Genomic DNA, 55,930 nt, shown 5'->3' on the forward strand with positions numbered 1-55,930 from the left:
AGCTGATATTGGGTATCTTTCAATGCATAGCCCTCTAAAATATAACTGCCTTTATTGGTTTCAGGGGTATAAACACCACTCCCCTGCCTGTATACCGATAAGCGGAAGCGGGCATTACCATTCCACCGGTTCTTTTTTGCCAGATCCAGGGTTTTCTGGCGGATGAAATAATCATCCATCAGCGAGTGCCCGTCAATCTTCAGCGCTTTCATGCCTCCAACCAAACGGTCGGCATGCAAATCAGCAAACTGAAGTTTATTGTCGATCATTCTCATGCTCTCGAAGAGGCCATCACCAAATTTAAATCCTCTGTTCGAGGCGGTTAGAACTGGTGTGTCTACATCATGAAATTCATCATTTAATAACAGATATTGTTGAGGCATATTTTATGATGTAGCAACGTAATTTTCCCATTTGCCCAATCCAGCTTTAAAATCAGCGGGCAATGGCGATTCAAAAAACATATATTCTTTTGTGGTTGGATGAATAAAACCCAAACTCTGCGCATGTAAAGCCTGTCGGGGTAAAAGTTCAAAGCAATTATCTACAAATTGTTTGTACTTATTAAACGTAGTTCCTTTCAAAATCTTATCTCCGCCATACATCGCATCGTTAAACAGCGGATGGCCAATGTGTTGCATATGAGCCCTGATCTGATGTGTACGCCCGGTTTCCAGCTCACAGCTGATCAGCGTTACATATCCAAGGCGTTTTAAAACCTTATAATGAGTAACCGACCATTTTCCTTTCTCTTCATCATCATAAATATCCATTACTCTCCGGTCTTTCACACTCCGTCCGATATATCCTGTAACCGTTCCATCATTTTCAATATCACCCCATGCAAGGGCAATGTATTTCCGGGTAATCGTATGATCAAAAAATTGTTTGGCAAGATGGGTAATTGAACGCTCATTCTTGCTGATCAGCAACAGGCCAGAGGTGTCTTTATCAATACGGTGTACCAAACCAGGGCGCCCATCATTACCAGGCAACTGTGGCAACTGCTCAAAGTGAAAAGCAAGCGCATTTACCAGCGTGCCGGTATAGTTGTTAAAACCAGGATGAACTACCATTCCGGCAACCTTATTCACCACTAACAGGTCGTTATCTTCGTACACAATATCTATCGGTATATCTTCCGGGTAAACTTCGGTGTCGCGTGGCGGATGTGGCAGCACAATGGAAATTTCATCAAAGGGCTTAACCTTATAACTTGCTTTAATCTGCTTTTGATTTACCAGCACATTACCCGCGTCTATTGCATTCTGAATACGGTTCCTCGAAGCATTCTCTACACGCACCATCAAAAATTTATCGATCCGAAGTAACGATTGCCCCTTATCAACAATAATCTTTAAATGTTCATATAATTCCTGCTCTTCCGATTCCTGCAATTCGACCACATTTTCCATTCCGCAAAAATAAACTTTTACAGGCAAGATTTTAGAATTAAAAAAACACCATTATCTTTACTTTAAAATCAAACTATTTTAACTCATCAACATGAAGAAACGTTACTCATTAAAGGCATTAATTGCCTTGTCTCTGCTTGGCCTTACGCAAACGGCAAGCGCTCAGCAGGATGTTGGAAGCCTGTTTGTTTCCGGTCCCGGAGACGCAACAAAACTCATCAATGCTTACCTCGACCCACTGTACAAAGGCCTGGGACAAGGATTAACTGATGGCTGGACAAATACTGCCAAATCAAAAGGCTTTTTAAAATTTGATGTCAGATTCTCTGTTTCCGGAGCTGCAGTGCCAACTTCAGCAAGAAGTTATGACGTAAATGCACTCGGGTTGACTAATATCAAACCGGCTATTGGAGCATCTTCAATTGGTCCAACTGCCTTTGGTGATGATCAGGATGGTGGAAGAATGGAAGTGGTAGCCGATAATGGATTTAGAACCGGAAGATTCTTTAACCTGCCCAAAGGTTTGGGATTCCATACGGTTCCAGCAGCACAGATTCAGGCCACATTAGGTTTACCAAAAAACATTGACGTCACATTGCGGGCCATGCCTAAAATTAAATTCGGTAGCGATCTGGGAAGTTTATCGATGATTGGAGTGGGTGCCAAGATTGAAGTTTTACCACTGATTATGGGTAAAGCCGATAAACTGGTTCCTGTAGATGTTGCACTATTCGCAGGCTTTACACAATACAAATACAGCCTGGATCTGAACATCGACAATGTTGCTAACTCTGATCAACGCATTGATGCAAAGTTTAACGGTGTAAATATCGATGCCATTGTATCCAAAAAGATTGTCTTTTTCACCCCATTTGCCAGCATTGGTTACCAAACATCAAATACTAATCTGAAAGCTTTAGGTACTTATCGTTTTGCTACGGGTCCGGCAACATCGGCCACATATGTTGATCCGGTTTCAGTGAAACAAACGGATATCGATGGAATAAAAGGAAGTATTGGCTTCCAGTTGAAATTTGGATTCTTCAAGTTTTACACCTCCTATACTCAATCTAAATATAGCATGTTTAATGGCGGTATTGGCTTAGGCATAGGAAATTAATCAGATTTTTCTATTCATGAATAAAAACACCTGGATATTTCAGGTGTTTTTTACTTTTACATTGTGTTTGAAAAACTAAATAGCCCCGTTGAGCAGTTGAATTACGCGCCGTTTAGCAACTTATTTGTGAAGCGCGATGATCTCATTGATCCTTTCATTTCCGGCAATAAATGGCGTAAGCTGAAATATATTCTGGCAAAGGCTACAGCAGCCAATAAAAACCACCTGGTTACATTTGGCGGTGCCTACTCCAATCACCTGGTTGCAACCGCAGCAGCAGCAGCAAGAACTGGCTTGAAAGCAACGGCCTTTGTACGTGGAGAAGCCGTTAATAACGAAATGCTGATGCTTTGCCGCTTATTTGGCATGGAGCTGATTTTTACCGACCGTGAGAGCTATCGTAGTAAGAAAGAACTTTATGGCAATTATTTTGCAGATGACCCCGAGGCCTATTTCATTGATGAAGGTGGCGCTTCACCCGAAGCGGCAATAGGCTGTGCAGAAATCATTCAGGAACTTCCTGCAAGATATGATCATATCTTTTGCGCTGCCGGCACCGGTACAACGGCTGCAGGCCTGCTTGCAGGCATACAAAAGCATGAGCTGGACACCAACCTTCATGTTGTATCTGCACTAAAAGGCGGTAGCTTTCTGATGGATGAAATTAGTAGTATTACACCAGCTTCTGCCCATCTGCATTTACATACCGAATATCATTTCGGTGGGTACGCCAAAACAACGCCAGATCTGATTTACTTTATTAAAAATTTTACCGGTCAAACCGGCTTGCTCATTGATCCTGTTTACACAGCCAAAATGTTCTATGCCATTACAGATCTTCGGCAGAAGGGTATCCTTCATCAGGATGATAAAATTCTGGCGATACATACCGGGGGATTGCTGGGTATGTTTGGCATGAAAGACAAATTTTAAAAAAGCCTTCTCTTATTACGGAGAAGGCTTTTGATCTTTTGCTAAGACAACTTCCAGTCCGGACGTTCAAAATGGCAGGTATAACCGTAGGGAACTTTTTGAAGATAATCCTGATGATCTTCTTCCGCATTCCAGAAATCACCTGCAGGAACAACCTCCGTTACGATTTTACCTGGCCATTTCCCTGATTGTTCCAGCTCACCAATCAACTGCTCTGCAGTTTCTTTTTGAGCATCACTGAGATAAAATATGGCCGAACGGTATGACGTTCCGATGTCATTGCCCTGCCTGTTTTTGGTCGTTGGATCATGAATCTGGAAAAAATATTCCAGTAGTTTACGATACGATAATACCGCTGGATCGAATTCAATCTCAATGCCTTCGGCATGTGTGCCATGATTTCTATAAGTGGCATTTGGCACATCGCCACCAGTGTAACCGACAGTGGTATCAATTACCCCTTCCTGGTTGCGGACCAGGTCTTCTACTCCCCAGAAACAACCTCCCGCCAATATTGCTTTTTCAGTACTCATATATTCTTCAAATTTAAAAGCGATGCATTACAGCGCTATAACACTAATATCGTGAACAAAATCGGCTTATTTATCAGGTAATACAAAACCTGACATGCCACTAACCATCCATTAAACCAGCGGTCAGCGTCATTTGTTTAAAGTGATATTTAAAAAGTGCCCTGTAGGTGGGTTTAAAGGGATTTTTTTACCAAAAAGCGGGTTTAAATGGGTTTCACTTGGGTTTTAGCTGCATTTACCCAAACAAGGTGCAAGGAATGTCCAAGGAATGTCCAAGGAAAACCCAAGCGAGTTAAGTGCGACGGTACTAGGAATCTCCTGGATAGGTCGAACTGCGGTAAAGCCGGGAACGATGATTAACAATCAAAAAGTTTTCAACAATTCCGAAGTCTGAAAGTCGATGTTGTCCATAATCACAGTTTAAACTGTTTAAACCTGTTTTTCGGTAATCGGTATAAAAAGCGCTTAAATTGTGATTCCTGGCGCTTTTTACTAAATTTGATATACACCAAAATCAGATTTTATGTATCAGTTAACAGTCCCAGCCAATCGCGTCAAAGAATCTTTAAGCAAGCATATTCTGGCTGATGGTTTCGACCTCACTTACGATATGGAAAAAAGTCGTGGTGCCTACATTTACGATTCTAAATATAACAGAAATCTTCTTGATTTTTTCACCTGTTTTGCTTCGGTTCCTTTAGGATACAATCATCCTAAAATGTTGAACGATGAGCACTTCAAAAAAAACCTGCTGTTGGCTGCAATGGCAAACCCATCAAATTCGGATGTGTATACCCAGCAGTATGCCCAATTTTTGGAGACTTTCGCCGAAATTGGAATACCTGATTACCTACCCCATGCATTTTTCATCGCCGGAGGTGGCTTAGCGGTAGAAAATGCGATCAAGGTTGCCATGGACTGGAAAGTACAGAAAAACTTTGCGAAGGGATATACGGCTGAAAAAGGATTTAAAGTACTTCATTTTGAGCGGGCATTTCATGGCCGTACCGGTTACACCCTGAGTTTAACCAATACCCTGCCGGATAAAACAAAGTGGTTCGCCAAATTCGACTGGCCACGGGTCTCGGTACCCGAAGTGAAATTTCCACTCTCCGGTGATCATTTACAAAAAGCCATCGAAACCGAAGAAACATCAATTGCACAGATCAAAAAAGCTTTTACCGAGCATAAAGATGACATCTGCGCTATCATCATCGAGCCCATCCAGTCTGAAGGTGGGGATAATCATCTGCGGAAAGAATTTCTGATTCAGCTGAAAGCATTGGCAGATGAACATGAGGCATTTTTAATTTATGATGAGGTGCAAACTGGCGTAGGTTTAACCGGCAGGTTTTGGTGCCATCAGCATTTTAGCGAAAAAGCCAGACCTGACATTCTTGCCTTCGGAAAGAAAATGCAGGTTTGCGGAATTCTGGTTGGTCATAAAGTTGACGAAATAGAAAAAAACGTGTTTAATGTCCCCAGCCGGATTAACTCAACATGGGGTGGCAACCTCGTTGATATGGTGCGCTCCACACAGATTTTGCAGATCATTAATGAAGATCAGCTGTGTGAAAATGCAGATCAGGTGGGAACATACCTTAAAGAAAATCTCCAGTCGTTAGCCCTTAAATTTGATAAGATGACCAACGTTCGCGGCCGGGGCCTGCTGTGTTCTTTCGATTTTCCAAATAAGGATATGCGAAATGAATTTATAGCTAAAGGACTCGAAAACAATGTGATGTTTTTAGGCTGTGGCGAAAAAACAATCCGTTTCCGGCCGGCACTTTGCATCGAGCAGAAACATATTGACCAGGGCTTGACTGTTATGGAAAAAATATTGCCTTTATTGTAGGCATGAATAAAAAATCAATGGTCTACTTTATCACCGCAGGTGTTTTAATCCTGGTATTTTTCATGGTAAAGGATATTTTTGATCAACCTGGAATCGGCGACATGAAAGCCGGTTTTAAGGAAATTGCAAAGTTTAGAAATGCAAATAACACCGGGCCCATACAGCGTATATACGTGGTGACTGTTAAGGATTCTATCTGGAAAGAAATGGAAGACTATGGTAACATGATGCCACATACCAAATATGGCAACACCAAAGTTTATTTCTTTATGGCTGGAACCAATGCGCCCAGCCAGCTCCAACCGGGTGATATCAATTTCGATCCGGCATTTAATGCCCTTTGTATAGGCCTTTATGAAAAAAGTGCCATGAGCCAGGTGGCTTTTAACAAACATCCCATGAAGTAACCGGGGATTAAAGAAGGTTAACTTTATACCCGTTATACAAAAGCAGAAAATCCGGTTATTGCCCTTCCCACAATTAATGTATTAATTTCTTTGGTTCCCTCATACGAGTAGATGGCTTCTGCGTCTGCCACAAATCTGGCAACGTTGTATTCGAGCAGGATGCCGTTGCCACCCATCACTTCGCGGGCTTTACTTACTACATCCCGTGTACGGAGCGAGCAGAATACTTTTGCCAGCGATGCATGCTCATCTTTCAGCAAACCCTGATCCTGCAGTTGCGATAACCTGAAGCAAAGGGTTTGCATGGCAGTAAGGTTCGATAACATTTCCACCAGGTGGTTTTGGATAAGCTGAAATGAGGCAATGGGTTTTCCAAACTGCTTACGTGTTCTGGTATATTCCAGCGCATTTTCATAAGCCCCCCGTGCACAGCCTACAGCCTGCCAGGCTACTCCGGCCCGGGTCATTTGTAATACCTTAGCCGTATCTTTAAATGAATTCGCATTCTGCAAACGGTCTTCCTCCCCAACTTCACAATTGGTTAGGGTGATCAAGCCATTCTGTACGATGCGGAGCGCCATCTTATCCTGCATTTTCTCAACTGCAAAACCCGGATTATATTTTTTAACGATAAAGCCCTTTACCTCATTACTTTCTTCGTCCCTCGCCCATATCACCAGTATATCAGCGAAAGTGGCATTGCCAATCCATTTCTTCTGCCCGTTTAGTATCCATTTACCATTCACCCACTTACAGGTAGTGGTTAATCCTCCGGCAGTAGCAGATCCCACTTCTGGCTCTGTTAGTCCGAATGCACCGATTATTTTGAATTGTTGCATCAATGGAAGCCATTGCTGCTTTTGAGCTTCTGAACCACAAAGATAGATTGACCCCATAGCCAAGCCACTTTGTACGCCGAAGAAAGTGGAAATTGAAGTATCAATTCTTGCCATTTCCATGGCCAGAATTCCTTCCATTAAATTTGACTTACCCGGACAGCCATAGCCCTTGTAAGTCAGGCCACAAATGTTTAACTCTGCTAATTTGGGAATAATTTCATGCGGAAACTCTGCCTTATTCCAATAATGATTTACGATTGGCTTAACTTCCTTTTCTAAAAAAGCACGCACTTTGAGCTGTAAGGCTCTGTCTTCATCTTTAAGCGCTTCATCCCCAAGGTGGTAAAAATCACCTTCAATCTGTGGAAGCTCCTTCTTTTTACCCGACCCACCCATCATTTTCATCATCCCCTGAATCTGTTTTTCGTCCAGACTGGAAATGGTTTCGACCATTTTAGGTAAGTCAACTTTTTTCGATAAAGCCTCTAACTTGTCAAAATCAACATGCTTAAATAGATTGTATGCATTCTTTAGAGAAGAAAATATGTTCGCCATTATTACTCGTTTTGAGAATAACAAATGAGTGGCAATTTTGTTGGCTTGCGCCTGGTGCTGAATTACCTCAAATCAAACAGACTATCCACCCCAAGTAGTTTTCTTGAAGTAAATCCTTCCCCGAATGTTGCTCCAATGCTTTTACCAAATTCCCTTGAGCGGCCGGCAATGGTTTCAAAAAATTCCGGAGAAGAGATATAAGTTTGTAGTCCATCGACATCCGGATTATAGAATTGAGTTCTGAAAGCCTTTATGGATTCGATTTTCTTATCCATATGATCCGTAATATCCACAATAATGTCTGGTTTGATGTAGCGATCCTGGATATATTGCAACAATAATCTCGGGCGATGAGCCTGCTGGGCCACCCCATTGGCTTCAGTTTCTATTTTAGGTAAACCCGACAAAAAAACAGAGTCGTAAACCAAATCTCCGGCCCTGCCATGATCAGGGTGGCGGTCTTCCAGTGCATTACTGAGTATAATCTCCGGCTGATATTTACGAATAACTTTAATCACCTCCAGGCGATGGGCTTCATCATTCTGAAAAAAACCATCCCTCATTTTCAGGTTTTCTCTCACATGCAAACCCAACACTTTTGCTGATGCTGCTGCTTCCTCATCCCGGGTTTCTGCATTCCCGCGCGTGCCCAGTTCACCACGGGTTAATTCTACAATTCCTACTTTTTTTCCTAGTGCAATGTGCTTTAAAATGGTTCCCGAACAGCATAGTTCTGCATCGTCAGGATGAACGGCTATAACTAAAATATCTAATTTCATCTAAAGGTTTTTTTATGGTTGCAGATACGAGAGAATCGTTCTATCATGCATTTTCGTGTAGTAAAGACTGAATTTTCTTTTTGATTTTTGCATTTAAAGGCTTAGTGAAAGGGTAGTAAAAATCTACCAGCTCCCCTTTTTTGTTTACCAGATATTTGTGAAAATTCCAGCGGGGCTTAGCACTTAGTTTCGAATTTTGCTTTTTATCGCTTAAAAACTGATAAAGCGGATGGGCACGCTCACCACGAGACACAATTTTATCAAACACCGGAAACTTTACGCCATGGTTAATTTCGCAAAATGTGGTGATTTCGGATCCGTTTAAAGGCTCTTGTTTCCCGAAATCATTGGTTGGAAAACCTAAGATTTCAAAATCAGGATCATTTATTTCGTCTTTTAAATGTTGCAACTGTGAGAGTTGAGGTGTTAAACCGCAGCCAGAGGCCGTATTTACGATTAAAACTACTTTATCCTGGTAGGCTGATAATGGCACGTCGTCACCATTAACTTTTTTGACTGTAAAAGAATATATATTCGGAATGCTTTCCTGCATCGTTTGTTTATTGGTAAAATCCTGAAGTCCGGATAATAGATTCAATATCCCTATCCTCACGCGGATCGTAAGTACTTTTTAAATTATGCCCCACTACACGCGCAACAATCTGATAGGAAAATGCAGCAAAGCCACCTTTAGTTTGTTTTACAATATCGTAGGTTGTTCTTCCTACCTCCCTATCAATCAGTTTTGTTAAAATTTGACCCTGTGTAATGGTCAGCTCCTTTATCTCACGGTTAAACATGTCTTTAATTTCCTTATCGCATTGTTTAACCAGTTGTTTCTGTTCTTTCTTTTCAGGTGTACGGGCAATATCCTGCTCCAGTTGCTCGTATCTGCGTTTGGCAAACAATGCATAAGGCATCACCTTAAGCACATTGTAACGCAATCTGTTGAAGGCAGCCTGCTCTGCCGGAGATTTCCAGATCCGTGCAGCATAAATGCTCACCTCCTGTAGTTGCATCCAGGGAATCATCACTCCGTTATCATTCGTAGAAGCTACACGAATGGTATCTGCTTTGCCCGGCTTTGGGAAAACGGGTGCAGCCGGATCCTGAGCTTTTAGCTTTACACTAAAAATCATGACAATAAACAGAATGATTAGCCCTTTAAATTTCATAAATTTATACTTTTACAAAGTTAGGTGTTATTTCATATATTAGATGTTTAACAAAACTAATATAGGTTTTATTCAGAAATAAGACGCAAATTTTTACGCAAAAAAAACAAATGAAAACAGAGTTAGTGATTGATTTAGAGGCGGAAAAGCAAGAGATTCTTAAAAGATACAGGGCATTATTACGGGCGAGCAAGTCTACCTTGCAAAAGGGCGATAAAAAAGAAATCAGAAAAGCTTTCGATATGGCACTTGAAAGCCATAAAGATATGCGCCGTAAATCTGGCGAACCCTATATATACCATCCCATCGCAGTAGCGCAAATCGCTGCAGAAGAAATCGGACTGGGTACTACCTCTATCGTTTGTGCATTATTACATGATGTTGTTGAGGATACCAACATCACACTGGAAGATATTGAACGCGAGTTTGGCAAGAAAACCGCTAAAATCATTGACGGACTAACCAAAATATCCGGGGTTTTCGATACCAACAGCTCTTTACAGGCCGAGAATTTCAGGAAAATGCTACTTACCCTTGCCGATGATGTAAGGGTAATTCTGATTAAACTTGCCGACAGGCTGCACAATATGCGGACGATGGAATTTATGCCGCGCCATAAACAGCTTAAAATTGCATCAGAAACCATTTATCTGTATGCTCCCCTGGCCCATCGCCTGGGCTTGTACGCGATCAAATCCGAGCTCGAAGATCTTTCGATGAAATATCTCGACCCTGACACGTATAAGTTCATAGCTAAAAAACTAAATGAGAAAAAAGCGGAACGTGCCTTGTTCATAAAAAAATTCGTAGAGCCTATAGATGAGATTATCCACGAACAGGGCCTGGAGGCTGATGTTTACGGACGACCAAAATCCATTCATTCCATCTGGAACAAAATGAAGAAGAAAAATATACCTTTCGAAGAGGTATATGATCTTTTTGCCATTAGAATTATTCTTGATAGCCCCTATGAAAATGAAAAAGCAGATTGCTGGAAAGCTTATTCCATAGTGACTGACCTATACCGGCCAAACCCGGATCGTTTGCGTGACTGGGTTTCATCACCAAAAGGTAATGGCTACGAAAGTTTGCACACTACAGTAATGGGCCCACGCGGGCAGTGGGTTGAGGTACAAATCCGTACACAGCGCATGAATGAAATTGCTGAAAAAGGTTTCGCGGCACATTGGAAGTACAAAGAATCAAGCAACGATAATGGTTTGGATCAATGGATTCAAAAGGTTAGGGAAATGTTGAATAACCCGGAAGCCAATGCACTTGATTTCCTAGATGATTTCAAGATGAACCTGTTTTCAGACGAGATTTTTATATTCACCCCGAAGGGTGCTCTGATTCAGCTGCCATTGGGTGCTACGGCACTTGATTTTGCTTTTGAAATCCATACCGATGTGGGAGCAACCTGTATCGGAGCCAAAGTAAATCACAAGCTTGTACCTATCTCCTATAAACTTCAGAATGGCGATCAGGTAGAGATTATCACATCAAGCAAACAAACCCCTAAGGAAGACTGGCTGAATACCGTTGTTACGGCCAAAGCGAAATCTAAAATCAAATCTTCATTAAAAGAAGAAAAACGGAAGATTGCTGATAATGGCAAGGAGATTCTGGAGCGTAAGATGAAGTCTTTAAAAATTACTTACAACACGGAAAATATTCAAAAGCTGAGTTATTTCTTCAAACTTCCATCAACACAGGAACTTTTTGTGCATGTGGCTTTAGGGAAAATTGAATTAAAGGACATCAAAGAATACCTCAATACGGATAAGGAAACTGAGCATAAAAGCCCGGAACGGCCAGAGAACCTCACTGTAGATGGCATAAAGAATAAAATTAAGGGCAACGATTCAGATATACTCCTCATCGGAGAGGACATGCAACGAATTGACTATACCCTTGCGGCATGCTGTAACCCCATACCAGGTGATGATGTTTTTGGTTTTATAACGGTAAGTGACGGGATTAAAATACATCGTACAAATTGCCCTAATGCCGCTCAGCTAATGGCTAACTATGGCTACCGGGTGGTGAAGGCCAAATGGAACAAGCAAAAAGAACTCACATTCCTTACCGGATTACGCATTGTAGGCATTGATGATGTAGGATTGATCAACAACATCACAAGGGTAATTTCAACCGACTTTAAAGTCAACATGCGATCGATAACGGTTGATACCAATGAAGGTATATTTGAAGGTTCGATTATGATTTTTGTTAACGATACCGAGCACCTGGAAAACCTGATCAACAATCTATTAAAAGTACGTGGCGTAACAGGAGTAACAAGGTTTGATGCTTAATAATTACAACATTTAAACAATCAAACGCTATAACAATCAAACAATTTAACTACCTTTGAACGGAGTTTAAAACTATGTCTGAACAAAATACAAATGAGCTTGTTCGCAAGATTTTTGAAGCTTATTTAGAGAACAAAAATCTACGCAAAACACCTGAGCGTTTCGCAATCCTGGAAGAAATCTATTCAAGAAACGACCATTTCGATGTTGAAACACTTTATATTCACATGAAAAACCAAAAGTACCGTGTAAGCCGGGCTACGGTTTACAATACTTTAGAGTTATTGGTTTCATGTGACCTGGTTACCAAGCATCAGTTTGGTAAGAATATGGCACAATTCGAAAAATCTTATGGTTACCGTCAGCACGACCATGTGATCTGCATTGAATGCGGTAAAGTGGTAGAATTTTGCGACCCGCGTATTCACCAGATTCAAACCATGGTTGGCGATCTGTTAAAGTTTGATATTAAACACCACTCTTTGAATCTTTATGGGTTCTGTTCTGATTGCAGCGTAGCACGAAAAGTGAATGAAACTGCCGCTGTTGCAGCAGCCCAGCTAAAAGCAAATTAAATCAATACTCAAAATAAAACCAGCTTAAATTTTTAATAATGACGCAAGTAGATGTACTTCTCGGCCTGCAATGGGGTGATGAAGGAAAGGGAAAAATCGTTGATGTACTCAGTCCGAAATATGATCTTATCGCCCGTTTTCAGGGTGGCCCGAATGCCGGACATACTTTAGAGTTCGATGGCAAAAAATTCGTTTTAAATACCATCCCATCAGGAATTTTCAACGAAAAAACCATGAACCTTATCGGAAATGGTGTAGTTATCGATCCAATCATTTTAAAAAGAGAGCTGGATAATTTAAAGAAAGCTGGTCATGATCCTGTTGCCGAAGGCAAACTGGTTATTGCCCGTAAAGCGCACTTGATTTTACCTACTCACCAGTTGCTGGATGCCGCAAATGAGGCACGCATGGGTAAGAATAAAATCGGATCGACACTTAAAGGTATCGGCCCGACTTATATGGATAAAACAGGCCGTAATGGCTTACGCGTTGGCGATACCACACTTCCTGACTTTAAAGAACGTTATAACAAACTGGTAGAAAAACATACTGAAATTCTTTCTCATTACGAGGGATTTGAATACGAACTAGCTGAAAAAGAAGCTTCATTTTTTGAAGCTATAGAGTTTTTAAAGGCTATTCCTCATGTGGATAGTGAGCATTTCGTTAACGGTTACCTGAAGGAAGGAAAAGCTGTTTTAGCTGAAGGTGCACAAGGTACCTTACTAGATGTTGATTTCGGTTCATACCCTTTTGTAACTTCAAGTAATACGACGACTGCGGGTGCCTGTACAGGATTAGGTATCGCCCCTAATAAGGTTGGCGCTGTATATGGTATTTTCAAAGCTTATTGTACGCGCGTTGGAGGTGGCCCTTTTCCAACAGAATTAGATAATGAAGTTGGTGAAAACCTGCGTAAATTAGGTCATGAATTTGGCGCAACTACAGGCCGTGCCCGTCGTTGTGGCTGGATCGATTTGCCAGCATTAAAATATGCCATCATGTTAAACGGTGTAACCGAATTAATTATGATGAAAGCGGATGTTCTAGATACTTTCGATACCATTTATGCTTGTACACACTACGAATATAATGGCGAAACAATAGATTATATGCCGTACGATATCATCTCTATTGAACCTAAGCCGGTATTGAAAGCGATTGATGGATGGGCTACAGATGTAACCAAAATTACTGCTGTTGATCAAATCCCGGCTAAGCTGACGGATTATATTAAGTTCCTGGAAGAAGAACTGGAAGTGCCAATCAAATTTCTTTCTGTAGGACCAGACCGGGCACAGACTTTAGAACTGCGTTAATTAGAATTTCTGATTTTAATCAGGACATTGCTACAAATAATAAAAAAAGCAACCCTTACCGGGTTGCTTTTTTTTTGCCATCGTTTACTTACCTTTGCCGCAGTGTGAAAACCCTCCAAAACATATCTGATTTCAAAAAAAAAGCGATACACTGGGCCGATCAGTTCGATGTTTGCTGCGTATTAGATTCGAATGAATACAAGGATGCCTACTCGGTTTACGACTATATAATCGCCGCCGGCGTTCAGAAAGATTTAACATGCCTCGAAGGTGCCGGGTTTGAAACGCTGAAAACATTCTATGAAACACATAAACAATGGATTTTTGGATTCTTCAGTTATGATCTCAAAAATGAACTCGAAGATCTGCATTCTGAAAACATCGACTATCTTAATTTCCCAGACCTTTACTTTTTTATCCCGCAATATCTGATTGCGGTTAAACATGGAAAAATAGAGCTCTTGTTGGGCAATAAAGCTGTTTTGGAACAAATCGAGGCATATCAGCCAGTTAATAACGCCAGGGTTTCGTCTCCGGACATTAAACAAAGGATTTCAAAGAATCAATATATTTCCAAAGTTGAGCTACTAAAAAGCCATATCGTCCGTGGCGATATTTATGAGGTGAATTTCTGCCAGGAATTCTTTGCTGACCATGCGGCAATAAATCCATTGGAAACCTTTGAACTCTTAAACCAGGTTTCCCCTACCCCGTTTGCGGGATATTTTAAATATCATCACCAGTATATTTTATCCGCAACTCCGGAACGCTTTTTATGTAAGAGGGGATCAAAGCTTATTTCACAGCCGATAAAAGGAACTGCAAGAAGAAGTCACAACCCGCAAGAAGACAAACAGATCAAAGTTCAGCTTAGAAACGATACCAAGGAGCAGTCAGAAAATGTAATGATTGTGGACCTTGTTCGTCACGATTTAACCAAATCAGCTGTCAAAGGCTCGGTAAAAGTGGAAGAACTATTTGGCATTTACACATTTCCCCAGGTACATCAGATGATTTCTACAATCAGCTGTGAGCTGGATCCAGGAATTCATTTCATTGATGCAATTAAAAATGCTTTCCCTATGGGATCCATGACAGGTGCTCCAAAAGTTAAAGCAATGAATTTGATTGAGGAATACGAAGAGACTAAAAGAGGCATATACTCCGGGTCTTTTGGCTGTATCAGTCCAGATGGAGATTTCGATTTCAATGTTGTGATCCGCAGCATTCTTTACAATGCTGAAAACAGGTATTTATCTTTCCAGGTTGGTGGTGCAATAACTTACCATTGCGATCCCGAAAAAGAATATGATGAATGTTTGCTAAAGGCCAGTGCGATTTTGAAGGTGCTCGGAGTTTAATTGGTGCACGACGCAAACTACCCCGGCAGGATTATTCGCTTGAAAAATAAAAAAGGCGGGATATGCCTGTCGCAAATCCCACCTTTATAAAAAAAATTCTGGACTAAAAGCCTTATTTTTTATAATACTGCTGAGCTTCAGGCAGGTATTTTTGTATCTGAGCAATACGTGTAGCGTCACTTGGGTGTGTACTTAAAAATTCTGGTTGCTTTGCCGCACCCTGCGATGCAGATGCCATTCTATTCCAGAAACTGGTAGCACTTTGAGGATTGTAGCCTGCCATAGCCATAAAGATCAAACCTAAACGGTCGGCTTCCAATTCCTGATTACGGCTGAACTTCAGCATGGCAACAGGCGTTCCTACCCCATAAAGCGTGTTGAAGATAGATTGGGTTTTAGGATTCTTAGACAATGCTACTCCTGCTGCAGCACCTACACCCTGCGCTACCATTTCCTGCGACATGCGTTCAGCCGAGTGTCCGGCGATGGCATGTGCAATTTCGTGCCCCATCACGGTAGCTAAACCTGCATCGTCTTGCGTTACGGGCAAGATGCCTGTGTATACAACTATTTTTCCGCCAGGCATACACCATGCATTCTTTTCGTTGTTCTGAACCACATTTACCTCCCACTGGTAGTCGGCAATTAAATTACCGTAATTATTGCTGTTCATGTATGATTTTACAGCAGTTATTAAACGGCTTCCGATCGTTTTAACTTTCAGCGCCTGTGCATTTGATGCTGGCAAAACCGTAGATTTATTTTCCGTTAAAAATGTACTGTAAGCCTGAAATGCCATTGGCAAAACCTGGTCGTTGCTTACAAGGTCAAAACGACTGCGTCCTGTTAAGGGTACGGTGGAGCATGAGTTAAAGAGGAGAACTCCGGCAACGCTTGCTGCTAAGAATAACTTTTTCATCTGTTAATTTTTTTTTAATGACGAAGCCTGCGCATCATTCTGCAAATCATGATGCAGAAATCTGACAGCTTCTTAAATTTTGTCGTTAATGATTGTTAATCCTTATCTGGGATTGTCATATTAACAGCAATCCGACAAATAAGTTTCGAAGATTCTGCATTGCTAATTAACCAGCCTTCTTCTTAAACAAATACACTTTTGATTCCTTGCCTTTCAGCAAACGTTCGAGGTTTTTTTGATGGGTAACTAGAATTAAAATGCAGACAACCATTCCGTAAAGTACTTCGGATTTGATTGACACCTGAAACAAAAAGACTACACTCAGCGGAAAAGTAAATCCCGCACAAATAGAACTTAGTGAAACATATTTAGTTACCAAAAGAACTGTCACAAAAACCAGAACACAAAGCATAGATGCTTCGAAGTTAACTGCCAAAATCATTCCAAAAAGTGTAGCTACACCTTTACCCCCCCTGAAGCCTGCAAAAACGGGAAAAAGGTGTCCCATTACGGCTGTAACACCGAGCGCAAGCTGGTAGTTAACAAAAACGACAGATGTGTGGGGCCCGGTTACAGACATACCAATGAGAAAAGCGAGATTAGTAGCGGTATAGCCTTTGGCAATATCAATAATCATTACCGCTATACCAGCTTTCTTTCCTAAAACCCTGAAAGTATTGGTTGCACCAGCATTACCACTTCCATACTCCCTTACATCAATACCATAAAAAGCCTGGCCAAGCCATACAGCTGTTGGTATTGATCCAAAAAGATACGCAACTAATAAGGCGCTGAGCGAATAAACCGTAACCATAGCCTACAATGATACAAAAAATAAGGATTTAATTTTACAGGATATCACTTTAGTATGCCTTTAAACTAATATCTAAGCTTTTTACAGAATGTGTTAATGCACCCATTGAAATAAAATCCACCCCGCAAGCGGCGTATTCAGCCACATTTTCCTCTGTGATGCCTCCCGAAGCTTCTGTGATAAACCGGTTATCGATTTGCTTCACGGCACTACGCAAATTATCGAAACTAAAATTATCAAGCATAATCCGATCTACACCACCAACTGACAACACCTGAGATAGCTCCTCGAGGTTACGCACTTCGATTTCTATCTGTAATTTTTTTTGATTCTCAACAAGATATTTTTGAGCAGCCTGGATAGCATTTACGATACCGCCGGCATAATCGACATGATTATCTTTAATCAGAATCATATCATAAAGCCCAATCCGATGATTGACTCCCCCGCCAATCCTAACGGCCCACTTTTCCAGGTACCTTAATCCGGGAGTAGTTTTTCGCGTATCAAGAATTTTGGTATTGCTAGACTGCAAAAGCGAAACAATACGATGTGTTTTTGTTGCAATACCACTCATTCTCTGCATGCAATTCAAAACCAAGCGTTCTGCTATCAAAATAGAATGGGTATTACCTGAAACAGTAAGCCCTATATCACCTACCTTTACTTCCGCACCATCATTTAGTAAAACCTCAACTTTAAGATTTTCATCAACCACTTTGAAAATCTCCAAAGCGAGTTCCATACCAGCAAGAATACCATCTTCCTTAATAATAAGTTTAGCTCTTCCCTGAGTTCCAATGGGAATTGTGGATAGAGAAGTATGATCACCGTCACCTAAATCTTCGGCAAGGGCATTTTTTATGAATTGGTGTATAAGTTGAATATCCAAAATGTAGCTTTAAGAGCAACAAAAATAGCAAATATTTATGAGCTGCCAATCAATATAGATGCATTATATGCCCATCATGATGGTACTGTTACGGCAAAGTAAATCTGGAAAAAGTAGCTTAATCCTTGGCTGCCTCAATTCTTAATTCTGTAATCTGAAAATTATTGTTAAATTTTTTCATGGTTACAGACACTCTGAAATTCTCCTTGGATGTAGTTAACGAAATAACTCCGAAACGATAGTTAGGATTGGTATTTATTTTGTGAAAAATACTCGCTTTTACTGGCGGGTGCTTCGTAAAAAAGTCTTTCAGAATCTGTTCACCCTGTGCTTTTGAGTATACATCTTCCTCATCAACGATGATAAGCTCAATGGTAGAAGCGAAGTTTTTAGCAACCTCTTTGGCATTACCAGACCTGAAATACGAGGACAAATCATCAATAATATCTGCCTGATAGGCATTAGGACTATATAATGATGATAAACTAATAATCAGTAAAAATAAGCTTCGGACCATTTCTGTATTTTATACAGAACGCTATAGCTAAAATTATGCCATTAGCTTATCAAAAAAAGGATTATTAATTTATTTAAGCACCAAGAAAGCTATATTTGCCTTATTAATAAAACCAAAAACAAGACTTTTGCAGATTTGTTTTTAAGCTGTTCAATTATTTTTTAAAGAAGATGACAAACAATAAAAAACTCGCACTTATAATTTTAGATGGCTGGGGATATGGCAGAAAAGATAAATCCGATGCTGCTTATGCTGCCAATACACCTTTTTTCGATTCTTTATTACAGAAATACCCTAACTCAAGACTTGAAGCTTCAGGCGAAGCAGTAGGTTTACCAGCTGGGCAGATGGGAAACTCTGAAGTTGGACACATGAATTTAGGTGCCGGCAGAGTTGTTTATCAGGAACTCGGAAGAATTAACAAAGCCATTGCAGATAGAGAATTACATACTAATCCTGTTTTGCTGGCTGCTTTTGACTATGCCAAACAAAACAACAAAGCTGTCCATTTTATTGGTTTGGTTTCAAATGGCGGTGTACATGCACATATAGAACATTTAAAGGCATTATGCGATGCTGCTACAGAGGCTAATGTAGAGAAAACTTTCGTCCATGCATTTCTAGACGGCCGTGATACAGACCCTAACTCCGGACTGGGATTTATCAGTGATCTTCAAAACCACATTAAAAACGGAAATGCAAAACTGGCCACATTAGTTGGTCGGTATTACGCTATGGATCGCGATAATCGTTGGGAACGTGTTAAGCAAGCCTATGATGTGATGGTGAATGGTGTGGGTGAAAGAACTCAGGATGCCTTAGCCGCTATTCAAAAATCATATGCCGATGGCATTACAGATGAGTTTTTGAAACCAGTTGTACTAACCGAAGCCAGCGGAGATGCTGTAGCCACCATTCAGAATGACGATGTAGTGATTTGTTTCAATTTCCGGACCGACAGAGGCAGGGAAATTACAACCGCACTAACCCAGAAGGACTTCCCCGAGCAACAAATGCACAAACTTCCGCTATACTATGTGACCATGACTACGTACGATGAGAGTTTTGAGAAAGTAAATGTTGTTTTCACAAAAGACGATTTAACCAAAACGATTGGTGAAGTATTATCTGAAAACAACAAAAATCAAATCCGTATCGCTGAAACCGAAAAATATCCGCACGTTACATTCTTTTTCTCAGGCGGAAGGGAGACTGAATTCAATAATGAAAAACGTATTTTAATACCTTCCCCAAAGGTTGCAACTTACGACCTGCAACCTGAAATGAGTGCTGCCGGAATTACCGAAGCCATAACCGCAGAAATGGAAACAGGTTGGGCTGATTTTATTTGTTTAAATTTCGCAAACCCTGATATGGTGGGCCACACCGGCGTTTTTGAAGCTGTAATTAAAGCTGTAGAAACTGCGGATAAATGTGCGGAAACTGTTGTTAACAAAGGCCTGGAGAATGGCTATTCATTTATTTTACTGGCAGATCATGGAAACTCTGAATATATGGTAAATGCCGACGGCTCAGTAAACACCGCACACACGACGAATTTGGTGCCATGCATCCTGATCGACAATGATTATAAAACCATTGGTGATGGCAAACTGGGTGACATTGCACCTACAATACTACAAATACTAGGTGTTGCCATTCCCGAAGAAATGACAGGAAACATTCTGGTATAATGATTAGAAAAATTTTAATACTTGCGTTGGCACTGGGATTCGTCTCCTGCATTAAGCAGGAGCCAAACGGTGCCAATGCAAGATTATCCTATTTTGATGTTAAAGGTTATTTCAATAAAGAAATTAACCGACTACAGCAAACCAATCCAACTGTTCAAAAAACGGTTTCAGTAAATGGCACCGCTGAAAACAGAAAACTTAAAATTCCCGATTGGCAGAAAGAACTTGCCGTATTTACAAATGCAGACATCAATAAAGCTTCATGGCAAGGCGAATTTAAGATAACCGCAAGTAATCAGTTAACCATTTACAGCTCGGCAAATAAAAAGATCCCTGTTAAAAAGATTTTGCTCACACATCAGCACAATAAACTGGCTAAAATTGTAATTATTGTTGAGAGTAAAAACATCCTTTTTCAATCGACTGATACGCTGACCTATGCGCCAGACCGATTCTACGAGATTAAGAAATTCCAGAAAATAAGGTTTCTTAAACAGAAATATTACCACATTACCGGTAAAATCAACTAAAAAAAATGGAGCCCCGATCAATCAGGGCTCCATTTTTATAAGGCAACTGCAATTAAGACAACTGAGTTTTATTTTAAACTCGCAATCTGTGCTTTATCATAAGTAATCCAGTCGATAATATCTTTTCTGAGCGGCTGCATGGTCAAAACCTTTTGAAAATCTGCAATTGAGTTATTGAATAATGCCACACAGGCTAACTTATCTTCCTTTTTCTTGGCCTTATATGACCTGAAAATAGCGTAATCTTTATAAGCTATAGCTCTGTTCTGAAACATTTGAGAATCTTCATCACCTGTAATTTCGATTGATTTCGAAAAATCTTTCAACGCAGCGGTATAAAAATTTTCCCTCAAACTGTTTAATGATTCTTTGGGGTCGTTGGCGATATTCAATCTGGCTTTACCGCGGTAATAATATGCCGACACCTCAGAGGGCTTAACAGTGATTAAACGGCTGTAAGTTGAAATACATTTTTCATATTCCCCGTTTTGAAAGTAAGAGTAACCCAGCATCTGTAAAATTTTAGCATTATCGGGTGTTTTTGTATCGGCTTTTTCCAATTGAGTAACAGCAGATTTGAAATCACCGTTCATCATTGCCTGCATACTCTTCTCATAATTTCCTTGTGCAAACGTGCTTGTAGATGAAAAAATGATTAAGCCCAGGATAGCCCTTTTGAAATAGTTCATGTAATGAATAATAAGTTTTATAAATTTATACCTAATGGTTGAAATTTTTTGCAATATAATCGTATTCTTATAAATTAAAAGTTTTTAATTTTCATTCACTCAAAACCCATCCCGCTAAACAATAGCAATAACGTTAAAAAACCGTTTATATGATATAGGCATAAATATTTAAATTATTCTGCCGTTTTAACATAACATTAATGTAATTTTCACTTTGGCACAAGAGTTGAAATTATGAGTATAGAAACAAAACTAAAAATGTGAAGGCGACAGCACTGCCAGTTTGTCGTTTGAGGAAACGTGATAATGAGTAAACAAGATATATTTGATTTCCATTCTGCTATGCCCATAATAAACGAGGATACCGAATTTTTTCCATTAATGTCTCAACAAGACGAAGATGAGATGAACAATGAGGAAACCCCTGAAACATTGGCCATATTGCCTTTGCGGAATACCGTACTTTTTCCTGGGGTAGTTATTCCAATAACTGTTGGAAGGGATAAATCAATAAAATTAATTAAAGAAGCTTATAAAGGAAATAAAATTATTGGGGTTGTATCTCAAAAGGATGTTTCTATAGAAGACCCTACATTCGAGCAACTTAACACGGTAGGAACAGTTGCAAACATTGTAAAATTGTTGCAAATGCCTGATGGTAACACCACTGTAATTATACAGGGCAAGCAACGCTTCAGTTTAATTGAAGAGGTACAAAACGAGCCATATATCAAAGCTGTTGTTAAAAAATTTGAGGAGCAGAAGCACAAAACGGACAAAGAGTTTAAAGCACTTATAGCCTCTATCCGTGAGATGTCTGCCCAGATCATCCAGCTTTCGCCTAACATACCTAGCGAAGCCAGTATTGCATTAAAAAACATCGAAAGCAATTCTTTTCTGATCAACTTTATATCTTCAAATATGAATGCCGAAATGGCCGACAAGCAAAAAATCCTTGAAATGGATAAATTGCAGGATCGCGCACAGAAGGTAATGGAGCTTTTGATGATCGAGTTGCAGATGCTCGAGTTGAGAAATCAGATTCAATCGAAGGTGAGAACTGATTTAGACAAGCAGCAAAGAGACTATTTCCTGAATCAGCAGTTAAAAACCATTCAGGAAGAATTGGGCGGAAACTCTGCCGACCTCGAATTTGATGCCCTGCAGGAAAAAGCTAAACTTAAAAAATGGTCGAAAGAGGTTTATTCCCACTTCGATAAAGAACTCGACAAACTTGGCCGCATGAATCCTGCGGCTCCGGATTATTCCGTTCAGTTAAATTATCTTGAGCTTTTACTGGATTTACCGTGGAGTGAGTTTACCAAAGATAACTTTGACTTAAAGCGTGCTCAGCGGATCCTGGATAAGGATCACTTCGGGTTGGAAAAAGTGAAGCAAAGAATTATTGAATATTTAGCAGTATTGAAGCTAAAACGCAATATGAAGGCCCCCATTCTATGCCTTGTAGGCCCTCCGGGAGTTGGAAAAACATCACTTGGAAAGTCAGTTGCAAAAGCACTGGGGCGCAAATACGTTAGAATGGCCCTGGGTGGTATTCGTGATGAAGCTGAAATCCGTGGTCACCGTAAAACCTACATTGGTGCTATGCCTGGGCGCATTATCTCGTCTATTAAAAAAGCAGGCGCTGATAACCCGGTTTTTGTTTTGGATGAAATCGATAAAGTAGGAACCGATCACCGGGGTGACCCATCTTCTGCGCTTCTGGAAGTACTGGACCCTGAGCAAAACAATGCCTTTTATGATCACTACGTGGAGATGGATTACGATTTATCTAACATCCTGTTCATTGCTACCGCAAACTCATTGAGCACCATACAGCCTGCTTTACTGGATCGTATGGAGGTTATTGAGGTGAACGGATATACCATTGAAGAAAAGATCGAAATCGCGAAGAAATACCTTCTGCCCAAACAGAAAGAAAATCACGGTTTACAGGCAAAAGATATTAATTTGAAGCCTGCACTGATTGAAAAGGTAATTGAAGATTATACCAGGGAATCAGGTGTTCGTGGTTTGGAAAAACGGATAGGTTCGATTGTTCGTGGTGTGGCAACGAAAATTGCTATGGAAGAAAGTTATGAACCTACCTTAACTCATGCCGACATAGAACGCATTTTAGGTGCACCCATCTACGATAAAGATTTGTATGAAGGAAACGAGGTTGCTGGTGTGGTAACTGGATTAGCGTGGACAAGCGTTGGTGGTGATATCCTATTTATAGAGGCCAGTTTAAGTCCCGGAAAAGGAAAATTAACTTTAACAGGTAACCTGGGGGATGTGATGAAGGAATCGGCTGTAATCGCGTTGGCTTATCTGCGGGCACATGCAGCTGAGTTCGGTATCGATTATTCTTTGTTCGATAGCTGGGATGTGCATGTCCACGTTCCTGCAGGCGCAACGCCTAAAGATGGCCCTTCAGCGGGTGTAACCATGTTAACGGCGCTTACGTCAGCATTTACACAGCGGAAGGTTAAACAACACCTGGCCATGACGGGTGAGATTACTTTAAGGGGAAAAGTTCTTCCGGTGGGTGGAATTAAAGAGAAGATTCTTGCAGCTAAACGCGCTAACATCAAGGAAATCATCCTATGTAAAAGTAATAGAAAAGACATTCTGGAAATTAAGGAAAGCTACATTAAAGACCTGCAATTTCACTATGTAAGTGAAATGAGTGAGGTTATTGATATGGCACTAACTAAAAACAAGGTTAAAAAACCTTTGGATTTGAGTATAAAAATCAAGCCTATCGTTAACTAGTTTGTAATCTTTTAGTTTTTGAATTAAATATTCAATTACAATAAATACATTTATAGCCCGGATAAAATCCGGGCTTTTTTATGAAATCATTTTTTACTACGGCATTTTTATGCTTTGTGTTTCTCTCGGCTTTTAGCCAGTCGTTTAAAAACGAATTTGGCTTTAAGACAGAAAACGATGCTTATCTGGCAACATTAAACGACCGCTATTATACAAACGGCTTATTTATATATTTCAGAAGGGCTTTAAATTCTGAGAAATTTTCTGAACGGATAGAGAAGAAAACCTATGAAATATCAGCCGGACAGAAAATGTATACCCCCTATTGGGGCCAGGTACCGAAAAAAGAAAATCAGGATCGTCCTTTTGCAGGCTATCTATATGCAGGTGCTGCCTATTCCATATTTTATAAGGATGAAAGCGTTCTGAAAACTAGTGTAGAAATTGGAACGGTGGGTCCTCACTCACTCGCTCAGGACGCACAGGAGCTCCTCCATCAAACAGTCGGTTTTTATACTCCTGCCGGCTGGGAATACCAGATCAGAAATGAAGTAGCCGTTAACCTGGCTGCAACCTATAGCAAACTTTTCATCCGATCAAACGATCATGTAGTTGACCTTAGCGGTCAGGGATATGCAAATATTGGCACAACGTTTTCAGGTCTTGGCGCATCAGCAATGTTGAGGGCAGGCAGATTAAACCAGCTTTTTAATAGTACCACCCATAACGCTGTAATCGGGAATGCCAAAACGGCCAGTTTAAATAAATCTGAATTTTTTGTTTACGCTAAACCACAACTCAATTTCGTGGCTTACGATGCAACCATTCAAGGCAGCTTGTTTAATAACAACAGTCCTTTAACTTTTGGAATTAAGCCGATCGTATTTGAACAGCAGTTTGGTGTAAACTACAGTTCGAAGCGTTTTACAGTGGATTTCAATGTCATCTTCAAAACAAAAGAAATCAAGAGTGTGGCCCAGGCACAAAATTATGGCGGCCTGAGTTTATACTACAGGTTTGGGAAGTAATTTGAATGATTAAACTCGGGAGAAGGTTTATTTCAACTGCAGACTAATCAACTTGGGGCTTTCTTCTCGCCTCTTTTCTCAGCGAGTTGACCGATTTTTCTTTCAATCGGCTTTCAATGACTCCTTTAGGAATCCTGGTTGGCTTTCGTTTCCTGTCAACTTTAAGCGATTTTTTAAACAAGTCGATTAATTTGGCAATGGTTTTCTCTTTATTCAAGAGCTGGCTCCTATCTTCCTGCGAAACAACATGCAGCAAACCGTCAGTATCCAACCTGTTTGCTAACCTAGCCTTTAGTAACGTTTTTTCATTGTCATCAAAAAAAGACGCATTTTCAACATCAAAAATCAACTCCACTTTACTGGAAACTTTATTTACGTTTTGCCCACCTTTCCCTCCGCTCCTGGAGGTTTTGAATATCACTGACCTTAAAATTTCTTCTCTCGTGGGTAACATGTCACAAAAGTATGAAGAATAGTAATCTAAAAAAATTTAATAAGTTCACCGCCTTTTCTACCTTTGTACACAATGAAGAAAAACTTGGTTATAGCTATTGATGGCTATTCATCTTGCGGGAAAAGCACATTAGCAAAGGCACTGGCTAAAAAATTAGGTTTCATTTATGTAGATAGCGGCGCCATGTACCGCGCGGTAACCCTATATTTTTTGTGGAACCATATTGATGTAAACAGTGATGAAGCGGTAACCGATGCATTGCAACATATTGAACTGAATTTTCACTCACGTGACTACGAATCGCACATCACCCTGAACGGTGAAGAAGTTTCTGATGAAATCCGTTTAATGCCCGTATCTGAAAATGTGAGTGAAGTTTCTGCCCATAAAATCGTTCGCCATGAAATGGTAAAACAGCAGCAACGCATGGGGAAATCCAAAAACATTGTGATGGATGGCAGGGATATAGGAACTACTGTTTTTCCTGATGCTCCTCTAAAACTTTTCATGACGGCCGATCCGAAAATCAGGGCTGAACGCAGATTTAAGGAGCTGGAAAGTAAAGGCAATAACCAGACGACGTTGGAAGAGGTTTTCGAAAACCTGGCCCACCGCGATTATGCAGACACCACCCGGAAAGAAAGTCCGCTAGTGAGAGCTGATGATGCAATCATATTGGATAACACCAACTTGACTCAGGAAGAACAGCTTGAATTTGCATTAGAAAGGGTAACAGCTCTATTACCGCAGTCATAAAATTATAAAGATAAGGTTTGATTTAAATTTCATACTTTTAGCTGCTAACCAATAAGGCAACCATGAATTTAAAACACACATCTGCTCTATTTTTATTTTTTGCGTTTATTTCGCTTAATGCCAGCGCCCAAAAAGGCTGGATCAATCTTTTCAACGGAAAGGATTTAAAGGACTGGAATGTCAAAATATCCAAACATGAATACAAAGACAATTATGCCAATACCTTTCGCGTTGAAAATGGATTAATGAAAGTGAGTTATGATGGTTATCAGGAATTTGATAAACAATATGGTCACATCTTTTATAAAAAACCTTTTTCTTATTACTTGTTAAAGGTTACCTACCGTTTTATTGGTGATCAGGCTAAAGGCGGTGAAGGATGGGCAACACGTAACAGCGGCGCAATGCTGCATTGCCAGGATCCGGCAACCATTTTAAAAGACCAGGATTTCCCCATTTCGATTGAAGGACAAATCCTGGGTGGCGATGGCGAACATGAACGACACACAAGCAATGTATGTACACCCGGAACTTTAATTAATTACAAGGGTGAACTATTTACACCACATTGTCTCGATTCGAAATCAAAAACCTATGCAGGCGACCAATGGGTAACAGCAGAATTTCTGGTGCTTGGAGATTCAGTAATTAAGCATATCATTGACAACGAAGTGGTATTGGAATATACCAGGCCTCAAATTGGTGGTGGAAATGTTTCCAACTTTGATCCCAAAGCTAAAACCGATGGCAAGGCACTCAAATCCGGTTATATTTCTTTGCAAAGCGAAAGTCATCCAATCGAGTTTAAATCGGTACAACTTTTCGACCTCTCGCCTTATTCAAAAGACAAGCGAAAACTTGACACCGTTATTGATCGCATTTTAAAAGAATAAACGGTACTGTATTTGCATGTAGATTTTAATCTAATCGCTAAAAGATCATCTGTAATGCGCCACCATCATCTCTCAAAAGCACTTTTCTTTTTCCTTCTTGTTCTTTTTTCAAGCCCGTTAATAGGCCAAAAAGCCTATTCTGTAACTGAGATACCTGATCCAAAAAAAACAAACGGTGGTTGGGTGAGTAATCCCGACGGGATACTTAGCTCCGGAGATGTGGCCAGCATCAATGACACCATTTCAAACTTTGAACGAAAAACCAACGTTCAGGTTGCAGTAGTCATTGTAAACGATTTTGATCCGGAACAGGAAGATTTTGATTTTGCCTATACGCTTTTTAATACCTGGGGAATCGGACAGAAAACCAGTAACAACGGAGTATTGCTTTTTATTGCCAAAGATCGAAGGAAATATCGCTTTATTACCGGCACCGGCGCTGAAGGCGTATTACCGGATGTAAAACTCAAACACATTGCCGAGCAAAACCTCCTGCCTGCCTTCAGGAAAAACGATTATGGCACGGGAATTATCAATACGCTCAATGCCATGGGTACCATCATCCTGAATACGGACAATAAGTCCGAACTTAATCAGTTTTTTACCCAGCGTGGTTACAACAGCAACCTGGATAAGGTTTGGCTTCCTGCTATAGCTATTTGTCTCGCATTCTTCGGATTGTTTAAATTGCTCGGGCGCTATCCGGTGAAACAAGTTAAACCAGGCAAAGGAAATAAAATTTTACAGCGGTCAGCACCCAACATAGGGTGCGCAGTGATGGTCTTTACAACAATTTTTGCGGGTATTATATCCATTATTGCCGGCGGATTCGGTTGGTTCAAAAATATACCACTCTCAGTATTGCCTTATATTTTAGCAACTATTTTAGGCATTTGTCTATTCTTTCGCTATATTTTTCTGATTGAGCACATCAGAAGTTCCTACCATGATGATGAAAACTTTTCAAATGCAGTAACCTCTTTTCATAAAAAATACGGATGGATGATGCTCTTTTCTCCACTGATCATTTTTGTGGTCATCCGGCAGTTTTTCCGCAAAGCTGAAGGCAATAAACGTTTTAAACCGGTATTAGACAGCCGACAGCAGCCTATGGTTCGTTTAGACAGAGATGAGAACATTGAAGGTACGCCATTTTTAACAAAAGGCCAGCGAAAAGAGGAAATGATGAAAGTGTACGATTATGACATCTGGCAGAGTGTTGATCAGAAGGAGCACATCATAAAAGAGTGGCCGGCCGAAAAATATAACCACTTTGCTGCCTGCCCATCGTGCGGATTCAGAACTTATGAAAGCGACAAGCAGGTAACCGTAAAGGCTGCAACATACAGTCACGACGGTCAGGCAAAAGTGGTTAATGAGTGTAGTTTTTGCAAACATGTCGAATTCATCAGTTGGGTAACCCTTGCGATGCTGGTAAAAGAAAGTTCAGGGGGCACATCAGGTTCCTCTTCATCCGGCAGCTCATCATCTTCAAGCAGTTGGGGCGGCGGAAGCAGCAGCGGGGGTGGAAGTGGCGGAAGCTGGTAGCCTTACAATCGCATAGGTTATACCCTATCATTTAAATTATTTCCTAATTTTGGCACAGTAGCACGATGTTTGCTCTAAACGTCGTTGCAATTTTATTATAACTGCCTGCAGAAATCCTATAACTATGATCAGATTTTTTCTCCTTTTAACTGCCTTTTTTATCTTCTCAAACCGTATAAATGCTCAGGACAACTACCGGGTGACTGCCGATAAATTACGGGTTAGGGCAACAAGCGATCAGAAAAGCAGGGTGATAACCACACTTTCCCAAAACGAAAAAATTATGGTTCTGGATGCCAGCAATGCTAAGTTTTATAAAGTAAAATTGAAAAATGGTGAAGGTTGGGTAAGTAAAGACTTTTTGGAAAAGGTTGCTCCCGCTGCACCTGCCAGCTCCGCACCAAACCAAACTGCTGCGCCCGCAGCAGCAAGCGATACCGCACAACCAACTTCAGCAAATGCTGATCTCTATCGCGTAACAGCTGATGATTTACGGGTTCGGGAACAAGCAGATCCAAAAAGTAAAATTGTTGGATATTTACCTAAAGACGAGAATGTGGCAGTTATCGATTCTTCCAATGCAAGCTTCTTCAAAATCAAGGTTACCAATGGTGAAGGCTGGGTAAGCAAAGAATTTCTGGTTAGAATTTCTCCGGTAAAAACAGCAGCAGAGAAAACAACTGTTGCGGCTTCTGTGCCCCAAACCAACACCGATTATACAGCCATTATATTTATAGCTGTTGTTGCACTCATCCTTTTTACGATTCTTTATTTTTCTTTAAAATATGCAAGCGGTAATAAATTCATTATTGGCTTTTCGGTAATCGTGATTCTGGTAGTAGGCTACTTATGTTACATTACTTTTGTACAGCAAAAAGTGGTAACCGGGACTTTTGCCAGCAGTGACGATGTGCAGTATAAAACGTTTATTTTTAAATCTAAAGACTCTGTTACTGTTTCTGATGCTTATAATGACTCTACATTTACTTCGAAATACGTAATCGATGGCGATATGATCAAATTATATGATCAGCAAAACACCATTATGCTACTGATCAGAGATGATAAAACTTTAATTGGAGAAGGCTTTACAAGGGGAACGTTTGCAAAGAAATAACTGATTGCAGGGTGCTTTATTTATGATCAAAGTTGTGGCTGATGATAGTTAGAAATCAGATAGATAACGATACGTCGCGGAGTTACTGCGAACGAAATGAACTGTTTTTAGCCTGCTTAACGTTACTGTTTCTTTATCAAATAGGGGTATTTAGTATTAAACAGATCATGCTTCTGATTATAATCCGTTAAAAATCAGCAACATTTATTAAAAAAATCTTTTCTATTAATTAAAATATTTTTACCTTTGCAGTCCCTAAATAGGGAAAAAAGGAGATAATTAATTAATGGCTAAAAAACAAGTAGCAGAAAAAGAATTAGCAGCAAAAACAGCTGAGCTTCAGGGAGAAGGCGGACGCCTGACTGAAAAAGAAACTATTGAATCAGAAGCTGATTCAGTTTCGATCGAATCGATCAAATCATCATTAGCAACACCAACGGAAGATTTCGATTGGGATGCAGATGAAAAAGTTTTCGGTAATTACAATGACGCAGACCGTAAAAAGTTTGAAGACATGTACGCTGGAACATTCAACCAGATCACTAAAGGTGAAATCATCAGCGGTATCGTTGTTTCAATCAACAGCAAAGACGTAGTATTAAACGTAGGTTTCAAATCAGACGGTTTAGTTTCTACTTCTGAGTTCCGTGATACACCAGATCTAAAAATCGGCGATTCAGTTGACGTTTTCGTTGAAGCACCAGAAGATGCTAACGGTCAATTGATCCTTTCTCGCAAAAGAGCTAAAACCCAAAGATCATGGGAAGCAATTAACGAAGCTCTTGAAAATGATAGAATCATCAATGGTTTCGTTAAGAGCCGTACTAAAGGTGGTTTAATCGTTGACATCATGGGTGTTGAAGCTTTCTTACCAGGATCTCAGATTGATATCAAACCTATCCGCGATTACGATGTATACGTGGGTAAAACAATGGAATTCAAAGTTGTTAAAATTAACCATGAGTTTAAAAACGTAGTAGTTTCTCATAAAGTGTTAATCGAAGACGATTTAGAATCACAAAAAGTAGAGATCGTTTCTAAATTAGAAAAAGGTCAGGTACTTGAAGGTACTGTTAAAAACATTACTGATTTCGGTGTATTCATCGATTTAGGTGGTGTTGATGGTTTACTTCACATTACTGATATTTCTTGGGGCCGCATAGAGCATCCAAAAGAAGTATTGTCATTAGATGAAAAAATCAACGTCGTTGTTTTAGATTTCGATGATGAGAAAAAACGTATCGCTTTAGGCTTAAAACAATTAACTCCACACCCTTGGGAAAACTTAAGCACTGACATTCAGGTTGGTTCTAAAGTAAAAGGAAAAATCGTAACTGTTGCAGATTACGGTGCTTTCTTAGAAATCATCCCAGGTGTTGAAGGTTTAATCCACGTTTCTGAAATGAGCTGGTCACAAAACCTGAGAAATCCACAGGAATTCTTAAAAGTTGGTGATGAGATCGAAGCTGAAGTTTTAACTTTAGACAGAGACGAGCGCAAAATGAGCTTAGGTATTAAACAACTATCTAACGATCCATGGCAAGAAGTTGCTGCTAAATTCCCAGTAGGAAGCAAGCACCAGGCAACTGTTAAAAACATGACTAACTTCGGTGTTTTCGTTGAGATCGAAGAAGGTATTGATGGTTTAATCCACATTTCTGACTTATCATGGTCTAAAAAAGTAAACCACCCTAATGAATTCACTAAAGTTGGTGATGTATTAGATGTAGTTGTTTTAGAATTAGACGTTGATAACCGTAAATTAAGCTTAGGTCACAAACAATTAGAAGAAAACCCTTGGGATACTTTTGAAACTATCTTCACTTTAGATTCAGTTCACCAGGGTACAGTTGTTAAAGTAACTGATAAAGGTGCTGTTATTGCTTTACCATATGGTGTAGAAGGTTTCGTACCAACTAAACACATGGTTAAAGAAGATGGTACTTCAGTTAAAGCTGAAGAAACTAACGACTTCAAAATCATCGAGTTTAACAAAGAAGCTAAACGCATCGTTGTGTCACACGCACGTATCTGGGAGGAAGTTAAAGCTGAAGCTGTAGCAGAAGAAAGGGCAACTAAGAAGAAAGAAGCTAAAGCTGCTGTAACTGCTGTTAAAAAAGTTAAAGATTCTGTAGAGAAATCTACTTTAGGAGACTTAGACGTATTGGCTCAATTGAAATCGCAATTAGAAGGCGAAGAAAGCAAAGCTAAAAAAGGCTAGTTCTTTTTAACTAAATATATTAATCCCGATAGCGAAAGTTATCGGGATTTTTTTTTGCGCCTATTTTTGCCACGGAAACACGGAACGAAACAGTCATCGTTAGAATGGCTACCATTAACAGACTCCAATAGAAACTCGTCATTGCGAGGAGGTACGACGAAGCAATCTTTCACGTTGGCGATTTCTGCAAGAAAGATTGCTTCGTCGCCTGAATAAGCCTCCTCGAAATGACGAGTTTTTTATGTAACAAAATAACCCGTTCTCTCCTACTTATTCCCAGCATCCCTCCTATTATTATTACTTTTGAAAAGCAACCAGTCTTTTCAGCATGAGAAAAATTATCCTTTTGTTTCTAATCATCGTTTCCATCAAGCTTTCGGCACAGGAAGTGAATGTTATTCCGCAGCCTGTAGAACTAAGACCCGGAACTTTTCCAACCAGTAAGTTCCGCATCAATAAAAGCACGACTATACTAGTAACAGATTCTGCGGCCATAAACGCTGCTAATTTTTTGAAAGATTATATCACCAGATATTACAACCTCAATCTAAAAATAAGTAGCAACACTAAAGATATTAAGGGAAATACGATTACACTTGTTCTCTCAGATCAATTATATAAAAATCCAGATAAATACTTTGTTTCAGTATTAGCTTCAACAATTAATGCAGGGGCATCTTCAGAACAGGGCTTATTTTATGCAGTTCAGACTATTATTCAATTGCTATCCTCAAATACCAATAGTGAACTCATTATACCGTCAGTTGATATCATAGATTATCCCCGTTTCGCCTACCGTGGTATGCACCTAGATGTAAGCCGTCATTTTTTCGATGTAGCTTTTGTAAAACAATACATCGATTATCTCGCGTTACATAAAATGAATTACTTCCACTGGCACCTAACTGATGATCATGGATGGAGAATCGAGATTAAACGATACCCAAAACTCACCGAAATTGGCGCCTGGCGCAATGGCAGCATTATTGGTTTATGGCCCGGAAAAGGCAATGAAAATATTAAATATCAGGTATTACCTACAGAAGTGAAGATTATGCCAAAAGATGCAGTAATTAAAACAGATGGCGTTAAACATGGTGGTTATTACACGCAGGAACAGATCAAAGATGTAATTGATTATGCCGCTAAACGCTATATTACCATTATTCCGGAAATTGAAATGCCTGCACACAGTATGGCCTTACTTGCAGCGTACCCAGAATTAGGTACCGAGCCCGACAAAAAATATGAAGTAGCACAAACCTGGGGCATGATGAACAAATACAATAATGTACTACAAGCATCTGATACTACTTTCAAATTTCTGGAAAATGTACTGACTGAGGTGATGGATTTATTCCCATCACCCTACATCCACATCGGCGGCGATGAAGCATCAAAAATCTGGTGGAAACGATCTGCCGTATCGCAACAATTTATGAAAATGAACGGATTAAAAAATGAAAGTGAACTACAGAGTTACTTCATTCGCAGGATGGAGAAATTTGTAAACAGCAAGGGCAAAACCATTATTGGCTGGAATGAAATATTGCAGGGAGGTTTAGCTCCAAATGCCATTGTAATGAGCTGGCAAGGTGAGAAAGGTGCCATTGAGGCGGCAAAACAAAGCCACAAGGCTATTATGACTCCTGAAAATAAAATGTACTTTAACCACGGTCAGTTTGTAAAGGAAGACAGTTTAACAGCAAGTACTCCATCCTCCCTGTACGATGTTTACAATTATGAACCCGTTCCAGCACAACTAAATTCAGAACAAGCCAAATACATCTGGGGTGGACAAGGTTGTCTATGGAGCGAGTACGTCAGCAACCCTGCCAAAGTACAGTATCAATTGTTTCCAAGATTGGATGCTTTGAGTGAAATTTTATGGAGCCCGAAAGAGAAACGAAACTATCCTGATTTTCAGAAACGTTTAAGAGCGCAGTTTAAACGTTATGATTTAATGGGAATAAATTATTCAAAAAGGTATCTGGAAAATTAATAGATGGTTGGTTTTGCCATCAAGGCTGCAGAAGATAGCTTATTACTTACGCTTGAATGTTTGGGTGAAACTGCTAGCTTATTTGGTCTGTATCCAATGTGTTTAAAAAATAAATGCAATCTTTGTTGAAATAATGATTATGAAAAAAATTTTTGCCATAATATCCACGCTCATTACGCTGTATGTACTTAAAGAAACCATCAATATCTTCATTTCTACAGACGCCGGTATCATCAAAGAAAGGCCTATCCTCATTGTCATTGCATTAAGTTTTCTGATACCGCTTATTATTCTTTCGCTATGGCTATGGTCGCCGGGAAGAAAACAAGATCAGGAGCAAATACGTTATGAACAGCCGAACGACAAGAAGTAAACATAAATATCTTCAACCTTAAAGCACTAGCCATATGTCAATTACAAAAGAACACGAACTCAGCGGAATGCAGACAGTGAGCAATGCGGTTGCCCAAACTTTAAAAGAAATGCGCAACTTTGCAAAACCCGGAATGTCGACCAAAGCGCTTGATGAATTTGGAGGTTCAATACTCAATGCACTAGGTGCAAAATCAGCACCCCGCCTCACTTATAATTTCCCCGGCTGGACCTGCATCAGTGTCAATAATGAAATCGCTCATGGAATTCCCAGCGAGCATAAAATATTAAAAGACGGCGACTTGATCAACATTGATGTATCTGCAGAATTGAACGGCTTTTGGTCTGACAATGGCGGATCATTTATCCTCGGCAACGATATATATGGCCATCAAAAGCTGGTCACCTCATCAAAAGAAATTCTGAAAAAAGCTATCGATAACATTAAAGGAGGGGTTCGTATTGCTGAGATTGGAAGGTTAATCGAAACAGAAGCCCGTAAGAAGGGATTCAAGGTAATTAAAAACCTGACCGGCCATGGTGTTGGACGTGGTTTGCATGAGGAACCCCACGAAATTGCAAATTTCTACGACCGTTACAATCACGAAAGATTTAAGAAAAGTACAACGGTAGCCATCGAAACCTTTATTTCTACAGCTTCAACCATTGCAGAAACCGAAAATGATGGTTGGACACTTACAGGTGATAAAGGTGGCTTTGTAGCGCAGCACGAACATACCATTTTGATTACGGCAGGTAAACCCATTGTACTCACCGCTGCGAACAACATTTGGGATGCCTAACCGCTAAATTTAAATTCAGCTTTCCAAGCTTCGAACATTTTTATATATTTGCCCAATCCTTCTTCCATGCAAAAGAAAACACTTCTTGACGGACAAAAAATTCAGATTACAATTAAGCGGCTTTGCCATCAGTTAATTGAAAACCACGACGATTTCAAAAATACCGTTCTCATTGGTATTCAACCACGTGGCATTTATCTGGCCGACCGCATTCATCAGGAACTGCAATCGATCTTAAAGAACACGAAAATTTTAAAGGGAAACCTCGACATTACATTCTTCAGAGACGATTTCAGAAGAAAAGATGGATTGGTTACAGCAAGCAGTAATTCCATTGATTTCATCATTGAAGGCAAAAAAGTTGTGCTGATTGATGACGTACTTTGGACGGGCAGAACCATCAGGGCAGCACTTGATGCATTGCTTGCATATGGAAGACCAGAAAAAGTAGAATTACTAGTCCTGATTGATCGCCGTTACAGCAGACATTTACCAATCGAGCCCGATTATATCGGTCATCCGGTAGATAGCCTGAACTCGCAACAGGTGAAGGTTACATGGGCAAGTGAAGGAGCAGAAGACAAGGTTATATTATTATCGGAAAACAATAAATAAGAAATGGCAGCAGACAAACTATCAACCCGACATCTTTTAGGCATTAAAGATATTAACCGGAATGATATCGAATTGATATTCGAAACTGCAGATAATTTTAAGGAAGTAATCAACCGTCCCATCAAAAAGGTTCCGTCACTTCGTGATATTACCATTGCCAACATTTTTTTCGAAAACTCTACCCGAACCAAACTTTCCTTCGAGCTTGCAGAAAAAAGGCTTTCTGCAGATGTGGTAAATTTTGCGGCATCGTCTTCTTCAGTAAGCAAGGGTGAAACCCTGATTGATACCGTAAACAACATTTTGTCAATGAAAGTTGATATGGTGGTTATGCGACATCCTTACGCAGGCGCTGGCCAGTTTTTGAGCAAACATGTTAAGGCCCAGATTGTAAATGCCGGCGACGGGGCCCATGAGCATCCAACACAAGCACTACTTGATGCATTTTCCATCCGCGAGAAACTTGGCGATGTGGCGGGTAAAAAAGTAGTCATCGTTGGCGATATTTTACACTCGAGGGTAGCCATTTCAAATATACTTTGTCTGCAGCGCTTAGGTGCAGAGGTAATGGTTTGCGGCCCTACAACCCTGATTCCAAAACATATCCACCAACTGGGCGTTAAAGTTGAACACAACCTCATCAAAGCCTTAAACTGGTGTGATGTTGCCAATATGCTGCGCATTCAACTGGAGCGCCAGGATATTAAGTACTTCCCTTCCCTAAGGGAATATGCAATGATGTACGGCTTAAATAAACAAATTCTGAATAATCTTGATAAGGAGATCATTGTGATGCACCCGGGACCAATTAACCGTGGTGTAGAGATTACCAGTGATGTTGCAGACAGCAAACAGTCTATCATTCTTGATCAGGTAGAAAATGGAGTAGCTGTACGGATGGCTGTTCTGTATTTGCTGGCAAGCCAGGGATAAACAGAACTTAGTGGTTTATCAATTGAAAGCTGGATGAATTTGCAGCTTAATTATCCACATTTCAACAATAACATACCATTTCTACAATACCTTCGTTTAAGTGTGTTGTTAACAGATGTTAATTACTTCTGTTGATAAACACTGATACTATTTATAATTTAGTACCAACCATATTTGAAACCGATGCAGAAAAAATACTTATTAATTCCGCTATTTTTGGCAGGAAGTTTTACCAGCTACGCGCAGGTCAGCGCGGTGCAAAACCTCAATAAGAACTACCAGACTGGCTTAGAATTATTAGAAAAAGAGAAATACACTGCGGCAGCGCAGCAATTTAAGCTTGTAGAGCAGCTTCGCTATAAACCCTCAACGCAAACAGAAAGTAATGCAGAGCTGTCAACCTTAAAGGAAAATGCTAAATTTTATGCCGCAGTTTGCGCGCTCGAATTAACAAACAGTGATGCTGAGAGTTTATTCCAGTCTTTTATCCGCGACTATCCGTTAAATCCAAATACCAAACTGGCTTATTTTTATGTAGGCAAAACTTATTTCGGACAAAAAAATTATACCAAAGCATTGGAGTGGTTTGAAAAAACTGACCCTTCAACCCTATCCGGAAAACAAAGAAATGAATATCAGTTTAAACAAGGCTACAGCTATTTCGAACTTAAAGACTACGAAAAAGCTGAACCTTTATTTGAGTTGGTTAAAAAAGATAAAGGTGATTTTCAGGAAAGTGCAACTTATTATTTTGCCTACATCAACTACCTGAATAAAGAATATAAAACGGCACTTGCCAATTTCGAAAAGCTAAAAGGCTCTCCTACCTATGAAGCCAGTTATCCGTACTACATCACATCAATGTATTACCTTGATGAGCGCTATGACGATGTGATCGAGTATGCTCTGGCTTCAATACAGAAAACAAAGCAACAATTCGAACCGGAAATGTTAAGCCTTGTCGCGGCATCATACTTTGCAAAATCAGAATTCAAAAACGCTGAAAAATACTTTGCTGAGTTTTATGCAAAGGATAAAAGCGAGACCAAAAATAACCTGTTTATTTATCAGTACGGATACTCACTTTTCCAGAATAAAAAATATAAGGAATCCGTTGCCGTATTAGAAAAACTCAACAATGATGATGTTTACCTGCAAAATGGTATGCACACTCTGGGTAAAGCATTTATTCAGTTAGGCAACAAGCAAAAAGCACAAAGTGCATTTTTCAGGGCATCAAGGTTAAATTTCGACAAAGCCATACAGGAAGAAGCCTGGTTAAGTTATGCCAAGCTGAGCTATGAGCTCGACTTCCATCAGCAGGCATTGGAAGCCACACAAGGTTTTTTAAAGGCCTTCCCAAAATCTAAAAAACTTAACGAAGCCAAAACGCTGTTGGGTGAGGTATTGCTGACAACCAAAAACTACCAGGCTGCTGTTGATATTTTAGAACCTATTCCGGATAAAACGTTAGAAGCAAAGGAAGCTTATCAGAAGGTGACTTACTTCCGCGGACTTGAATTTTACAATGAAAGGGCATTTCCAAATGCACTCTCTATGTTTTTACGTTCGGAAAAATATACTGAAGATGCCGAGATCCATGCGTTAAGTACCTATTGGAAAGCAGAATCAATGTATGAACTGCGTAAATTTGGCGAAGCCGTTGCTACCTTCGAGAAATTTTTAAAAATGCCTGACGCAGACAAAACAGGTGTTTATAACTTCGCCAACTATGCGCTTGCTTATGCAGCTTTTGAAGATGAAAAATATAGTAAGGCCGCTAGTTATTTTGAAAAATTCCTGGCAGGCAGCGATAAAGACCAGAAAACAATTGATGATGCAACCATCCGCCTGGCCGATTCATATTTTGTAAATAAAAGTTATGGCGATGCCATGTCTAATTACAATAAAATCATTGCCAGACATACATCTTCTGAAGACTATGCTACTTTTCAGAAAGGAATGATCCAGGGCCTCGAAAATCAGTATGATGCCAAGATCGGAACCATGCAGTCGTTATTATCAAAGTTTCCAAACTCTAACTATGCTGATGATGCAGGCTTTGAAACAGCCTATACTTATTTTACAAAAGGCGACTTCGATAAATCAAAATCAGATTTAGTTGATTTGGTGGCAAAATATCCCCGCAGCAGCTACGTGCCCAAGGCATTAGTTACCATCGGACTTGTTCAGTATAATCAGGATCAGGATGATGCCGCTCTGGAGTCATTCAAAAAAGTGGTGCGCGACTATCCAACAACAGATGAGGCTAAGCAAGCCATGGAATCCACCAAAAATATCTATATAGATCGCGGAGATGCAAACGGTTTTATTACCTATGCTAACTCTACGCCACTAGGTAATTATTCATCAAATGACCAGGATAACATTGTATTTGCTGCAGCCAACAACCTTTATCTCAAAGGTGATGCAAATGGTGCCTTTCAATCTGTAAACGCCTACTTTGATAAATTTCCTAAAGCCATCCACGAAAAAGAGGCTAAATTTATCAGGGCCGAATCATTGGTAAAATTAGGCCGCCCGGAAGATGCTATCGCCGACTACGAGTTTATACTGAATGATTGGACAAGTGATTACACAGAGCGTTCGCTGGTAAGCATTTCGCAGGTTTTTCTCAACCAGAAAAAATACAATGAAGCTATTGTATATCTGAAAAGACTGGAAACAACTACCGATTACAAATCTCACTACAGTTTTGCCATCAACAACCTGTTAACAGCTTATACCGCACTTAACATGCCTGATGATATGTTAAAATATGCACAATTGACTAAAGATTCTGAGAAAGCTTCGGAGGAAGAAAAAAATAGTTCAGGATTATACTCAGGTAAAGCGTATTTATTAAAAGGTGATACCACCACAGCCGTAAAGGAATTTAAAAACGTTGTGGCAAAAACCAAAACCATTGCTGCAGCAGAAGCTAAATACAACCTGGCTTTTTTGGAATACAGTAAAGGCGATTTTAAAACATCATCAAAAACATGCTTTGATCTGATCAATAATATGGCTTCTTATGATTACTGGGTAGCGAAGGCCTTTATTCTCCTATCTGATAATTATGTAGCCCTCAAGGATAATTTACAGGCTAAAAGTACTCTTCTCAGTATCATCGATAATTACGAAGGCAAGGATGATATCATCCCTACAGCCAAAGAAAAACTAGAAAAACTAAACCAGAAGAAGTAGCATTATGAAGTCAATTAAATATATATACAGTACACTTTTCTTATTAGTTGCCGGAATAGTCACGGTGCAGGCACAAGATAAAAAACAGGATGAAAAAGGTGTGGTTACTGAAGAAGTTGAGGTAGTTCGCCCATATAAACCAATTTTAGCTGAAGCTGTAAAACTGAGAAGAAGCCCGAATCTGGATGACGTAAAAACCTACAAGGCAAAATTCAACTACAGCATAACTGACCGGAAATTAGAGTTAAACAGCGACATTCAAAAGCTGCAGGCACAAGCCCTGGCTGATGAAAAGGCGAGCGTTCTCGTTAATAATTATGTGAAAGGAGCATTTGGATCACAGGCTACATTATTGGGCGAGGCTTATTTTAATACTGGTAAAGATGAAGGATTACAACTTGGTGGTTATTTCAAACATTTTAGCCAGGAAGGTAAGCTAAATAAACAAAATAGCAGCAGTCAGCAGTTGAGTGTATTTGGTCGCAGCATTTTAGACGAAAACACAGTTAGCGGGCGAATTAATTTTGAGCGCAACGGCACTTATTTCTACGGGATAGATGATGCCCGGCCGACCTTTAACACCGATCCTCAAAAACAAGCTTTAACTTTTGTTGAACTTGAGGGGGAGCTGGTAAAGAACTTCACCGAAGATCAGGATGCATTTATCTATGCACTTAAAGCAAACGGTTACCTTTGGGGAGATAAATACGATGCTAAGGAAAGTTACTTTACGCTAAATGGCTATGTTAATAAACGCATCAGCTCCTTTAATCTGGGGTTGGCCGCCTCAACGGAATTCGGCAATACAAAAGACGCCCTCACGAGTGTAGGCAACAACCTGCTTCGCTTAAATCCTTATATCCGCTTACAGGTTAAGGGGGCTAAAGTAACGGCTGGTATTAACTTCGTACAGGAGTTTGGAGCCTTCAGCAGCACCAGGATATTCCCTGCGGTAACAGCTGATTTCACTTTGATTCCCGATTACCTACAAGTTTTTGGTGAAGTGAAAGGCGATGTAAACAGAAATTCGCTGAAAGGCTTTACAGACGAGAATCCATGGTTGAATAATAATATCCTGGTTAAAAACACAGTAGAGAAGCTAAGCTTTAGCGCAGGTATTAAAGGCACTGGTGGTCCGGGCTTCGGCTACAAGGCTAAGTTATACATCAGGCAATTTGATGATATGCCACTATTCGTGAATAACTTTACTGATTTCAATAAATTTGATGTGATTTACGATTTTGGTAAAACCAAGTTAACCGGATTAGAAGGAGAGATATCAGTTCAGGTTAGTGATGCATTAAAGTGGACAGGCAAACTAAACATTGACGATTGGAAACCGGCCCAGGAAACCTATAGCTGGTTTAAACCAGGCTTGAAGGTAAGCTCAAACTTTGTGTATACATTTAATAAAAAACTGACTTTTAATGCAGGTGTTGTAATACAGGATGATGTTAAAGCGAAGTTATACCTGAGCGCACCAGTTAACCCCTTACAATATGTAGTTCCAAATACCAGTATAGAAGAGATTGTTACCGTTAAAGGTTATGTTGATTTAGGTATTGGTGCAGATTATAAAATCAATAACAAATTCTCTGTATTTGCTAAAGCGAACAACCTGCTCAATAAAAACTACAGCAGATATTTGTATTATCAGGTGAATGGATTTAACATCTTCGGTGGATTAAGCTACTCATTTTAGCCTTTAATCGTCTTTATACAAAAAAACCACAGCTTACAGCTGTGGTTTTTTTCGTTGAAATATTTTTTTTGATATTTATGCAGCAACCTTCTTTGCTTTTTCATGCTGCTTCATTTTAACAAGCACTACAACAGCAATAATGGATAAGATCAGGAACAGCAGATCAATAAACAAAATATCAAACTTCCCCTGATCAAATGTAATCCACAACCAGTTGTTACGTTTAATCCCATCCATTAAAGGCAAAAGGAAACATGATAAAGCAGATAATATCAGACTCTGATGATTAGTGATCGCCAGATTTCGCCTTACGATAAAATAAACCGATAACAATAACCACGAATAGAAATACAGATGGAAAATATCTGACTGGCCTGGTTTATCTATAAACAGTAAACCGATCAGGGTAAATGCAGTAACAGGCAGCATACTTAAACAGGAAGCCATAAAAATGTTAGCGGTCCAGAAGTTAAACACCCTTTTCTTTTTTGGAACGTTATTTTTATCCCTGGCTACCAGCCAGATCAGGATCCCTGAAATGATGACCAGGCAGCCCATGATTCCAAGTACAAAGAAAATTACCTTTAAAGGTTTCCCTCCGAAATCACCAAAATGAAGGTGATAGATCATACTTTTTACTTTATCTACGTAGCTCGATTGCTTTACAGGTGATACTTCACTTAAGACCTGTTGATCTCTGACTCTATACACGAGATGTCCGGTACCAGAGAAGCTCTCCTGAGCCTGTGGTTTAGCCTCCAGTATCACGTGCATATTCGCATCTCCGTAATTCTTAATCTGAACAGAGGTGATTCTGCTATTCTTCCATTTACGCTCGGTTCTGGATAGCAACTCGTTGATATTGAAAGAAGTTTCTAATGGCTTGTAGCTATAATCATATTTTGTGGTATCACTGTATTCTAAATCCTGATATAAAGCCGCACTGTTTCCTTTATAGGCGAATTTTGTATAAGGCCCAATTAGAAATACATTGGCAATAAGCACAACTCCTGTTATGGCAAATATCAGTTGAAAAGGAAAACCAATTACGCCGATAGCCGTATGCAAATCCGTCCATAACGTTTTCCATTTAGACCATGGTCTAAAGGTGAAGAAATTCGAAAAAATCTTTTCCCAGTGTAGCATCAGTCCTGTTATCAATGCGAAAACAAAGATAAATGACACAATACCGGCAAGCAGGTATCCGAATGGTGCACCTAAATGAATGGGAACTGCATTCAGTTGAGCGAGGAAATGCAGGCGATATAAAAACTCACCCATGTCATAGGATTCAGTATAATCACCCGATTTTTTATTTGCAAAATCGTAATTAAAATACATTGAATCATCGTCCCCACCTCTTCCACGGCCCTTACGTTTTTTGCCTTCCCCAGCTGGTTTCGGTGTTATCTTCTTTTTCAGTGTGCTGTCGTTTGATCCTGTTACAGATACATAAGCACCAACATCATTCCGCTGAATAAAAAAACTAAAGTCACGCCCCTTCAAATTTGTTTTTTCTCCTAAAGAATCCAGAATATGACCGTAATCTTTTGTACTGGTTCTACGCCCCTCAACATAAGAACTGTTTTTTTGCCAGGCACTGATATCATCTTTAAAAAAAGAAAACGAACCTGCAAAAAACATCACGTATAAAATTGCACAAATGATAATACCACTTATGGTATGCGTATGAAAGTAAATATTGTATTTCCTGTTATCCATTTCTAATTATATCATGTAGCAAGCGCCCGAAAACACTAATATTAATAAAGTATAAATCCCTAAAACTTTCCATACACTCCTTGATAAAAATGTCAGGAGTAACAAAACGGCCCATAACAAATAACCTGTAATAAATGAAGTGGCGATGACCTCGGGTGACGGAAAGATTCTGGTGAGTAGTAAATGAAAGCTGAACATTACCAGATATCCGCCGATTACTCCAATCAGAATTTTCGCAAACCTGATCCACGGCGATTTGGTAAGGTGTTTTTTATTTGCAGGCATAAATTATATAAAAATTTCTAGTAAGAGAATTGAAAAGTAAACCGCTGCGATAACACCGATTTTGACATAGCGGAAAGGCTGAATGGATACAATCAGACTGCCCGCTGCCATCAAGGTAAACACAATGGCAGCAATCCCACTCCCCCAGCCCAGGTTTAAAATCAATAAAGTTGACGATACTATAAAAAATAGTGCCGCGAGTACCCGAAATTGCTTTTTCTTATGCACTATAGTCGAAACGTAAGAAGGTGGATGTTGCTGCTTGAACTGTTTTGAAGTCAGATAGCATATTTCAAATGCAATTAGCATAAACAGGAAGGAAGTTGTTATCATAATTCGTTTGGAATCGGTTACCATACCATTCAGCATACGGTCAGATTTCCTGCAAATATAAAATCCACACCGTTGCAAATCAAGAGTTATTTATAATTAATTTAAATAAAGAGAACAAATAATCGTACCGCTACCAAATCGCAGTCGAGTACTCAAAAATTGGTTTTAATAAATTTCTAATCTTATTAATGATTATATAAGGTATCTCATTTGGTAACTCACATACCATTTCTATCTTTGTAACCGTTATCTTTAGAAGTTAAAGAGATACGAATCTTTTAACACGTTACACTTTTACATGATAAAACAATCAATACGGTCATCATTCCACCCTCCTTTTTCAGGCAAAATGCACGATAACGTATTTGCTGACGCTTTGAAGGTCAAATATAATTTTTAAATTTAATGCTTAATAATACCGGAATGGACATCTTATCATACCTTTTAGAACTTTTGCAACAACGCAAGGAAGTTGGAGTTACTGACCTGGGCACTTTCTTCAAAAAGAAATCACCGGGGAGATACGATAAAGAAACACAATCATTTTTGCCACCAAGTTATACCTTGGTTTTTACATCTGAATTAAAAGAAAGCGGATACCTGGCAGATTTTATTGCCGCTAAAAGAAATATTTCTACCGACAGTGCGAATTATTACATTGCTCAGTTTGTAGAAAACATCCAGCAGAAGCTGGAAACTGAACACGAAATTGAACTGGACAATCTGGGGCGCTTATTCTTCACTGAACATGCGGGCTTAAGTTTTGAACCAGTTAACAATATTAATTATGGCTCAGAGTTTTATGGTTTACCACAGGTTTCTGAAACCATATCTGAAGAACCGAAACCTTTACATGTAGAACCAAAAGCTTCAGTCGAAGAACCGGACGAAGACATTTACGATGAGATTGCTGAAGCTCCGCATACACCTGTTGTTTCTGAAAGCAAGGAAATAACACACCCCGTTATTGAAAATATTGAACTGGATGAAGTACAGGACGACTTAAGAAAGACCTTGCAAAATGTGACACCCAAGGAAGAAGATGTAGTGCCCGCTCCTGAATTCATCAAAGAACAGCACCAGGAACATCCTAACCGTTTTGGTCACACACCAGAATCTGAAGAGCATGTAAATGAAAAAACTCCAGCACCGGAATTTATGAAAGAGCAGCATGAGGAAAACCCTCATCGCTTTGGCCACACGCCCGAATCAGAGGTGCTTGCACACGAAATTAATCAGGAGATTGCTGCAGAAGCAGTTGACCAACCTAAAAAGTATATTCAACTTGGAGATGAGACCACTGTTGATGAACCAGTTACCGAAGCCCCTGAATTTATCAAGGCACAACATGCAGAACACCCGAATCGTTTCGGGCATGATCCTATCCCGGAAGAGTCAATCCCTGATCCTAAACCGGTATGGCCTAAAGTTGTTACGGCTGTTTTCCTGCTCTTAATCATTGGAGCCATTCTTTATTATACCAAACCGGAATGGTTTAACCGTCAGCAACCAGTAGTCAACCAACCGGTAAAAACGATTGACACCGCGAAGGTGACCATTGACAGTGCGAAAGTTAACCAGGATTCTGTCGCGAAAACGGACAGTATTCTGAAAGCCAGTCAGGTGGGAGCAAAAACAGATACCGTTAAAAAAGCAAAACCTGTAAGCACGGCTGTTGCGGCAACGCAACCAGTCGCTGATCATTCACCCTCACGGTTCTATGTCATCGCCATTTCGTACAAAACTGAAGCCCGTGCCTTGGAATACATTGCCAAGATGAAGAAAATTGGCCTGGATGCTGAGATTGTAAAAATGGAAGGAACCAGAAAAAAAGTGAGTATCGCTAACTTTAGTACAAAAGAAGAAGCTGAGAAACAGAAAGATATTCTGCAGAAGAAACTCAATGGGAAAGGCTTTTACATCAAACAGTTAAAAATCAACACACAACCATAAAAATGATAACTTTATTAATTCAAGACACCACACAGGCATTACAGGATACCGCAAATGCAATTAATCAGGCAGTAACTCAACCAGCTCCTGAAGAACTTCATTTTATTGATTTGCTTTTCAAAGGCGGATGGGTAATGATCCCCCTTGCTTTTCTGGCTTTTCTGGCTTTGGTAATTTTCGTTGAACGCTATTTAACCATTAAAAAAGCCACAAAAGACGAATCAAATTTAATGGGTCAGATCAGGTCATACATTCATTCCGGCAATCTGGATGGAGCCATGTCATTGCTTAGAAACAATAACTCCCCACTTTCCAGAATGCTGCAGAAAGGTTTAAAGCGTATTGGCCGCCCCATTAAAGATATTGAAGGTGCCATAGAAAACGTTGGTAAACTCGAAGTTTCTAAACTGGAGAAAAATATCAGTATCTTAGGCATTGTAGCGGGTATCGCGCCCATGCTCGGTTTCGTAGGAACAATTGTCGGGGTAATCACGATCTTCCACCAGGTATCCATTAAAGGTGCTATTGAAATCGGCACCATCTCAGGTGGTTTGTATACCAAAATGATCACTTCGGCTACAGGTTTAATCATTGGTATCATCGCATACGTACTGTACCACATCCTGAACATCATGGTTGAAAAAATCATCCTTAAGATGGAAACCGACGCAATTGATTTTATTGATTTATTAGAAGAACCAGGCAAATAATGAATTTACGCAAGAGAACAAAAGGAGGCGTAGAAGTACATACATCAGCACTGAACGATATTATGTTCTTCCTGATGCTGTTCTTTTTATTGGCTTCTGCTGTGGTAAATCCACAAGTGGTTAAACTGTTATTGCCTCAGTCTTCCAGCGGACAACAATCTACCGCTAAAAAAGCGGTTACCGTAAGTATAGACGAAAAGTTCAATTATTTCGTTGATAAAAAACCAGTGAGTGTTGATGCCTTACAGGCAGCAATAGAGTCGTACCAGAAGGTAGCACCAGATATGACCATCATTTTGTATGTCGCTAAAAATGTACCTGCAGAAAATATCATGGTAGCTTACGATGTGGCAAACAAACTGAAATTAAAACTCGTTTTAGCTGTAGAGCCGAAAAAATAATGAATACTACAGAAGAAAATAACTATCCAAAAGCTATCGCCATCTCCTCCGGGATCATGGCAGTTTTGCTTGCAATTAGCTTCTTAATTGTGATAAATTCTTTTGAACCCCCTGAAGATTTAGGCATGGGCGGTATGGTGGTAAATTACGGTACTGCCGCAGAAGGTATGGGTGATGATTATACCAGTATTGAAGAACCTTCAGCCGATCCTAATGCAAATCAGAAAGCGCCGGATAAAGTAACGCCACAGGAGAAGGTAACAGAAAACACCACTGTAGAAACAGGCGATAAGGAAATCCAGACACAGAATACCGAAGAGGCCATTAGCGTAAATACTAAACCAACTAAAACTAAAACCACCACACCAACTACGGCGACTGAAGAAAAGCCTTCTCAACCGGTTATTAACCAGAATGCGCTGTATAAGGGTAAAAAAAGTACAGGTCAGGGTGGCGGAGACGGGACAGGTAATACGGCTGGAAATCAGGGTTCAGTTAACGGAGATCCGCTTGCAAATAATTATGGAGAAGGTGGGTCTGGTTTTGGAAATAAGCCTATAGAACTGAGACGATTCTCTAACCTGGTAGTTCCTAAAGACGATGGACAAAAAACAGGAAGGATTGCAATCCGTATTTATTTCAATCGTTCGGGCGATATTGTACGTGCCAATCAGGAATTAAAAGGTTCAACGATTACCGACACTGAGCTGGTTAATAAATGTATTCAGGCCGTGCTCAATTCTTCACTGAGCAAATCGGACATTGGGACGGATAACCAGACCGGAGTGGTTGTATTTAACTTCAAGGTGAAATAAGTGGCAATTGACTTAATCGTATATAATGGTCTGTTTTTGCAGGCCATTTTTTTTTTGCAAAAAAATTCATATAAATAGGGTCTCAGGTTCAACTTTTTATTTCATAATAAAAATAGTCAGCCTATATTTGACCTGAATGATGAACTACCAGCAAACACTAGATTTCCTTTACAGTAAACTCCCCATGTTTACCCGTGTTGGCGCTTCCGCCTTTAAAAAAGACTTAACCAATACCATCGTTTTTTGCAATGCATTAAACAATCCGCAGGATAAATTTAAAAGTATTCATGTTGCAGGAACAAACGGTAAAGGCTCTACATCGCACATGTTGGCAGCAATTTTACAAGCACAGGGATACAAAACCGGCTTATATACTTCACCACACTTAAAAGATTTTCGCGAGCGTATCCGCATTAACGGAAAAATGATCGCCAAAACGGAGGTGGTTTCCTTCATAAACGATCAGAAAGAATTAATCGAAGAGGTTGAACCCTCCTTTTTTGAGGTTACAGTAGCGCTCGCCTTTGATCATTTCGCTAAACATCAGGTAGATATTGCCATTATCGAAGTAGGCTTGGGAGGCAGATTGGATTCAACCAATATCATCACCCCGGAAACTTCTGTTATTACCAATATCAGCATGGACCATATGAACATGCTTGGCGATACACTCGAAGAGATAGCAGGTGAAAAAGCAGGAATTATAAAAAAAGGTATTCCCGTCGTAATCGGAGAAACTCAGGAAAAATCATCGCCGGTTTTTATCAAAAAAGCAAAAGATATGAATGCACCAATCTCGTTTGCTGATCAGGAGTTAACAGCCACCAACTTTAAACTTACCAAGGGAAAACTCTCGTTATCCTTAAATAAAGTTGGAAATAAAATTAATTACACCCTTGAGAGTGATTTAACCGGTACCTACCAACATAAAAACATTTTAACTGTGCTCCAAACCATTGCGATACTCAACCAGACCTCAAAATTCAGCATTTCGGCTGAAAGTATTGCAAATGGTTTAAAGCAGGTAAAAAAACTTACTGGCCTACAAGGCCGTTGGCAAACCTTAAACCAACACCCTTTGGTAATCTGCGATACCGGGCATAACGAAGCAGGCATTGCTGAAGTGATTAAAAACATTGACCAAACCCCGTATGAAAAGCTGCACATTGTTTTTGGAATGGTAAAAGATAAAGACATTTCAAAAGTACTCTCCCTGTTGCCGCAAAATGCCACTTACTATTTTTGCAAGCCCGATCTGGAAAGAGGCCTGGATGCAGGGGATTTGAAAGAACAGGCTGCTGCCTTCAGCTTAACAGGTAATTCATACTCCTCCGTGCAGTCAGCAAAAGAAACAGCAATGAAGTCTGCCAATCCTAATGACCTGATCTTCATTGGCGGCAGCACTTTTGTGGTGGCAGAAGCGATTTAAAAACTTTACAATTACTTCAAAATATGTTCATTTAAAAATTGTTACTTTAGCCCTTTAACAATTATAGAATGAAGAAAATATCTTATTTACTCTTTTCCCTATCGCTTCTCTCCGCTTTAATATCAAACGCACAAACTAAGAAAACTATCGCTGTCCCTGCCAAGGCTTTTCCGTCCGAGGTTGCCCGACCTAAATTGGTTGTTGGCCTTGTTGTGGATCAGATGCGCTGGGATTACCTGTATCGTTTTTATAACCGTTACACAAATGGAGGCTTTAAAAGATTAGTAAATGAGGGTTTTTCAGTTGAAAATACATTCATCCCATATACACCTACCTATACCGCTTGCGGTCACACCTGTATTTATACAGGATCTGTTCCGGCAGTACACGGTATTGTTGGAAACGACTGGTACGATCCTGAAACAAAGAAAAGTGTTTATTGTACAGATGATTCGACCGTAACTACTGTTGGAAGTTCACCATCTCCTGAAGGTAATATGTCACCTAAAAACATGCTTACCAATACCATCACTGATGAATTAAGATTAGCTACAAACTTTAAAGGCAAAGTAATTGGTATTTCTCTAAAAGACAGAGGTTCTATATTACCGGCGGGCCATGCCGCCAATGCAGCATATTGGTACCAGGGTAGTACCGGAAACTGGATCACCAGTACATACTACATGAAAGAGGTACCATCCTGGATTGCTGATTACAACAAATTAAAACTGGCAAATAAATTTTATGCTAAAAACTGGGAAACAGTTTATCCTCTAAACACATACGTAAACAGCACAGCAGACGAGAAAGCTTACGAAGGTAAATCAAGTACTTTCCCTCATAAGTTGACACAGAATATTGATAAGAACTTTGATGCCATCAGGGGCACGCCTTATGGCAATACCATTACGCTTGACTTAGCTAAACTGGCTATTTTATCTGAAGATTTAGGAAAAGATAACATAACCGACTTCCTAGCAGTAAGTTGTTCATCAACAGACTATGTTGGCCATGCTTATGGTCCTAATTCTATCGAAGCCGAAGATACTTACCTCCGTTTAGATAAAGACATCGAAGCTTTTTTCAATTACCTGGACAAACAGGTGGGTAAAGGCAACTATACCGTATTCTTAACCGCAGATCACGGTGCAGCACATGTACCTGGTTTCATGAAAGAAAACAATTTGCCTGCTGGCGTAGTGAGCGACAGGGACATTGCAAGCAAGTTAAATACTTTCTTAAACGACAAGTTCAAAGCAAATAACATCGTTGTAAAATCAATGAACAACCAGATCATTTTTGATCATGACAAAATTGATAAAGTAAGTGTAAGTTTCGACGTAATTAAAGCAGCATCAGTTGAATTTTTAAGACATCTTGATGGTTTTCAAAATGCGGTAGATATTTCAAAGATCTCTCAGGCTACCTTACAGGAAATTCAGAAAAAGATGATTACAAACGGATATTATCCACGTCGTAGCGGAGATATTTATTACGTTCTTGAGCCAAACTGGTTTAACGGAAGCAGCACCGGAACCACACATGGAAACTGGAACCCTTACGATTCGCATATTCCATTGGTATTTATGGGGTGGGGTATAAAACCCGGTGCAACCAATACCATGCATTATATGACTGATATCGCACCAACTTTAGCCGCATTACTGCATATCCAAACGCCTAATGGAACCGTTGGAGAACCCATAACAGAAATTACAAACAAATAAAATATAGCCACCCTTCCAGGTGGCTTTTTTGTTTACCCCTCCATCCCTGCTCTTGCACGTGTCTTTCTTAAAATCATTATAAAAGCCACTAATTATAACAATTTGCTACATTTGTTGAACCAAATATATCAGCTACAGGCAGTTCAGAATTTGATTCTGTAAGGCCTTAAATTCCATAGTATGCAAGCAGTAGAAATATACAAGCCAAAGAATAAAATTCGTTTTGTTACAGCAGCATCCCTTTTCGACGGGCATGATGCAACCATCAACATCATGCGCCGCATATTGCAATCATCAGGTGCCGAAGTGATTCACCTTGGCCACAACCGCGCTGTTGATGAGGTGGTAAACTGTGCCATTCAGGAGGATGTTCAGGGAATTGCAATGACTTCCTACCAGGGTGGTCATATTGAATATTTCAAGTACATGTACGATTTGCTTCAGGATAGCGGAGCAGGACACATAAAAATCTTTGCCGGGGGTGGCGGCGTGTTTCTTCCTGCTGAAATAGAAGAGCTGGAAGCCTATGGTATTACTAAAATATACTCTCCGGATGACGGCCGGAGAATGGGGCTACAAGGCATGATTAATGATATGCTGATCAAAACAGATTTCATTACCAAAGAAAACATTACCAATGAGTTGACAAGTGTCCCTTCAAAAGATATAAAAGCAATTGCAGGCGCCATTACAGTGGCAGAAAATGATCCGGAAGGGACACAACAATTTGTAAACGAACTGAAAAAGCTATCAGCAAGTTACACTGTTCCGATTCTCGGCATCACAGGAACCGGGGGGGCAGGTAAATCATCTTTGGTAGATGAACTGGTTCGGCGCTTTCTAATTGAAGTTGATGATAAAACACTGGCGATTATCTCTGTAGACCCTTCAAAAAGAAAAACCGGAGGTGCATTATTGGGCGATAGAATCCGCATGAATGCGATCAATAATCCAAGGGTATACATGCGATCCCTCGCTACCCGCCAGGCAAATCTCGCCTTATCTAAAAATGTACAGGAAAGCATTGATATCTGCAAAGCTGCCGGGTATGATCTGATCATTGTTGAAACTTCAGGAATCGGACAATCAGATACGGAAATCACCGAGCATTGCGACGTATCTCTCTATGTGATGACGCCCGAATTCGGAGCTGCAACGCAGCTTGAAAAAATAGATATGCTCGACTTTGCAGACCTCGTTGCCATTAACAAATTTGATAAACGCGGTGCTTTGGATGCTTTACGTGATGTGCGCAAACAGTACAAACGTAATCATCAGATATTTGAGGCCAACGACGACGAAATTCCGGTTTACGGAACAATGGCTTCACAATTCAATGATCCGGGCATGAACAATTTGTTTGTAGCACTGATGCAAAAAGTCAGGGAAAAAACCGGCATTGATTTTAAAGCAAAAATGGAGTTGACAGGCGATCAATCTGAGAAAATATACATCATCCCGCCCGATCGTACCCGCTATCTGGCGGAGATTGCAGAAGCCAGTCAAGCTTACATCGAATGGGTAAATAAACAGGCATCCATTGCAACAAAGATGTATCAGCTAAAAGGAGTGATCGATTTAGCTGCAGAAAACCAATCTTTGGGTATAGGTAACGGACTTACTGAAGCTTACACTTTTTTTGAAGAGCAACTTGATGCTGAATGTAAACGGTTGCTACGCCAATGGCCGGAAACAAAAAGAGCCTATAAAGAAGAATTTTTCATCTACAAAGTGCGTGATAAAGAAATCAAACAGCCGCTTTATTATGAATCCCTTTCGAAATTAAAGATCCCAAAGGTTGCCCTACCTAAGTATGAAGACTGGGGTGATATTCTGCGTTGGCTCTTAACCGAAAACCTTCCTGGTGAATTCCCTTATGCCGCCGGTGTCTTTCCACTTAAGCGTGACGGTGAAGATCCTACGCGCATGTTTGCTGGTGAAGGTGGGCCAGAACGAACCAATAAGCGTTTCCATTATGTTTCTCTCGGTCAGCCCGCACACAGGCTTTCCACAGCTTTTGATTCTGTAACCTTATATGGAGAAGACCCGCACATCCGACCCGACATCTATGGAAAAATTGGCAATTCAGGTGTAAGTATTGCAACCTTGGATGATGCGAAGAAACTTTATTCCGGATTTGATTTGTGTGCCCCTTCTACATCGGTATCGATGACGATCAACGGCCCTGCGCCAATGTTACTCGGTTTCTTTATGAATGCAGCCATCGATCAGCAATGTGAGAAATACATTATCGAAAATAATCTTCAAGATGAGGTCGATTCAAAGATTAATGCAATTTACGATCAGCTGAACATGGAAAGACCTTCCTATAATGGTCCATTACCAGAAGGTAACGATGGCTTGGGGCTAATGTTGCTTGGAGTAACGGGTGATCAGGTATTACCGGAAGAAATTTATAAACCAATCAAGGCAAAAGCGATATCTGCCGTCCGGGGCACCGTACAGGCAGATATACTAAAAGAAGACCAGGCACAAAACACTTGTATCTTTTCTACCGAATTTGCATTACGCATGATGGGCGATATTCAGAAATATTTTATCGATGAAAAGGTTAGAAATTTTTACTCTGTTTCTATATCAGGCTATCACATTGCGGAGGCTGGTGCTAATCCGATTTCGCAGCTGGCTTTTACCCTCAGCAATGGTTTTACCTTTGTTGAGTACTACTTAAGTCGCGGCATGCTGATCGATGATTTCGCACCGAACTTATCATTCTTCTTCTCAAATGGAATCGACCCGGAGTATGCTGTAATCGGGCGTGTGGCCAGAAGAATCTGGGCTAAGGCCATAAAAAATAAATATAAGGGCAACGATCGGTCGCAAAAACTGAAGTACCATATCCAAACCTCCGGCAGATCGCTACATGCTCAGGAAATTGACTTCAACGATATCAGAACAACACTTCAGGCCTTATATGCAATCTATGATAATTGCAATTCGCTACATACGAACGCTTATGATGAAGCCATTACCACACCTACGGAAGAGTCTGTACGAAGGGCAATGGCAATCCAACTGATCATCAATAGAGAACTTGGGTTGGCGAAAAATGAAAATCCCTTGCAAGGTGCATTCATCATTGAAGAACTAACAGACCTGGTAGAAGAAGCTGTTTTAACAGAATTTAAAAGAATAAACGATCGTGGTGGCGTTCTCGGCGCAATGGAAACCATGTACCAGCGTGGAAAAATTCAGGAAGAGAGCTTGTACTATGAAACACTTAAACATACAGGCGAATATCCTATAGTAGGTGTAAACACATTTCTAAACAAAAATGGATCGCCTACCATTGTGCCCGGAGAAGTAATCAGAGCTACAGAAGATGAAAAACAATACCAGATTAAGGCATTACAAAACTTCCAAAACCGGAATGTTGATCTTTCCGCTAAAGTTCTAAAGCAACTGCAGCTGTCAGCCATTGCCGGAGAGAATATATTTACACAACTCATGGAAGTTTGCAAAGTGTGTTCGCTCGGTCAGATCAGCAAGGCACTTTATGAAGTAGGCGGTCAATACAGGCGAAACATGTAGATGTTTTAACTGGTAAAAAAAAAGCCCTGATAAACATCAGGGCTCTATATATTATCTTGAATTACTTTTAACCGGCAATCCAGCTGAATTTATAATCAATGGTCGGGTTTTTCATACGTTCAGCAACACGTAATAAACGTGAAGGTAAAGCCATGATATAATCCCGTGCCTTTTCTCCGGCCTCATTTAAATCGCGCATGCCTTCAATTTTCCAATCTTCAATCAACTCTTGCATGATGTCGACATAATCAACCGCTGTGTAGACACCTAAACGTTGAGCAGCATCAGTAAAATGTCCAAAAGTTTGTCCGATTTTTAAACCCACTTCCCTTAAAAAGTGTGCAGGCATTACAATTTTCTTGCGCATCATATCTTCAAAAGCCAACATCGCCTCATTTGGATCAACTTTAAAAATCTGATTCATAAAATCTTTGTAAGCTTTGGCATGTCTAGCCTCATCTGAGGCGATAACGCCACACATACGTGATAATAATGTATCACCATCTTTCTTAGCCAAAGATGCCACCCTGCGGTGCGAAATATTGGTTGCCAACTCCTGGAATGAAGTGTAAATAAAGTTGCGGTATGGATCATGACCTGTACCGATGTCAAAACCATCAGCAATAAGGTACTGTGTTGAAATCTCCATCTGGCGCATGTTAACACGGCCAGATAGATATAAATATTTATTTAAAAGATCACCATGCCGATTTTCTTCTGCAGTCCAATGACGATTCCACTTCATCCATCCCCCATCTTCTTTCATGCTTGGTCCTTTAACCATAGCAAGCCACGACTCATAAGTAGGAAGCGCCTCTTCTGTGATGGTATCACCGATTAAAACAGCTACAAGATCATATGAAAGATCTTTAGCATTTTCCCTTAATACTCTAATATCTTGATAAAAGGTTTCACTTGTAGAATCAGGAAGAAAATCTGATGGTTGCCAGTTAGTGTCAATTGGTTTTAAATAGGTATCCATCATCTCCAGCATATATTTTTCAATATGCAGCATTACTTCCCCTCTTTTCTCTGCAAAAAAACTCATTCCTTTATATATATAGTTATTAAAGCAAAGATAACCAAATAATATGGCAAACCTCATTATATTAACACATTTGCAAATAATCAGTTTTTAAAATCAAATATATCATGAAATTCATATTGTTTAACCCTGATATGATGAACATTCATAGTAAACTCGTCATCAGCTGACATTGTCATCGTTCCTTTATACTTCAGTCGTTCACCTATTCCAATTGAATAAATGCAATTTGCATTAACAAACGTGGATTTTATAAACGAAGAAACCCTCACAGTTGTTACTGCAAGGGT

Annotated in this window: 49 protein-coding genes (1 of these 49 only partly in view); 31 read left to right on the forward strand and 18 right to left on the reverse strand. The window is 39.9% G+C overall.

Features of this window, described 5'->3' with window-relative positions:
* On the reverse strand, positions 1-383 hold the 5' end (the start) of the coding sequence (locus tag AB669_RS11785; RefSeq protein ID WP_047799490.1) for an aminotransferase class IV. It extends 457 nt beyond the left edge of the window; 383 of the gene's 840 nt are visible here — the first part of the coding sequence; it begins with the start codon at positions 381-383; the stop codon falls past the left edge of the window.
* 3 nt (positions 384-386) lie between these two features.
* A complete protein-coding gene (locus AB669_RS11790) occupies positions 387-1,415 on the reverse strand; it encodes an RluA family pseudouridine synthase (protein WP_047799491.1) in 1,029 nt (342 codons plus the stop codon).
* 91 nt (positions 1,416-1,506) lie between these two features.
* On the opposite strand from AB669_RS11790, the gene AB669_RS11795 reads away from it, so the two are divergent.
* Together AB669_RS11795 and AB669_RS11800 are read left to right on the forward strand one after the other, a co-directional pair.
* Positions 1,507-2,535, forward strand: a complete 1,029-nt coding sequence (locus AB669_RS11795) for a DUF6588 family protein (protein ID WP_047799492.1) — start codon at positions 1,507-1,509, stop codon at positions 2,533-2,535.
* A gap of 63 nt (positions 2,536-2,598) precedes the next feature.
* A complete protein-coding gene (locus AB669_RS11800; protein WP_047799493.1) occupies positions 2,599-3,468 on the forward strand; it encodes a 1-aminocyclopropane-1-carboxylate deaminase/D-cysteine desulfhydrase in 870 nt (289 codons plus the stop codon).
* 41 nt (positions 3,469-3,509) lie between these two features.
* Here AB669_RS11800 and msrA read toward each other — a convergent pair whose 3' ends face one another.
* On the reverse strand, positions 3,510-4,001 hold the full coding sequence (gene msrA, locus AB669_RS11805) for a peptide-methionine (S)-S-oxide reductase MsrA (RefSeq protein WP_047799494.1): 492 nt from the start codon (positions 3,999-4,001) through the stop codon (positions 3,510-3,512).
* A gap of 523 nt (positions 4,002-4,524) precedes the next feature.
* Between msrA and lat the strand changes: the two genes are divergently transcribed.
* Positions 4,525-5,856, forward strand: coding sequence for an L-lysine 6-transaminase (gene lat / locus AB669_RS11810; protein ID WP_047799495.1), 1,332 nt, complete (start codon positions 4,525-4,527; stop codon positions 5,854-5,856).
* Positions 5,857-5,858: 2 nt separating this feature from the next.
* Positions 5,859-6,263: a hypothetical protein gene (locus AB669_RS11815; protein WP_047799496.1), complete on the forward strand. Its 405-nt coding sequence runs from the start codon at positions 5,859-5,861 to the stop codon at positions 6,261-6,263.
* Between the two features lie 32 nt (positions 6,264-6,295).
* Here AB669_RS11815 and AB669_RS11820 read toward each other — a convergent pair whose 3' ends face one another.
* The 4 genes from AB669_RS11820 to AB669_RS11835 form a co-directional block, all read right to left on the reverse strand.
* Entirely contained in the window at positions 6,296-7,657 is a 1,362-nt protein-coding gene (locus AB669_RS11820) for an acyl-CoA dehydrogenase family protein (protein ID WP_047799497.1), read from the reverse strand.
* A gap of 62 nt (positions 7,658-7,719) precedes the next feature.
* Positions 7,720-8,436: a bacillithiol biosynthesis deacetylase BshB1 gene (gene bshB1, locus AB669_RS11825; protein ID WP_047799498.1), complete on the reverse strand. Its 717-nt coding sequence runs from the start codon at positions 8,434-8,436 to the stop codon at positions 7,720-7,722.
* Between the two features lie 43 nt (positions 8,437-8,479).
* Positions 8,480-8,989, reverse strand: a complete 510-nt coding sequence (locus AB669_RS11830) for a glutathione peroxidase (protein ID WP_053058378.1) — start codon at positions 8,987-8,989, stop codon at positions 8,480-8,482.
* A 7-nt stretch (positions 8,990-8,996) separates the two neighbouring features.
* Complete coding sequence (locus tag AB669_RS11835) at positions 8,997-9,611, reverse strand: DUF4294 domain-containing protein (protein ID WP_047799499.1); 615 nt, start codon at positions 9,609-9,611, stop codon at positions 8,997-8,999.
* Between the two features lie 110 nt (positions 9,612-9,721).
* Between AB669_RS11835 and AB669_RS11840 the strand changes: the two genes are divergently transcribed.
* From AB669_RS11840 to AB669_RS11855, 4 genes are all read left to right on the forward strand, one after another.
* Entirely contained in the window at positions 9,722-11,929 is a 2,208-nt protein-coding gene (locus tag AB669_RS11840; RefSeq protein WP_047799500.1) for a bifunctional (p)ppGpp synthetase/guanosine-3',5'-bis(diphosphate) 3'-pyrophosphohydrolase, read from the forward strand.
* A gap of 74 nt (positions 11,930-12,003) precedes the next feature.
* Positions 12,004-12,504 (forward strand): Fur family transcriptional regulator, encoded by a 501-nt coding sequence (locus tag AB669_RS11845; protein ID WP_047799501.1) that lies wholly within the window; start codon positions 12,004-12,006, stop codon positions 12,502-12,504.
* 38 nt (positions 12,505-12,542) lie between these two features.
* On the forward strand, positions 12,543-13,823 hold the full coding sequence (locus AB669_RS11850; protein WP_047799502.1) for an adenylosuccinate synthase: 1,281 nt from the start codon (positions 12,543-12,545) through the stop codon (positions 13,821-13,823).
* A 104-nt stretch (positions 13,824-13,927) separates the two neighbouring features.
* Entirely contained in the window at positions 13,928-15,184 is a 1,257-nt protein-coding gene (locus tag AB669_RS11855) for an anthranilate synthase component I family protein (protein WP_047799503.1), read from the forward strand.
* 112 nt (positions 15,185-15,296) lie between these two features.
* Here AB669_RS11855 and AB669_RS11860 read toward each other — a convergent pair whose 3' ends face one another.
* From AB669_RS11860 to AB669_RS11875, 4 genes are all read right to left on the reverse strand, one after another.
* The gene (locus AB669_RS11860; RefSeq protein WP_047799504.1) at positions 15,297-16,103 is read right to left on the reverse strand and encodes a M48 family metallopeptidase; all 807 of its coding nucleotides are present in this window, start codon (positions 16,101-16,103) and stop codon (positions 15,297-15,299) included.
* Between the two features lie 166 nt (positions 16,104-16,269).
* Positions 16,270-16,917, reverse strand: coding sequence for a glycerol-3-phosphate 1-O-acyltransferase PlsY (gene plsY / locus AB669_RS11865; protein WP_047799505.1), 648 nt, complete (start codon positions 16,915-16,917; stop codon positions 16,270-16,272).
* 49 nt (positions 16,918-16,966) lie between these two features.
* On the reverse strand, positions 16,967-17,809 hold the full coding sequence (gene nadC, locus AB669_RS11870) for a carboxylating nicotinate-nucleotide diphosphorylase (protein WP_047799506.1): 843 nt from the start codon (positions 17,807-17,809) through the stop codon (positions 16,967-16,969).
* 118 nt (positions 17,810-17,927) lie between these two features.
* Positions 17,928-18,326 (reverse strand): DUF4783 domain-containing protein, encoded by a 399-nt coding sequence (locus AB669_RS11875; RefSeq protein WP_047799507.1) that lies wholly within the window; start codon positions 18,324-18,326, stop codon positions 17,928-17,930.
* A gap of 170 nt (positions 18,327-18,496) precedes the next feature.
* Here AB669_RS11875 and gpmI point away from each other — a divergent pair, with 170 nt between their 5' ends.
* Together gpmI and AB669_RS11885 are read left to right on the forward strand one after the other, a co-directional pair.
* The gene (gpmI, locus tag AB669_RS11880; protein ID WP_047799508.1) at positions 18,497-20,020 is read left to right on the forward strand and encodes a 2,3-bisphosphoglycerate-independent phosphoglycerate mutase; all 1,524 of its coding nucleotides are present in this window, start codon (positions 18,497-18,499) and stop codon (positions 20,018-20,020) included.
* Positions 20,020-20,550 carry a hypothetical protein gene (locus tag AB669_RS11885; protein WP_047799509.1) on the forward strand — a complete coding sequence of 177 codons (531 nt, stop codon included), beginning with the start codon at positions 20,020-20,022 and terminating at the stop codon, positions 20,548-20,550. The genes gpmI and AB669_RS11885 overlap by 1 nt, the downstream gene beginning before the upstream one ends.
* Positions 20,551-20,618: 68 nt before the next feature.
* On the opposite strand, the gene AB669_RS11890 is transcribed toward AB669_RS11885, so the two are convergent.
* Positions 20,619-21,239, reverse strand: a complete 621-nt coding sequence (locus AB669_RS11890; RefSeq protein WP_047799510.1) for a tetratricopeptide repeat protein — start codon at positions 21,237-21,239, stop codon at positions 20,619-20,621.
* 306 nt (positions 21,240-21,545) lie between these two features.
* On the opposite strand from AB669_RS11890, the gene lon reads away from it, so the two are divergent.
* Both lon and AB669_RS11900 read left to right on the forward strand, forming a co-directional pair.
* Entirely contained in the window at positions 21,546-24,017 is a 2,472-nt protein-coding gene (lon, locus tag AB669_RS11895; protein WP_047799511.1) for an endopeptidase La, read from the forward strand.
* Between the two features lie 80 nt (positions 24,018-24,097).
* Complete coding sequence (locus AB669_RS11900) at positions 24,098-25,045, forward strand: lipid A deacylase LpxR family protein (RefSeq protein ID WP_047799512.1); 948 nt, start codon at positions 24,098-24,100, stop codon at positions 25,043-25,045.
* Positions 25,046-25,088: 43 nt separating this feature from the next.
* Here the strand turns inward: AB669_RS11900 and arfB are convergent, their stop codons facing one another.
* The gene (arfB, locus tag AB669_RS11905; RefSeq protein ID WP_047799513.1) at positions 25,089-25,499 is read right to left on the reverse strand and encodes an alternative ribosome rescue aminoacyl-tRNA hydrolase ArfB; all 411 of its coding nucleotides are present in this window, start codon (positions 25,497-25,499) and stop codon (positions 25,089-25,091) included.
* Between the two features lie 72 nt (positions 25,500-25,571).
* On the opposite strand from arfB, the gene cmk reads away from it, so the two are divergent.
* The 12 genes from cmk to AB669_RS11965 all read left to right on the forward strand — a co-directional run bounded on the left by cmk (position 25,572) and on the right by AB669_RS11965 (position 41,668).
* On the forward strand, positions 25,572-26,255 hold the full coding sequence (cmk, locus tag AB669_RS11910; RefSeq protein WP_047799514.1) for a (d)CMP kinase: 684 nt from the start codon (positions 25,572-25,574) through the stop codon (positions 26,253-26,255).
* A gap of 62 nt (positions 26,256-26,317) precedes the next feature.
* On the forward strand, positions 26,318-27,148 hold the full coding sequence (locus AB669_RS11915) for a DUF1080 domain-containing protein (RefSeq protein WP_047799515.1): 831 nt from the start codon (positions 26,318-26,320) through the stop codon (positions 27,146-27,148).
* Positions 27,149-27,202: 54 nt separating this feature from the next.
* Positions 27,203-28,696 (forward strand): YgcG family protein, encoded by a 1,494-nt coding sequence (locus AB669_RS11920; protein ID WP_047799516.1) that lies wholly within the window; start codon positions 27,203-27,205, stop codon positions 28,694-28,696.
* Positions 28,697-28,820: 124 nt separating this feature from the next.
* Positions 28,821-29,813, forward strand: a complete 993-nt coding sequence (locus tag AB669_RS11925) for an SH3 domain-containing protein (RefSeq protein ID WP_047799517.1) — start codon at positions 28,821-28,823, stop codon at positions 29,811-29,813.
* 286 nt (positions 29,814-30,099) lie between these two features.
* The gene (rpsA, locus tag AB669_RS11930) at positions 30,100-32,034 is read left to right on the forward strand and encodes a 30S ribosomal protein S1 (RefSeq protein WP_047799518.1); all 1,935 of its coding nucleotides are present in this window, start codon (positions 30,100-30,102) and stop codon (positions 32,032-32,034) included.
* Positions 32,035-32,362: 328 nt separating this feature from the next.
* A complete protein-coding gene (locus AB669_RS11935) occupies positions 32,363-34,036 on the forward strand; it encodes a beta-N-acetylhexosaminidase (RefSeq protein WP_047799519.1) in 1,674 nt (557 codons plus the stop codon).
* Positions 34,037-34,175: 139 nt separating this feature from the next.
* Positions 34,176-34,409, forward strand: a complete 234-nt coding sequence (locus tag AB669_RS11940; RefSeq protein ID WP_047799520.1) for a hypothetical protein — start codon at positions 34,176-34,178, stop codon at positions 34,407-34,409.
* Positions 34,410-34,443: 34 nt separating this feature from the next.
* On the forward strand, positions 34,444-35,211 hold the full coding sequence (map, locus tag AB669_RS11945) for a type I methionyl aminopeptidase (protein WP_047799521.1): 768 nt from the start codon (positions 34,444-34,446) through the stop codon (positions 35,209-35,211).
* A gap of 66 nt (positions 35,212-35,277) precedes the next feature.
* Entirely contained in the window at positions 35,278-35,826 is a 549-nt protein-coding gene (gene pyrR / locus AB669_RS11950) for a bifunctional pyr operon transcriptional regulator/uracil phosphoribosyltransferase PyrR (RefSeq protein ID WP_047799522.1), read from the forward strand.
* Between the two features lie 3 nt (positions 35,827-35,829).
* Positions 35,830-36,759 carry an aspartate carbamoyltransferase catalytic subunit gene (locus tag AB669_RS11955; protein ID WP_047799523.1) on the forward strand — a complete coding sequence of 310 codons (930 nt, stop codon included), beginning with the start codon at positions 35,830-35,832 and terminating at the stop codon, positions 36,757-36,759.
* A gap of 183 nt (positions 36,760-36,942) precedes the next feature.
* Positions 36,943-39,966: a tetratricopeptide repeat protein gene (locus AB669_RS11960; RefSeq protein ID WP_047799524.1), complete on the forward strand. Its 3,024-nt coding sequence runs from the start codon at positions 36,943-36,945 to the stop codon at positions 39,964-39,966.
* Between the two features lie 4 nt (positions 39,967-39,970).
* Positions 39,971-41,668: a TonB-dependent receptor gene (locus AB669_RS11965; protein WP_047799525.1), complete on the forward strand. Its 1,698-nt coding sequence runs from the start codon at positions 39,971-39,973 to the stop codon at positions 41,666-41,668.
* A gap of 75 nt (positions 41,669-41,743) precedes the next feature.
* On the opposite strand, the gene AB669_RS11970 is transcribed toward AB669_RS11965, so the two are convergent.
* The 3 genes from AB669_RS11970 to AB669_RS21550 are packed head-to-tail and all read right to left on the reverse strand — an operon-like array spanning position 41,744 to position 44,032.
* Positions 41,744-43,390 carry a PepSY domain-containing protein gene (locus AB669_RS11970; RefSeq protein WP_047799526.1) on the reverse strand — a complete coding sequence of 549 codons (1,647 nt, stop codon included), beginning with the start codon at positions 43,388-43,390 and terminating at the stop codon, positions 41,744-41,746.
* A gap of 6 nt (positions 43,391-43,396) precedes the next feature.
* Entirely contained in the window at positions 43,397-43,675 is a 279-nt protein-coding gene (locus tag AB669_RS11975) for a hypothetical protein (RefSeq protein ID WP_047799527.1), read from the reverse strand.
* Between the two features lie 3 nt (positions 43,676-43,678).
* Positions 43,679-44,032, reverse strand: coding sequence for a hypothetical protein (locus AB669_RS21550; protein WP_156166735.1), 354 nt, complete (start codon positions 44,030-44,032; stop codon positions 43,679-43,681).
* A gap of 381 nt (positions 44,033-44,413) precedes the next feature.
* Here AB669_RS21550 and AB669_RS11985 point away from each other — a divergent pair, with 381 nt between their 5' ends.
* The 7 genes from AB669_RS11985 to AB669_RS12015 all read left to right on the forward strand — a co-directional run bounded on the left by AB669_RS11985 (position 44,414) and on the right by AB669_RS12015 (position 54,595).
* Entirely contained in the window at positions 44,414-45,961 is a 1,548-nt protein-coding gene (locus AB669_RS11985) for an SPOR domain-containing protein (protein WP_047799528.1), read from the forward strand.
* A 2-nt stretch (positions 45,962-45,963) separates the two neighbouring features.
* Positions 45,964-46,671: a MotA/TolQ/ExbB proton channel family protein gene (locus AB669_RS11990; RefSeq protein ID WP_047799529.1), complete on the forward strand. Its 708-nt coding sequence runs from the start codon at positions 45,964-45,966 to the stop codon at positions 46,669-46,671.
* Positions 46,671-47,072, forward strand: a complete 402-nt coding sequence (locus tag AB669_RS11995) for a biopolymer transporter ExbD (RefSeq protein WP_047799530.1) — start codon at positions 46,671-46,673, stop codon at positions 47,070-47,072. Before AB669_RS11990 ends, AB669_RS11995 begins: the two co-directional genes overlap by 1 nt.
* Positions 47,072-47,887, forward strand: coding sequence for a hypothetical protein (locus tag AB669_RS12000; protein ID WP_047799531.1), 816 nt, complete (start codon positions 47,072-47,074; stop codon positions 47,885-47,887). Before AB669_RS11995 ends, AB669_RS12000 begins: the two co-directional genes overlap by 1 nt.
* A 139-nt stretch (positions 47,888-48,026) precedes the next feature.
* Entirely contained in the window at positions 48,027-49,316 is a 1,290-nt protein-coding gene (locus AB669_RS12005; protein ID WP_047799581.1) for a folylpolyglutamate synthase/dihydrofolate synthase family protein, read from the forward strand.
* A 68-nt stretch (positions 49,317-49,384) separates the two neighbouring features.
* Positions 49,385-51,043, forward strand: coding sequence for an alkaline phosphatase PafA (gene pafA / locus AB669_RS12010; protein WP_047799532.1), 1,659 nt, complete (start codon positions 49,385-49,387; stop codon positions 51,041-51,043).
* Between the two features lie 180 nt (positions 51,044-51,223).
* A complete protein-coding gene (locus tag AB669_RS12015) occupies positions 51,224-54,595 on the forward strand; it encodes a methylmalonyl-CoA mutase family protein (RefSeq protein WP_047799533.1) in 3,372 nt (1,123 codons plus the stop codon).
* A gap of 67 nt (positions 54,596-54,662) precedes the next feature.
* Here the strand turns inward: AB669_RS12015 and AB669_RS12020 are convergent, their stop codons facing one another.
* Complete coding sequence (locus AB669_RS12020; RefSeq protein WP_047799582.1) at positions 54,663-55,643, reverse strand: acyl-ACP desaturase; 981 nt, start codon at positions 55,641-55,643, stop codon at positions 54,663-54,665.
* An 80-nt stretch (positions 55,644-55,723) separates the two neighbouring features.
* Positions 55,724-55,930, reverse strand: a 207-nt coding sequence (locus AB669_RS22415; RefSeq protein WP_047799534.1) for a hypothetical protein, incomplete at its 5' end; no start/stop codon positions are given.

This window comes from Pedobacter sp. BMA (assembly GCF_001027745.1).
GTDB lineage: Bacteria > Bacteroidota > Bacteroidia > Sphingobacteriales > Sphingobacteriaceae > Pedobacter.

Bases quoted from the DNA above. Each gene is read 5' to 3' on its own strand.
- cmk (WP_047799514.1), top strand. From the start codon at position 25,572: ATGAAGAAAAACTTGGTTATAGCTATTGATGGCTATTCATCTTGCGGG.
- AB669_RS11960 (WP_047799524.1), top strand. From the start codon at position 36,943: ATGCAGAAAAAATACTTATTAATTCCGCTATTTTTGGCAGGAAGTTTT.
- AB669_RS11920 (WP_047799516.1), top strand. From the start codon at position 27,203: ATGCGCCACCATCATCTCTCAAAAGCACTTTTCTTTTTCCTTCTTGTT.
- AB669_RS11965 (WP_047799525.1), top strand. From the start codon at position 39,971: ATGAAGTCAATTAAATATATATACAGTACACTTTTCTTATTAGTTGCC.
- AB669_RS11790 (WP_047799491.1), bottom strand. From the start codon at position 1,415: ATGGAAAATGTGGTCGAATTGCAGGAATCGGAAGAGCAGGAATTATAT.
- AB669_RS11840 (WP_047799500.1), top strand. From the start codon at position 9,722: ATGAAAACAGAGTTAGTGATTGATTTAGAGGCGGAAAAGCAAGAGATT.
- AB669_RS11955 (WP_047799523.1), top strand. From the start codon at position 35,830: ATGGCAGCAGACAAACTATCAACCCGACATCTTTTAGGCATTAAAGAT.
- AB669_RS11795 (WP_047799492.1), top strand. From the start codon at position 1,507: ATGAAGAAACGTTACTCATTAAAGGCATTAATTGCCTTGTCTCTGCTT.
- AB669_RS12005 (WP_047799581.1), top strand. From the start codon at position 48,027: ATGAACTACCAGCAAACACTAGATTTCCTTTACAGTAAACTCCCCATG.
- AB669_RS12015 (WP_047799533.1), top strand. From the start codon at position 51,224: ATGCAAGCAGTAGAAATATACAAGCCAAAGAATAAAATTCGTTTTGTT.
- rpsA (WP_047799518.1), top strand. From the start codon at position 30,100: ATGGCTAAAAAACAAGTAGCAGAAAAAGAATTAGCAGCAAAAACAGCT.
- AB669_RS11975 (WP_047799527.1), bottom strand. From the start codon at position 43,675: ATGCCTGCAAATAAAAAACACCTTACCAAATCGCCGTGGATCAGGTTT.
- AB669_RS11990 (WP_047799529.1), top strand. From the start codon at position 45,964: ATGATAACTTTATTAATTCAAGACACCACACAGGCATTACAGGATACC.
- AB669_RS11915 (WP_047799515.1), top strand. From the start codon at position 26,318: ATGAATTTAAAACACACATCTGCTCTATTTTTATTTTTTGCGTTTATT.
- AB669_RS11970 (WP_047799526.1), bottom strand. From the start codon at position 43,390: ATGGATAACAGGAAATACAATATTTACTTTCATACGCATACCATAAGT.
- lon (WP_047799511.1), top strand. From the start codon at position 21,546: ATGAGTAAACAAGATATATTTGATTTCCATTCTGCTATGCCCATAATA.
- msrA (WP_047799494.1), bottom strand. From the start codon at position 4,001: ATGAGTACTGAAAAAGCAATATTGGCGGGAGGTTGTTTCTGGGGAGTA.
- AB669_RS12000 (WP_047799531.1), top strand. From the start codon at position 47,072: ATGAATACTACAGAAGAAAATAACTATCCAAAAGCTATCGCCATCTCC.
- AB669_RS11845 (WP_047799501.1), top strand. From the start codon at position 12,004: ATGTCTGAACAAAATACAAATGAGCTTGTTCGCAAGATTTTTGAAGCT.
- AB669_RS11850 (WP_047799502.1), top strand. From the start codon at position 12,543: ATGACGCAAGTAGATGTACTTCTCGGCCTGCAATGGGGTGATGAAGGA.
- pafA (WP_047799532.1), top strand. From the start codon at position 49,385: ATGAAGAAAATATCTTATTTACTCTTTTCCCTATCGCTTCTCTCCGCT.
- arfB (WP_047799513.1), bottom strand. From the start codon at position 25,499: ATGTTACCCACGAGAGAAGAAATTTTAAGGTCAGTGATATTCAAAACC.
- bshB1 (WP_047799498.1), bottom strand. From the start codon at position 8,436: ATGAAATTAGATATTTTAGTTATAGCCGTTCATCCTGACGATGCAGAA.
- AB669_RS12020 (WP_047799582.1), bottom strand. From the start codon at position 55,643: ATGAGTTTTTTTGCAGAGAAAAGAGGGGAAGTAATGCTGCATATTGAA.
- AB669_RS11995 (WP_047799530.1), top strand. From the start codon at position 46,671: ATGAATTTACGCAAGAGAACAAAAGGAGGCGTAGAAGTACATACATCA.
- AB669_RS11875 (WP_047799507.1), bottom strand. From the start codon at position 18,326: ATGGTCCGAAGCTTATTTTTACTGATTATTAGTTTATCATCATTATAT.
- plsY (WP_047799505.1), bottom strand. From the start codon at position 16,917: ATGGTTACGGTTTATTCGCTCAGCGCCTTATTAGTTGCGTATCTTTTT.
- AB669_RS11820 (WP_047799497.1), bottom strand. From the start codon at position 7,657: ATGGCGAACATATTTTCTTCTCTAAAGAATGCATACAATCTATTTAAG.
- map (WP_047799521.1), top strand. From the start codon at position 34,444: ATGTCAATTACAAAAGAACACGAACTCAGCGGAATGCAGACAGTGAGC.
- AB669_RS21550 (WP_156166735.1), bottom strand. From the start codon at position 44,032: ATGGTAACCGATTCCAAACGAATTATGATAACAACTTCCTTCCTGTTT.
- AB669_RS11885 (WP_047799509.1), top strand. From the start codon at position 20,020: ATGATTAGAAAAATTTTAATACTTGCGTTGGCACTGGGATTCGTCTCC.
- AB669_RS11815 (WP_047799496.1), top strand. From the start codon at position 5,859: ATGAATAAAAAATCAATGGTCTACTTTATCACCGCAGGTGTTTTAATC.
- gpmI (WP_047799508.1), top strand. From the start codon at position 18,497: ATGACAAACAATAAAAAACTCGCACTTATAATTTTAGATGGCTGGGGA.
- AB669_RS11985 (WP_047799528.1), top strand. From the start codon at position 44,414: ATGCTTAATAATACCGGAATGGACATCTTATCATACCTTTTAGAACTT.
- AB669_RS11900 (WP_047799512.1), top strand. From the start codon at position 24,098: ATGAAATCATTTTTTACTACGGCATTTTTATGCTTTGTGTTTCTCTCG.
- lat (WP_047799495.1), top strand. From the start codon at position 4,525: ATGTATCAGTTAACAGTCCCAGCCAATCGCGTCAAAGAATCTTTAAGC.
- AB669_RS11890 (WP_047799510.1), bottom strand. From the start codon at position 21,239: ATGAACTATTTCAAAAGGGCTATCCTGGGCTTAATCATTTTTTCATCT.
- AB669_RS11935 (WP_047799519.1), top strand. From the start codon at position 32,363: ATGAGAAAAATTATCCTTTTGTTTCTAATCATCGTTTCCATCAAGCTT.
- AB669_RS11830 (WP_053058378.1), bottom strand. From the start codon at position 8,989: ATGCAGGAAAGCATTCCGAATATATATTCTTTTACAGTCAAAAAAGTT.
- AB669_RS11835 (WP_047799499.1), bottom strand. From the start codon at position 9,611: ATGAAATTTAAAGGGCTAATCATTCTGTTTATTGTCATGATTTTTAGT.
- AB669_RS11860 (WP_047799504.1), bottom strand. From the start codon at position 16,103: ATGAAAAAGTTATTCTTAGCAGCAAGCGTTGCCGGAGTTCTCCTCTTT.
- pyrR (WP_047799522.1), top strand. From the start codon at position 35,278: ATGCAAAAGAAAACACTTCTTGACGGACAAAAAATTCAGATTACAATT.
- AB669_RS11925 (WP_047799517.1), top strand. From the start codon at position 28,821: ATGATCAGATTTTTTCTCCTTTTAACTGCCTTTTTTATCTTCTCAAAC.
- AB669_RS11940 (WP_047799520.1), top strand. From the start codon at position 34,176: ATGAAAAAAATTTTTGCCATAATATCCACGCTCATTACGCTGTATGTA.